Here is a 55007-nt window from a genome sequence, read left to right as displayed (position 1 = left end):
CGCCTGCGGGTCGGTGACGTTGCGGATCTCGGCGGAGGCGCCGCCCGCCCACAGGCAGGCAAGCGCCAGCGCCGTCCAGGCATAGCGGATCTTCATGGCGGATCTCCAGGAGGCGTGCGCCCAGTGTGTGCCTGTGCCGGCGTGCCCGCAATCGCGGCGAGGCGTGCGGCGGCGACCGTTGGCCGCCGATTCATCCGCTCCGGCGTGACGGACGGCTCACATCGCCTCGCCGCCTGCTTCACGGTGCGCGCGCGAGCATGGATGCCACTCGGAGGATGCGGGGATCGCATGAAGACGCCGTTGTTCCACCAGGCCCACACCGGCAGCGATGTGCGCCTGCAGTTCATCGACTGGGCCAAGCGGCATGGGCACAGCCCGGCCAGCGGTGCGGCGGCGTTCGTCGAGCACCAGGCGAACCTGGACGAGGCGGCGCGGCAGTTGCGGCTCAACCCCGGCGACGACGTGCGCCATCTGCTGCGGCGCTATCTGGTCTCGCTCGGCGAGGCGCAGGACGTGGCCGTGCAGTTCCCGCCCAGCTACCACTACCGCAGCCCGCAGGGGCAGAGCTTCCGCTACACGCTGACCCTGGTGCTGGCCGAAGACGGCGTGGAGTGGAAGGCGCGGGTGTGGACTGGCCTGGAGTACCTGGGCCTGATCGTCGGCCGCGGTGCCGGCCCGCGCGCCAACTACACCCGCCTGGCGCGGATGGCGGTGGAGCACGAACTCGCCGGCGACGCGCCGCGTTTCACGCTCGGCTGAGCAATTCAGGAACGTTGTGATGTCCGTCGTCAGCGCACCCGAGCGATCCGTGGTTCCCGAAGAATGCCGCCGGCAATGCCGGCAGCTGGGGCCGGCGCGCGTGCAGCAGTTGCTGGAATCCTCTTCGCCGCCGCCGTGGCGCGAGGAAGCCGAGCGTTGGCTGGAAGAGCAGGCCTTGCGCAGCGCGCGCCTGACCCAGTGGATGGTGCTGGCAGGCATCGGCCTGTCGTTGCTGGGCATCGTGCTGGTGATCGCGTTCTTCTGGTGACATCGCTCGGGCAGGCGCAGCACAGGTGCTGGCTTGACGGCGGCGGAGTGGCTTAACAAGATGGGGGTTTACGCCTTGCAGCTCCTGGCGCATCGTCGTTGCGCCGCGGATGCCGGGCACCGTCTTCATCCGTTGTCGTAGGCCGCTTCCAGAGCTAGTCCGTCATGCATGCCAGTCCAGACTCCACCGCTTCCTCGTTCGCGCAGGCGACGGACCTGCAGTACCGCGAGATCTTCGACAAGATCGATTCCGGCTTCTGCGTGATCCAGATGCTGTTCGAGGGCGAGCGCGCGGTCGATTACGTGTTCCTGCAGGTCAATCCGGCCTTCGAGCGCGAGACCGGCCTGCGCGACGTGGTCGGGCGGCGCATGCGCGAGATCTCGCCGACCCACGAGGAGCACTGGTTCCAGCGCTACGGCGCCGTCGCGTTGACAGGCCGTCCGGACAAGTTCGAGAACTTCGCGACTGCGCTGGACCGCTGGTGGGCGGTGGATTCGTTCCGCGTCGGCGCGCCGGAACTGCGCCAGGTCGCCGTGCAGTTCCTCGACATCACCGAGCGCAAGCGGATGGAGCGCGACCTGGCCGAGAGCGAGGCGCGCTTCAGCGCGCTGGCCGAGGGCCTGCCGATGCCGGTGTGGGTGCTGGACGCCCAGGGCGAACTGCGCTTCACCAACACCGCCTATGCCGAATTCTTCGGCATCGATCTGGATACCGATGCTGCGCGCCCGGGTTGGGGCGACGTGCTGCATCCGGAAGACGTGGGCGTGTTCGCCTACGAATTGCGCAACGCGCTGCACGACCAGCGCAACCTGCGCGCGCTGGTGCGCGCGCGCCGCCACGACGGCGAGTGGCGCTGGGTGGAAATGACCGCGGTGCCGCGCTATTCCGCCGAGGGCCAGTTCATCGGCCTGGCCGGCAGCAGTCCGGACGTCACCGAACGCCGCGACATCGAACTGGCGCGCGAGCAACTGCTGGAATCCGAGCGCAGCGCACGCAACGCCGCCGAGAGCATGGCGCGGCTGAAGGACGAGTTCCTGGCGACGCTGTCGCACGAACTGCGCACGCCGCTGACCACCATCCTCGGCTGGAGCGACCTGCTGCTGCAGCGGCTGCCGCCGGGCGACCCGAGCAGCAAGGGCCTGTCGGTGATCGCCAGCAGCGCGCGTGCGCAGCAGCGGCTGATCTCGGACATGCTCGATCTCAGCAGCATGCTGCTGGGCAAGGTTCAGTTGGAAGTGGAGGCGCTGGACCTGGCCGAACAGGTGCGCGAGGCGATGCGCGCGCAGGAGCCGGTGGCCGAAGGCAAGGACCAGGCGCTGACCCTGCAGGCGCCCTCGCAGCCGTGCATGGTGCTGGGCGACGCCACGCGCCTGCAGCAGGTGTTCTGGAATCTGTTGTCCAACGCGATCAAGTTCACGCCCGCGCACGGGCGCATCGCCCTGGCGATCGCGCTCGACGACGATGGCGAGCACGTCAGCGTGGCGGTGCGCGATTCCGGCGACGGCATTCCGCCGGAGTTCCTGCCGCATCTGTTCGGGCGCTTCCGCCAGGCCGACAGCACCACCACGCGCCTGCACGGCGGCCTCGGCCTGGGTCTGGCGATCGTGCAGCAGCTGGTGGAAATGCACGGCGGCCAGATCAGCGCGGCCAGCGAAGGTCGCGGCTGCGGCTCGGTCTTCACCGTGCGCCTGCCGCTGCACCGCGATGCGCCGGGCTCGCGCCCGCTGCGCGAAGTGCGCGCGTTCGCGATGGCCGAGCAGGTGGTCGAGGCGTATTCGCTCAAGGGCGTGCGCCTGTTGGCGGTGGAGGACCAGCCGGACATGCTCGACTACCTGCGGCGCCTGCTCGAGGAGCAGGGCGCGGAGGTGGTCGCGGTGGGCTCGGCCAGCGAGGCGCTGGAGGTGCTCGACGGCGGCGGCCATGCGGCGATCGACGTGATGGTCACCGACATCGGCATGCCGGGCATGGATGGCTACGGGCTGATCCGCACCGTGCGCGAGAACATGGGCCTGGGCGCGGACGAACTGCCGGCGGTCGCGGTGACTGCGCTGGCGCGTGCCGACGATCGCCAGCGCGCGCTGCAGTCCGGCTTCCAGGAACACCTGGCCAAGCCGTACAGCGTGGCGCAGCTGGTCTCGGCGGTGCGCTTCGCGCGGCAGCGTTAGCGCGGTCTTGCCCGCCGGCTCACGCGGCCGGCGTTAGGGTGCTGCGGTTCCCCCTCAGGAGTCCGCCGATGACCCAGTTTGCCGAGCGTATCCACACCGACCAGGCGCAGATCCAGGCGCTGGAAGCGTTGATCCTGCAACTGCCCGGGCAGGCGCATGTGCGCATCGAATTGCACGACGGCAGCGTGTGCTTCGGCACCGTGTCGGTCCGGCCCAGCATCCAGCAGTTCCGCGACGCCGATGGCAACGAGGGCAGCAATGCGCAGGTGCGCATCGACGACCTCGACGATCCGGCCCGGCACCGCTACCTGTGGCTGGACGAAATCCGCAGCGTGCGCCAGTTGCCGGCGCGGCCCTGGGAGACCGATCCGCGCGGCGACGCCTCTTGACGCATCTTTCACTTTTTTCGCGTCGGGGCTGTGCATCATCGGCGTTCCCCCGTGTTCCCGGATATCCAAGACACATGGCCATGTCTTCGCCGATTCGCGCCCGTTGGGTGTTGTGTGCGCTCAGTGCCGCCCTGCTCGCCGCCTGCGGCGACACCGCCAAGCACGCCATCGAGGAGGGCATGGGGCCGGATCCGGTGTTGCCCGATCCGGTCAAGCGCATGATCCCCACGGTCAAGGTCGCCGAGGTCAAGCGCTGGGCCGATGGCGCCGCGCCGATGCCGGCCGCCGACCTGGCGGTGCAGGCCTTCGCCCGCGACCTGGACCATCCACGCTGGCTGTATGTGCTGCCCAACGGCGACGTGCTGGTCGCCGAGACCGCCGAGCCGCCGGCACCGGAAAAGGAGAGCGGCGGCCTGCGCGACAAGATCCAGGGCGCGATGATGGCCAAGGCCGGCGCCGCCGTGCCCAGCGCCAACCGCATCACCCTGCTGCGCGACGCCGACGGCGATGGCGTCGCCGAAGTGCGCACGCAGTTCCTCAAGGGCCTGTATTCGCCGTTCGGCATGGCCCTGGTCGGCGACCGTCTGTACATCGCCAATGCCGATGCCCTGGTCAGCTTCCCGTACAAGGACGGCGACACCCAGATCACCGCCGCGCCCAGCTTCGTCGCCAACCTGCCCGGCGGCATCAACCACCACTGGACCAAGAGCCTGCTGGCCAGCCGCGACGGCAAGAAGCTGTACGTGGGCGTCGGCTCCAACAGCAACGTCGCCGAGAACGGCATGGAGCAGGAGCTCAACCGCGCCGCGATCCTGGAAGTGGACGCCGCCAGCGGCGCCACCCGCGTGTTCGCCAGCGGCCTGCGCAATCCGGTCGGCCTGGCCTGGCAGCCCGGCACCGACACGCTGTGGACCGTGGTCAACGAACGCGACGAGATCGGCAGCGACCTGGTGCCGGATTACCTGACCTCGGTGCGCGAGGGCGGTTTCTACGGCTGGCCGTACAGCTACTACGGCCAGCACGTGGACGCGCGCGTGCAGCCGCAGAACCCGGAGATGGTGGCCAGCGCGATCAAGCCGGACTACGCGCTGGGCGCGCATACCGCCTCGCTGGGCCTGGCCTTCTACGAAGGTGCGCTGCTGCCGCAGCCCTACCGCGGCGGCGCCTTCATCGGCCAGCACGGCTCCTGGAACCGCGACCCGCCGTCGGGCTACAAGGTGATCTACGTGCCCTTCGCCAACGGCAAGCCCAGCGGCAAGCCGCAGGACGTGCTGACCGGCTTCCTCGACGCCGAGGGCCGCGCGCAGGGCCGCCCGGTCGGCGTGGCGGTGGACAAGCCGGGCGCGCTGCTGGTCGCTGACGACGTCGGCAATGTGGTGTGGCGGGTGACGCCGAAGCCGGGGAAGTGAGCGGTCTGGTTAGCCGCGTGTTTCCGCATCGATCGTAGGGGGGGCTTCGGTCGCGGCGCGGGATTGATGGCTGCGACGTAGGCTTCATGGTGAAGCCCGATCGCGGCTTAGGCCGTTCCTGCAAAGGACCACTGCGGAAGGTGTGGCGCGTGCCCCCAGGGCTGCTGCATCGCGCATCTCATCGCGCGGCCGCGTGCTTCGAAAAACAGGGAAAACCACGACCGCAGCCGCTTCCTGGAAGCCGGCCTTGTTTGCTGCAATCGAAAATCGCGCGAGTGAGCACGAGGGCAAATCCATCTCTGCTGACGCGTGCAGGAGCGGCGTCGGCCGCGACCGGGATGCGCCTGGCAAGGCCTGGTCGCGTCCGACGCCGCTCCTGCACGATTGATTGACCGAGCCGGAAGCCCGGCGTCAGTGCTCCACAGGCGCCGGTTCCACACCGAAGCGGCGCGCGTAGCCGCGTTCGTTGAAGACGCGCTCCACTTCGGTGTCGCCCAGTTCCGGGGCGGCATAGACGGCATACACCACGCTGCCGTCGTCGCGTGCGCCGCGCTGGTGCAGGCGGTAGCGCGGACGCCCGGTGCCGGTGTTCTCCGGGTAGTGCAACGGCGGCTGGCTGCCATCCAGGTCCACTTCGCTGTTGTCGACGACGCCGCCGATGAACACTGCGCGCATGCTGCCTCTCCGGTCATTGGGTGCCTTGCAGACTAGGCGCGGCGATGTTGCCGGAACATCAATGATGCGTTGGATTCGCGCAAAACCGGGGTCGCCGCGCACTGCCGGTAGAATGCGCGTCCCTGTTCCGATGACTCACGCCCGATGCCGGCTGCGCAAGACGCCCCCCTCGACACCCTGTTCCTGCCGTTCGCCCAGGGCGTGCTGCGCTGGCCTGCCGGCAAGGTGCTGTTCCTGCGCGCCCGCGACGGCTGGGCGCTGCGCCAGCACGCGCAGCCGCCGCAACTGGTCTGCGAGCAGGACTACCGGCCGTTCGCCAGCGCGCTGCAGCAGGGCGGCTGGACGGCGCGTGCGGAGCAGGACGGCGCCGCCGACGCAGGCGGCTACGCGCTGGTGCTGGTGCTGCCGCCGCGCCAGCGCGAGGAAGCGCGGGCGCTGCTGGCGCGCGCCGTGGCGCTGGCCGCGCCGGGCGGCATGGTGGTGGCCTGCCAGGCCAACAACGAGGGCGCGCGCTCCGGCGAGGACGACCTGCAGCAATTGGCTGGACTCGGCGGCAAGCTGACCAAGCACCACTGCCGGGTGTACTGGACCGCGCCGCTGGACGGCGGCCACGACGCCGCGCTGCAGCAGCGCTGGGCGACGCTGGATGCGGTGCGGCCGATTCTCGACGGTCGCTTCCGCAGCCGCCCGGGCGTGTTCGCCTGGGATCGCATCGACCCGGCCTCGGCGCTGCTGGCCGAACACCTGCCCGCCGATCTGCGCGGCCGTGCCGCCGATCTCGGCGCCGGCTACGGCTACCTGTCGGCCGAACTGCTGGCACGTTGCCCGCAACTGACCGCGCTGGACCTGTTCGAGGCCGACGCGCGCGCGCTGGCGCTGGCGCGCGCGAATCTGGCGCAGGCGCCGGCCGTCCCGACGCTGGGTTTCCACTGGCACGACGTGACCACCGGACTGCCGGGGCAGTACGACGTCATCGTCAGCAATCCGCCGTTCCATGCGCCGGGGCGGATGGAGCGGCCGGACATCGGCCGGCGCTTCATCGCGGTGGCGGCGCAGGCGCTGGCGCCCGGCGGGCGGCTGTTCCTGGTCGCCAACCGGCATCTGCCCTACGAGGCGGTGCTCGACGCCAGCTTCGGGGAGACCGAGGTGCTCGCCACCCGCGACGGCTTCAAGCTGATCCACGCGGTGCGCAGCCGTGCCGGAGCGCGCCGATGAAACTGGTCAAGCACCTGGCCAACCTGGGCTACGGCAGCCGCAAGCAGGTGGCGCTGATGTTCCGCGAGGGCCGCATCACCGACGCCGAGGGCGAGGTGCTGTACGCCGACGACCAAGTGCCGCACGCCACGATCCGCGTCGACGGCGAGCCGCTGGACCCGCCGCCCGGGCTGATCCTGGCGCTGCACAAGCCGGTCGGCTACACCTGCTCGACCAAGGATCCGGGACGCATCGTCTACGACCTGCTGCCGCCGCGCTTCCGCCTGCGCTCGCCGCTGCTGTCCACGGTGGGGCGGCTGGACCGCGACACCAGCGGTCTGCTGCTGATGACCGACGACGGTGCGCTGCTGCATCGCATCGTCTCGCCCAAGGCGCGGTTGGCCAAGGTCTACGAGGCCACCCTGGCCGAGGACCTGCGCGGCGACGAGGCCGCGCAGTTCGCCAGCGGCACGCTGATGCTCGACGGCGAGACCACGCCGCTGCTGCCGGTGCAACTGGAGACACTGGGACCGCGCCAGGTGCGCGTGGCCCTGCACGAAGGCCGTTACCACCAGGTGCGGCGCATGTTCGCGGCGGTCTGCAACCACGTGGTCGCGCTGCACCGCAGCCGCATCGGCGGCTTCGGCCTGGACGATCTGCCTTCCGGCCAGTGGCGGGTGCTGGAGGCGGCGGACGTGGCGGTGCTGTTCGAGGGCCGGGATTAGGGAGTCGGGATTGGGGATTGGCAAAAGCGCGTGGCGCCACGCCCCGTCGCAAATCCCGCTTCTACGAATCCCGAATCCCCAATCACGAATCCCGCTCCCCAACCGCCCGCTTCCAGCCCTCCAGCCCCAGCGTCTCCAGGGTCTGCAGATTGCGCTCGACGATCACGTCCGCGTCCGGGAACGCGGCCACCGCGCGCTCCACGCTGTCCTCGCGCAGCAGGTGCAGGGTCGGGTAGGGCGCGCGGTTGGTGTAGTTGCCGATGTCGTCCGCCGCGGTGCCGGCGAACTGGTACTGCGGATGGAAGCTGGCCACCTGCAGGATGCCGTGCAGGTCCAGCGCCTCGACCGCGGCGTCGGCGTTGTCGAGGAAGTCGTTGTAGTCCAGGAAGTCCTGCAGCACGTTCGGATGCACGATCAACGTGGTGTCGATCTGCTCGGCCGGGGTGTCGCGCAGCAGCACCAGTTCCTCGGCCAGCTGTTCGAGCAGTGCCTCGGGCGTACTCGCATCGCTGAGCACGAAACGCACCTGCTGCTTGACGTACACCGCCTTGGCGAACGGACACAGGTTCAGCCCGATCACCGCGCGCTCCAGCCATCGGCGGGTCAGGGCGATCGGGTCGTCGGAGGCGGGGGCAAGCGAGGTGGGAGGCATGGCGTCGGCGGCGGCGAAGGGGCGGCGCGCGTGGGCACGGGGCCGCGCGCGGCGGCCAGTGTATGCCGGATAGGCGCCGGTGGCCGGGGTTACGGTGCGTTCCAGCGGTTGTAGGACACGTCCAGCCACGGCGGATGCTCGGCATACATCTCGCGGATCAGTTGCTTGGTCAGTTCCACCAGGCCGGAGTCGTCGTTGCGGCGATAACTCATGATGATCGGCGAGGTGGCGTGTTCGTCGTCGATCAGGCGGTAATGCAGGTCGCTGCGCATCGACCGCGCCGAGGCCGGGATCAGGCAGATCCCGCTCTCGGCCGCGACCAGGCCCAGCGCGGTCTGCAGCTCGCGCACCTCCTGCAGTTCGCTGGGATGCGCGCCGTGATCCTGCAGCAGCGACAGCACCTGATCGGCGAAGCTGGGGCGCGGATGGCTGGGATAGAGCAGCAGCCGTTGCCCGGCCAGCGCCGCCGGCGGCAGCGGCGCGTCCTCCGCGGCCAGCGGGTGTTCCATCGGGATCGCCGCGACCAGGCGCTCCTCGCGCAGGACCAGGCGTTCGACATGCTGGTCGCTGCTGCGCACGCGGCCGAAGCCCAGGTCGATGCGGCCTTCCTTCAGCGCTTCCACCTGCTGGCTGGACATCAGCTCGACCAGGCGCACTTCCAGGTCCGGTCGCGCCTGGCGCAGGCGCCGCACCACCGTGGGCAGACCGCCGTACAGGGTGGAGGCGACGAAGCCGATCGAGGCCACGCGGCGCTCGCTGCGGCCGAGCCGGCGCGCGGCCTCGGTCATCTGCTCGACCCGGCCCAGCACCTGCAGCGCTTCCTCGTAGAACAGCCGTCCGGCGTCGGTGAGACGCAGCGGGCGGCTGCGCCGCACCAGCAGCGGCACGCCCAGTTGCTGTTCGATCTGCTGGATCTGCCGGCTCAGCGGCGGTTGCGCGATATGCAGGATTTCTGCGGCACGGGTGAAGTTGCGTTCGCGGGCGACGGCCACGAAGTAGCGGAGTTGACGCAGATCCATAGACGCTCGCTGTGGCGGAAAGTTACATGACATTCAAAGTATGCTGTGCTGCAGCAAATCATGAACGTCTAGGTTTACCGCCATACTATATCTTCAGGGTATGAAATGGTGCTGCATTCAGTCTTGGACGGCAGTGCCGTGCCGGGCCAAGAATCGGCGCCATGTCACCGCACCCCACCACCGCCACCGTCGAACGCGTCGAGACGCTGCTGCTCGACCTGCCCACGATCCGCCCGCATCGCCTGTCGATGGCGACGATGCGCGGGCAGACCCTGATGCTGGTGCGCCTGCATTGCAGCGACGGCGTGGTCGGGCTGGGCGAGGGCACCACGATCGCCGGTCTGGCCTACGGCGCGGAGAGCCCGGAAGGCATGCAGTTGACGATCGACCGCTACATCGCGCCGCTGCTGGTCGGGGCCGATGCCTGCGCGGTGCAGGCGCTGATGCAGCGGATCGGCGGCCTGGTCAAGGGCAACCATTTCGCCAAGTGCGCGATCGAGACCGCGCTGCTCGACGCCCACGGCCAGCGGCTCGGCCTGCCGGTGTCCGAGCTGCTGGGCGGGCGCCTGCGCGATCGCCTGCCGGTGGCGTGGACGCTGGCCTCCGGCGACACCGAACGCGACATCGCCGAGGCCGAACGCATGCTCGCCGAGCGCCGGCACAACGTGTTCAAGCTGAAGATCGGCACGCGCAGCGTCGCCGAGGACGTGGCCCACGTGGCGGCGATCAAGCGCGCGTTGGGGGCGCGCGGCGCGGTGCGGGTGGACGTCAACATGGCCTGGAGCGAGACCGAGGCGGTGCGCGCGCTGCCGGCGCTGGCCGACGCCGGCTGCGAACTGGTCGAACAGCCGGTGGCGTCGCTGGCGGCGATGCGGCGGCTGATGCGGCGCTTCCCGATCGCGCTGATGGCCGATGAGATGCTCAACGGCCCGGACAGCGCCTTCCAGGCCGCCCAGCAGGGCGCCGCCGACGTGTTCGCGGTGAAGATCGAACAATCCGGCGGCCTGTTCGCCGCGCAGAAGGTCGCCGCGATCGCCGATGCCGCCGGCATCGGCCTGTACGGCGGCACGATGCTGGAAGGGGCGATCGGCAGCATCGCCTCGGCCCATGTCTTCGCCACCTTCCCCCATCTGCAGTGGGGCACCGAACTGTTCGGGCCGCTGCTGCTGACCGAAGAGATCCTCGCCGAGCCGCTGCGCTACGAGGATTTCCATCTGCACGTACCGCGCGCGCCGGGCCTGGGCATCGCCCTGGACGAGGCGCGGGTGGATGCCTTCCGTCGCGACCGCCGCCGCGTGGCGGTGCCGGTCGCGCCCAGCCAGGAGCCATGACCATGCTGTTCCACGTGACCATGGAAGTGAACCTGCCCGGCGACATGCCGCCCGAGCGCGCCGAGCAACTCAAGGCGCAGGAAAAGGCGCGTTTCCAGGAACTGCAGCGCAGCGGCCAGTGGCGGCACATCTGGCGGGTGGTCGGGCAATACGCCAACGTCAGCATCTTCGACGTGGCCGACAACACCCAGTTGCACGCCCTGCTGCTGTCGCTGCCGCTGTTTCCCTACATGCGTATCGCCGTCACGCCGCTGTGCCGGCACCCGTCCTCGCTGTACGAGGACGATCGCTAGAACCGAAGCAACGACGCTTCCCTGGGGAGGGGAACGTCTCAAGGCAGCCAACGCCACCATGAGCAAAGAAGGGACCATACGATGAGCGTCAAGATTTTCGAGACTGCGAACGTGCAGGCATTTCTGCGGTCGGTCTGCGGTTTGGACCAGGCCGGCGGCGACGCACGGGCGAAGCAGATCATGCACCGGTTGTTGTCGGACCTGTTCAAGGCCATCGACGACCTGAACGTCACCCCCGACGAATACTGGACCGCCGTCGCCTGGCTCAACGACCTGGGTGCGGCCGGTCAGGCCGGGCTGATCTCGCCCGGGCTGGGCGTTGACCACTTCCTGGACCTGCGCCTGGACGCCATCGACGCCGAACTGGGCATCGACAATCCGACCCCGCGCACCATCGAAGGGCCGCTGTACGTGGCCGGTGCGCCGGTGGCGCACGGCTTCGCCCGGCTCGACGACGGCAGCGACGAAAACGGCCATACCCTGATCATGCACGGCACCGTGTACGCCGCCGACGGCCGCCCGCTGCCCGGCGCCACGGTGGAGGTGTGGCACTGCGACACGCGCGGTTTCTATTCGCACTTCGATCCCACCGGCAAGCAGGCGCCGTTCAACATGCGCCGCACCATCGTCGCCGACGACAACGGCCAGTACCGTTTCCAGAGCATCGTGCCCAAGGGCTACGGCGTGCCGCCGGGCAGCCCGACCGAACGCCTGCTGTTCGCGCTCGGCCGCCATGGCCAGCGTCCGGCGCACATCCACTTCTTCGTCGGCGCCGACGGCCACCGCAAGCTGACCACGCAGATCAACATCGCCGGCGACCCGCTGGTCAACGACGACTTCGCCTACGCCACCCGTGACGGCCTGGTGCCGGCGATCGTCGAGCACAGCGACGCGGCCAGCATCGCCGCCAATGGCGTGGACGGTCCGTTCGCCGAGATCCATTTCGACTTCCGCCTCACCGCGCTTGTCGACGGCGTCGACAACCAGGCCAACCCGCTGCGCCGGCGCGCCGCCGCCTAGGCGTCTGCTGCGCCAACCGCGTCCGTCGTCGTCGCGGCGGCCTGCCGCCGCGCACGGCCGCCGCCTTCCCCCAGGAGACAACGCCACATGTCCGCCGTCATCGACAAAGCGACCGCGCTCGACGACCTGCTCGCCAGCGCAGTGCAGGACGACCATGCCGAAGGCAGGTTCCGCTGCCGCCGCGACATCTTCACCAACGCCGACCTGTTCGAGCTGGAGATGAAGCACATCTTCGAGGGCAACTGGATCTATCTGGCGCACGAGAGCCAGATCCCCGCGCCGAACGACTACTACAGCACCTACATCGGCCGTCAGCCGGTGGTGATCACCCGCGACAAGCACGGCGAACTGCACGCGGTCATCAACGCCTGCGCGCATCGCGGCGCGATGCTGTGCCGGCGCAAGCACGGCAACAAGGGCAGCTTCACCTGTCCGTTCCATGGCTGGACCTTCTCCAATACCGGCAAGCTGCTCAAGGTCAAGGACGAGAAGACCACCCAGTACCCGCCGCAGTTCGGCCAGGACGGCAGCCACGATCTCAAGCGCGTGCCGCGCTTCGAGAGCTACCGCGGCTTCCTGTTCGGCAGCCTGCGCGAGGACGTGGCGCCACTGCACGAGTTCCTGGGGCAGACCCGGATCATCATCGACCAGATCGTCGATCAGGCGCCGCAGGGGCTGGAAGTGCTGCGCGGCAACTCGTCCTATGTCTACGACGGCAACTGGAAGCTGCAGATGGAGAACGGCTGCGACGGCTACCACGTCAGCACCGTGCACTGGAATTACGCCGCCACCATGAGCCGGCGCAAGCAGGAAGGCACCCCGGCGGTCGATGCCGGCAGCTGGAGCAAGAGCGTCGCCGGCGTGTACGGCTTCGAGAATGGGCACCTGCTGCTGTGGACCAAGACCATGAACCCGGAAGTGCGCCCGGTGTACGCGCAGCGCGAGGAACTGGCGCAGCGCCTGGGCGCCGACCGCGCCGCGTTCATCGTCGAGCAGACGCGCAACCTGTGTCTGTATCCGAACCTGTTCCTGATGGACCAGTTCTCCACGCAGATCCGCGTGGTCAGGCCGCTGGACGTGGACAAGACCGAGGTCAGCATCTTCTGCTTCGCGCCCAAGGGCGAAAGCGCGCGCGACCGTGCGCTGCGCATCCGCCAGTACGAGGATTTCTTCAACGTCTCGGGGATGGGCACCGCCGACGACCTGGAGGAGTTCCGCGCGTGCCAGGCCGGCTACGCCGCCGGCGCGGCGCCGTGGAACGATCTCAGCCGCGGCGCGCCGTTGTGGATCGACGGCCCCGACGAGAATGCGCGGCGGATGGGACTGGCGCCGCTGCTGTCGGGCGAGCGCAGCGAGGACGAAGGCCTGTTCGTGCGCCAGCACGCGTACTGGGCGGAGGCGATGCGCGAGGCGATCGCACGCGAACGCGAGGGTACGGCATGAGCACCGACTACCAGACCATCTGCGCCTTCCTGTACCGCGAGGCGCGCCTGCTCGACGACCGCCAGTGGGACGAGTGGCTGACCCTGTACGCCGAGGACGCGGTGTACTGGATGCCGGCCTGGGACGACGACGACCGCCTCACCGACGATCCGCAGTCGCAGATCTCGCTGATCTACTACGCCGATCGCTCCGGGCTGGAGGACCGCGTGTTCCGCATCAAGACCGAGCGCTCCGGCGCCTCCACGCCGGAGCCGCGCACCAGCCACAACCTGAGCAACATCGAGGTGCTGTCCGAGCACGGGCAGGACATCGAGGTGCGGCACAATTTCCACACGCTCAGCCATCGCTACAAGGTCACCGACCAATTCTTCGGCACGGTGACGCTGACCCTGCGCCGGCAGGACGACGCGCTGCGCATCGCGCGCAAGACCATCGTGCTGAAGAACGATTACATCCGCCAGGTCGTCGACGTCTACCACGTCTGATCGGCACGCACCTGCGAGCAACCGCCATGTCCTATCGCATCGCGCTGAATTTCGAAGACGGCATCACCCGCTTCATCGACTGCAACGACGGCGAGACGGTGCTCGACGCCGCCTTCCGCCAGCGCATCAACCTGCCGATGGATTGCGCCGACGGCGTGTGCGGCACCTGCAAGTGCCGCGCCGAACGTGGGCGCTACGATCTGGGCGAGGACTACATCGAGGACGCGCTCAGCGCCGATGAAGCCGCCGCCGGCATGGTCCTGACCTGCCAGATGCGGCCGCAGTCGGACTGCGCCGTGGCGGTGCCGGCGACCTCGCTCGTCTGCAAGACCGGGAGCGTGCACTTCCAGGCCACGGTGGCGGCGGTGGTCGCGCATGCCGACGCCGCGCTGGAACTGACCCTGGAGACGATCGGCCCGGCGCCGGCCTTCCTGCCCGGCCAGTACGTCAACATCGCCGTGCCCGGCAGCGGCCAGTTGCGCGCGTATTCCTTCAGTTCCGCGCCGGGTGCGTCCACGCTGACCTTCCTGATCCGGCGCGTCCCCGGCGGCCTGATGAGCGCCTACCTGGACGCGGCCACGCCGGGACAGGTCCTGGACCTCAACGGCCCGCTGGGCAGCTTCTACCTGCGCGAGATCACCCGGCCGCTGCTGTTGCTGGCCGGCGGCACCGGCCTGGCGCCGTTCCTGTCGATGCTGGCGCAATTGCAGGCCAGCGGCTGCGCGCATCCGGTGCATCTGATGTACGGCGTGACCCGCGGCGCCGACCTGGTGCTGCTGGAGCGCCTGCAGGCGCTGGCCGAGCAGGCCGACTGGTTCACGTTCGATACCTGCGTGGTCGATCCGGCGGCGGCGCATCCGCGCACCGGCTACGTCACCGAGCACCTGCCTGCGCATGCCCTGCACGGCGGCGACGTGGACGTGTACCTGTGCGGACCGCCGCCGATGGTCGAAGCGGTGCGCACGCATTTTTCCGGCATCGGGCTGGTTCCGGCCGCCTTCCACTACGAGAAGTTCACCCCCAGCGCCGTGGCGCCGGTGCAGGAACGAGCCGCATGAGCGCGCGTTTCGCCGGCAAGGTGGTGGTGGTCACCGGCGCGGCGCAGGGCATCGGCCTGCGCGTGGCCGAGCGTGCCGCCGCCGAGGGCGCACGGCTGGTGCTGGTGGACCGCGCCGCCCATGTCGCCGAACTGTCCCAGGCACTGGCGCCGGCCGAAGTCGCCACGCTGGTGGCCGACCTGGAACACTACGAGGAGAACGCGCGGGCGATGCAGTTCGCGCAGGCGCAGATGGGCCGCATCGACGTGCTGGTGAACAACGTCGGCGGCACCATCTGGGCGCAGCCGTACCAGGAATACACCCCGGCGCAGATCGAGGCCGAGGTGCGGCGCTCGTTGTTCCCGGCGCTGTGGGGATGCCGCGCGGCGCTGCCGTACATGATCGCGCAGGGCGGTGGGGCGATCGTCAACGTCTCCTCCATCGCCACCCGCAGCATCCATCGCGTGCCGTACGGCGCGGCCAAGGGCGGGGTCAACGCGCTGACCGCGTGCCTGGCGTTCGAGCACGCCGCGCATGGCATCCGCGTCAACGCGGTCGCCCCGGGCGGTACCGAGGCGCCGCCGCGGCGGGTGCCGCGCAATGCCGATGCGCAGAGCGCGCAGGCGCAGGCCTGGTATCAGCAGATCGTCGCGCAGACCGTGGAATCGAGCCTGATGAAACGCTACGGCACGCTCGACGAGCAGGCCGCGGCGATCCTGTTCCTGGCCTCGGACGAGGCTTCCTACATCACCGGGACGGTGCTGCCGGTGGGCGGCGGCGACCAGGGATGATCCACCCGCCCGGCCCGCCGTGCGCGCGTCGCCGCGGCCTGTCGCCACGCACCGGCGGCGCCCACTGACCCCCGTGTCCTCACCTCTGTCCTTTCCTGGAGCGAACGCCATGCAGTCCCCTCTCTTCGACCCTTCGCGGCTGGCGCCGGACGTGCTGGCGGTGTTGCAAGGCATGGCCGCCAGCGGCGCGCCCCCGCTGGAGACCCTGCCGATCCCGCAGCTGCGCCAGGCCTACGGTCAGATCGGCGCGCTGCTCGGCGGCACGCCGTTGCCGGTGGCCGAGGTCCGTGCGCTGACCGCCACGGGGCCGGCCGGTCCGATCCCGCTGCGCCTGTATCGGCCGGTCAGCGCGCCGCAGGCCACCGCGGCCATCGTCTATCTGCACGGCGGCGGCTGGAGTGCCGGCGATCTGGACACCCACGATCCGGTCTGCCGGCGCCTGGCGCAGGCGGCCGCGTGCGCGGTGGTGGCGGTGGACTACCGGCTGGCGCCGGAACATCCGGCCCCGGCCGGCCCGCAGGACGTGGTCGCGGCGATCGCCTGGCTGGCGGCGCACGCCGGCGAGCTGGGCCTGGATGCCGGCCGCCTGGCCGTGGCCGGCGACAGCGCCGGCGGCAGTCTGGCGGCGGTGGCCTGTCAGCAGTTGCGCGGCAGTGCGGTGGCGCTGCGCGCGCAGGCGCTGTTCTATCCGAGTACGGATCTGTCGCCGGCATCGCAGGACTTTGCGGCGCGCCACGAGAACGCGCATGTGCCGCCGCTGACGCTGGCGGTGATGCAGGCGATGTCGGCGCCGTTCGTGGCCGAGTACGACTCCAGCGACAGCCGGCTGTCGCCGCTGCGCGCGGCCGATCTGCGCGGACTGCCACCGGCCTTGATCTACACCGCCGCCTGCGACGTGCTGCGCGACGACGGCCGCCACTACGCCGATGCCCTGCGCACGGCCGGGGTGGCGGTGGAGTACGTCGAACTGCCGGGCATGGTGCACGGCTTCGTCGAAATGGCCGGCGTGCTGCCGGCCGCCGTGCGCGCCATCGAACATGCCGCCGCCTTCCTGAGCGCGCGACTGGCATGACCGGCAACCCCGATTCCCAGGAGAACACCCGCATGAACGATACGCTTTTGCTGCAGCACGATTTTTGGCACGGAGCGCTTTTCACCGGTCAGTGGCAGGCCGCCACCGAGAGCGCGGAGGCGATCGCGCCGGCCAGCGGAGAGCAGCTCGGCCGCGTCGGCCTGGCTGGCCCGGCGCAGGTCGCGGTCTCGGCCGCCGCCGCTGCGCAGGCGCAACGCGGCTGGGCCGCGGCGCCGTATGCGCAACGCGCGCAGGTACTGCGCCAGGCCGCGCAACTGGCCGAGCGGTTTCAGCAGGAGATCGCCGATTGGCTGGTGCGCGAGAGCGGTTCCACCCAAGGCAAGGCCGGCTTCGAAGCGGCCCTGTGCGCCACCGCCCTGCACGAAGCGGCGGCGCTGCCGTCGCGCAGCGCCGGCGAGGTGCTGCCCTCCGCGGCGGGGCGCCTGAGTCTGGCGCGGCGCCGTCCGCTGGGCGTGGTCGGCGTCATCGCGCCGTTCAATTTCCCGCTGTACCTGGCCATGCGCGCGGTGGCGCCGGCGCTGGCGCTGGGCAACGCGGTGGTGCTCAAGCCCGATCCGCGCACCGCGATCTGCGGCGGCGCGGTCATCGCGCGGCTGTTCGAACTGGCCGGCCTGCCGGCCGGCGTGCTGCACGTGCTGCCCGGCGATGGCGGCGCCGGCGCCGCACTGACCGCCGATCCGCACGTGGCGATGATCCAGTTCACCGGTTCCACCGCGGCCGGGCGCAAGGTCGGCGAGGCGGCCAGCCGTCATCTGAAGAAGGTGTCGCTGGAACTGGGCGGCAAGAACTCGCTGATCGTGCTCGACGATGCCGACCTGGATCTGGCGATCGCCAACACCGCCTGGGGCGCGTATCTGCACCAGGGCCAGATCTGCATGTCCGCCGGCCGCGTGCTGGTGCAGCGCGCACTCTACCCGCAGTTCGTCGAGCGGCTGGCGGCCAAGGCCAGGAGCCTGAGCGTCGGCGACCCGGCCAGCGGCGAGGTCGCGCTCGGCCCGTTGATCGATGCGACCCAGCGCGATCACGCCGCGCGCCTGGTCGCGGCCGCGCGCGAGGCCGGTGCCACCGTCGCCGCCGGCGGCGGCTACCGCGACCTGTTCTTCGAGCCCACCGTGCTCAGCGACGTCACCCCCGACAACCCGGCCTTCCGCGAGGAGATCTTCGCTCCGGTGGCGGTGGTGGTGCCGTTCGACACCGATGCCGAGGCCGTCGCCCTGGCCAACGACACCGAGTACGGGCTGTCGATGGCGGTGCTGTCGGCCGACGTCGGCCGCGCAATGGCGCTGGGCGAGCAGTTGCGCACCGGCCTGCTGCACATCAACGACCAGACCGTCAACGACGAGGTGGTCAATCCGTTCGGCGGCGTCGGCGCCTCCGGCAACGGCAGCAGCATCGGCGGCCCGGCGAACCTGGAAGAGTTCACCCAGTGGCAGTGGTTGACCGTCAAGGGCGCAGCGCCCGCCTATCCGCTTTGAACCCCAGGAGACAGTGCGATGAACGCAGCAACCGATAAACGCGAGATCACCGTGGCGGTCGCGCACGCGCCGCAACAGCCCTTCACCATCGAGCAGGCGCGCATCCGCGCGCCGCAGGACGACGAGGTGCTGGTGCGGGTGGTGGCCACCGGCCTGTGCCACACCGACCTGATCGTGCGCGATCAGTACTACCCGGTGCCGCTGCCGGCGGTGCTCGGCCATGAGGGCGCCGGCGTGGTCGAAGCGCTGGGTCCCAACGTCAAGAGCCTGCAGGTCGGCGACCACGTGGTGCTCACCTATGGCGCCTGCGGCCACTGCAATCCCTGCGATGGCGGGCATGCCGCGTATTGCCAGGAGTTCTTCCCGCGCAACTTCGGCGGTGCCGACGCGCATGGCCATACCGCCATCGAGGATCTGCACGGGCAGCCGCTGCACGACCACTTCTTCGCCCAGTCCTCGTTCGCCACCTATGCGCTGGCGCGCGAGAACAATGCGATCAGGGTGTCGCGCGAGGCGCCGCTGGAACTGCTCGGCCCGCTGGGCTGCGGTATCCAGACCGGAGCCGGCGCGGTGATCAATGCGCTGAAGGTGCGTCCTGGCAGCAGCTTCGTGGCGATCGGCGCCGGTGCGGTCGGACTCAGCGCGGTGATGGCCGCGCACGTGGCCGGCGCCGCCTGCATCATCGCCGTGGACGTGGTGCCGTCGCGGCTGGCGCTGGCCAAGGAACTGGGCGCCACGCACGTGATCGACAACCGCGAAGGCGATCTGGTGGAAGCGGTGCGCGCGATCACCGGCGGCGGCGCCGACTTCGCGCTCGAATCCACCGGGCGTCCGCAGTTGCTGGAGGCGGGCATCGAAGCGTTGGCCAGCCTGGGCACGATCGGCGTGGTCGGCGCACCCAAGCTCGGCACCATGGCCGGTTTCGACGTCAACAACCTGCTGCTGGGCGGACGCAGCATCCGCGGCATCGTCGAGGGCGACAGCGTGCCGCAGGTGTTCATTCCGCAACTGGTGACGCTGTACCAGCAGGGCCGCTTCCCGTTCGACAAGCTGGTGAAGTTCTATCCGTTGAGCGACATCAACCAGGCCGCCGCCGACAGCAGCAGCGGCATCACCCTCAAGCCGATCCTGCGCATGGCCAGCTGAGCCTTGCGCTGGCGACGGCGCTGCCGTCGCGCGTGTCCCCGCAGCAGGCGTCGCGCCTGCCTCGGCACCGACGTCGCCACACGCTGCCGTGGGCGATGCCGGTGCCGTTTTTTTTGATCGCGCCCTCGCCGTGCGCGTTCGCCGGCATCCTGCCTGCCTCGGCCGAGACGCGGGAGGCCGGCGCGCGTGCCAGGCTGCGCCGCAGTCCAGCGCCCGAGCGGTGTCTGCGTTGCCCTCCTTGCGTTGCCGGACCGCACCGCCGCCCGATGAAGCCCGTGCCGTGTAGCGCCGCGCGCCGCTGCGCTGCGCGTGCCTGGCTGTCTGTGCGCTGCGGCGCGCGGGGTGTCCAGTGGCATGCAGACACTGGCATGCGCAAGCTTGCCGAGGCGGCGCAGAGCGCGTGCGCGTGCGCGTCCAGGCGTTGGCGTTTGCGCAAGCGATGCGGGCGTGCGCCTGCGACGACGCTGCCGCTGCGTCGGCATGCACGCCATCGAACGCGCATGTTGCATCGCGGAAGATCCAGTGCTAGCGCGCATCGCGCGATGAACATACCAGCAGGGTATGAAACGAGACTGACATGGTCTTGGACGCCTGGTGTGATGCGGGGCAGTGTCGGACGCATGGATGCATCGCCGAGGTCAGTCGTCTCCTGCTTTGATCGTCGCGAGCGTCCGTACCGGTCGCGCGCACGGTCTTGCGTTCGCGTCGTACCGCGTCGCCGTGTCGGCCGACGCGTGCACAAAGGATGAGTGCCGTTTCCAACATCCCGCGCTGCCGGTCGTCACGACGGCAATGCGGACCCCGCGTGCCGCCGGTCGGCGGCCGCACCCACGCATCGGCTCGGAGGGAGGGCTCGATCATGCAGCAGTTCGCACATCCAATGCGCCGCAGGGCGCAACGACAGGGCACGCCACGCTGGACCACGCTGCTGTGGACCGTGGCGGCGGTTTCGGGTGGTGCCGCCGCCAACAACGGCGTCGCCTTGCCCGGCTACGGCGCGCAGACCCAGGGCCTGGCCGGCACCTCGATCGCGTTGCCGCTGGACGCGGCGGCGTCCGCCAACAACCCGGCCGGCATGGGCGCGGTCGGCGACCGCATGGACGCCGACCTCACCTTGATCGCGGCGCCGGTGCGCGCGCAGGTCGGCCCCAACCGCTACGGCGACGATGCGCTGGTTCCGGTGCCCACCGCCGGCTACAACCATCAACTCAACGACGACCTGAGCCTGGGGGTGTCGGTATTCGGCCACGGCGTCGCGCTGGACTACGGCGCTCCGGTGTATGGCAGCCACAACACCCTGTCCAAGCTGCAGCAGGTGGTGTTCGCGCCGACCCTGGCCTGGCGCGTGGGCGAGCACCAGTACCTGGGCATCTCGCCGCGGCTGGCCTACCAGCGCTTGCACGTCGCCGGCCTGGAGGGGGTCGGCTTCCAGTCGGCCGGGGCCGATGCGGCCTACGGGTACGGTGTCGCCGTGGGCTGGTACGGCCAGCTCGCGCCGCGCCTGAGCGCCGGCGTCACCTGGTCCAGCCGCATCCGCTTCGGCCAGATGCAGCGCTACCGTGCGCTGCTGCCGGAAGGCCGTCTGAACATGCCGCAGCAGGCCGGTGTCGGTCTGGCCTGGCAGGCCAGCGATGCGCTGACCGTGGCGGCCGACTGGCTGTGGATCGACTGGGCCGGCGAGCGCTCCTACGGCAATCGCGTCGATGAGGGCGGCGCGTTCGGCGATCCGAACGGTCCGGGCTTCGGCTGGCGTAGCCAGCGCGTGTTCCGCCTGGGGGCCGACTACCGCCTCAACGATGCCTGGTCGCTGCGGGCCGGCTATTCCCGCGGCAGCCGCCTGATCCCCGACAGCCAGGCGCAGTTGGCCGTGCTGGCGCCGCTGGCGCAGTACAGCCACTACGCGCTGGGCGCGACCTGGCGGCTGTCGCCGCAGCTGTCGCTGACCGGCAGCGTCACCCATGCGCCGGGCGGTTCGGTCGCCAGCGGCGGCGTGCAGGCCGGGACCCGCGACCTCACCTATCTCACTTTCGGCCTCGGCTGGACCTTCCGCTGAGCCACACGGAGACGACCCCATGCAAACCTATCTGTTGCTGCACGGTTCCTGGCACGACGGCCACGCCTGGGACGGCGTCGCCGCCCATCTGCGCGCGCACGGCGTGCAGGTGCACGCACCGACCATCGCCGGGCATGGCCCCGGCGCCGACAAACGCGTCTCGCATGCCGACTGCGTGGCTTCGGTGGTGGACTACGTGCGCCGCCACGACCTGCGCGATCTGGTCGTGCTCGGCCACAGCTGGGGCGGCAGCATCGTCCAGCGCCTGGCCGAGGAGGAGCCGGAGCGCTGCAAGCGGCTGATCTTCCACAACGCCTTCGTGCTGCGCGACGGCGAGGCGCTGTTCGACCTGTTGCCGCCGCACTACCAGGCGCTGTGGAAGAACGCGGTCGATGCCGACGGCGGCATCATGCTGCCGTTTCCGATCTGGCGCGACGGCTTCATCGGCGACGCCGACCTGGCGCAGGCGCAGCAGGCGTACGCGCAGTTGAGTCCGACCCCAGCGCGCAGCCATTTCGACGCGGTACCGCTCAAGCGTTTCCACGAGCTGCAGATCCCGCGCAGCTGGCTCTATGCCACCGACGATGTGGCATTGCCGCCGGGCGAGTACGGCTGGCATCCGCGGCTGAGCGCGCGCCTGGGCGGCTACCGTCTGGTCAGCCTGCCGGGCAGCCACGAAGTGTGTTTCAGCGCGCCTGCGCTGCTGGCCGAGAAAATCCTGCTGGCTGGCCGCGACTGACATTCCCCACCGGAGACTCCAGATGAATCCTGCATCCCCCCTGCGCATCGGCATCGTCGGCGGCGGCATCGCCGGCGTCGGTCTGGCCCTGGGCCTGTGCCGGCACCGCCATCTCGACGTGCAACTGTTCGAATCGGCGCCGGCCTTCGGCGAAATCGGCGCCGGCGTCTCGTTCGGCCCCAATGCGGTACGCGCGCTGGCCGGCCTGGGCATGGGCGAGCCCTATGCCGAACTCGCTGACCGCACCCCCGCCCCATGGCAGGACGTCTGGTTCGAATGGCGCCGCGGCGAGGACGCGCGGCTGCTGGGCCAGACCCTGGCGCCCGGCGTCGGCCAGTCGTCGGTGCACCGCGCCGACTTCCTCGATGCGTTGGCCACCCGCCTGCCGTTCGGGCTGGCCAGGTTCGGCAAACGCGCAGTCGCCGTGGAGCAGGACGCCGACGTGGCGCGCGTGCGCTTCGCCGACGGCAGCCAGTACGAAGGCGACGTGCTGATCGCCGCCGACGGCATCAAGTCCGCCATGCGCGGCGAAGTGCTGCGTGCGCTCGGCCATGCACCGGCCGAACCGCGTTTCACCGGCACCTGCGCCTATCGCGGCCTGATCGACGCCGCGCGGCTACGTGCCGCTTTCGCCGCCCGCGGCGTGGACGCGCACCTGGTCGACGTGCCGCAGATGTTGCTGGGCCTGGACGCGCACATCCTGACCTTCCCGGTGAAGCAGGGAAGGCTGATCAACGTGGTCGCCTTCGTCTCCGACCGCAGCGAGCCGGCGCCGCAATGGCGCGCTGGCCAGGCCTGGGTACGCGAGGCCAGCCGCCGCGAGATGCTGGAGGCGTTCGCGCACTGGGGCGAGGCGGCGCGTACGCTGCTGGAGTGCATCGACACGCCCACGCACTGGGCGCTGCACGATCTGGCCGAGCTGCCCGGCTATGTGCATGGGCGGCTGGCGCTGATCGGCGATGCCGCGCACGCGATGCTGCCGCACCAGGGCGCCGGCGCCGGGCAGGGCCTGGAGGATGCCTATCTGCTGGCGCAACTGCTGGCCACGCCTGGCCTGACGCGCGGCGATCTGCCGGCCCTGCTGCAGGTCTACGAGCGCCTGCGCCTGCCGCGCGCCTGCCGCGTGCAGCGCACCTCGCGCGAGGCCGGCGAGCTGTACGAACTGCGCGATCCGCAGGCCGGCGCCGACGATACGCGGCTGGCGCAGACGCTGGCGCAGCGCTTCGACTGGATCTGGACGCACGACCTGGAAGCCGAAGTGGCGCAGGGGCGGAGAATGCTGGCCGCGGGCGTCACCGCGGGTGCCTAGCAAGAAATTGCGGCGCTAGGCGTCCGCGTCCCGGCGCGGAGGCGGGAGTGCCGTTGCGTGGTGTCGTCTCGTTCCGATGCGGAGTGCGTCGCTTTCGCATGGCTGCAATGGCCGGGATGCGCTCGCGTGGTCATGCCGGCATGCCTGCTTGCGCAGGCCGGACGGCATGCGCAGGTCGCGACATGGGCGTATCGCCTGTCTGCCGTGCCGCCCTGCAAGGCGAGGCGATGCGCAGCCGTGTGCACTCACGCATCGTGGCGACGATATCGCGCGGTCGACTGCAGAACGACCATCGCCACGCGGTGGTCGTCCTGCACCCTCGCACCGGCATGGCGATGACGCGCGAGGCGTTTGCGCGGCGGCTTCAGTCGCGGAAATTGTCGAACTGCAGCGGCAGCTCGAAATCGCTCTTCTTCAGCAGCGCGATCGCATCCTGCAGGTCGTCGCGCTTCTTGCCGCTGACCCGCAGCTTGTCGCCGTTGATCTGCGCTTCCACCTTGAGCTTGGCTTCCTTGAGCGTGGCCACGATCTTCTTGCCCAGCTTCTGTTCGATGCCCTGCTTGACGGTGATCTTCTGCCGCGCGCCGGCGAGGTTGGTCTCCACGTCGCCGAACTCCAGGCAACGGACGTCGATGCCGCGGGCCAGCAGGCGCGCGCGCAGGATGTCGGTCATCTGCTTGACCTGGAAATCGCTGGGCGCCGATTGCGTGATGACCTGGTCGTCGAGCGCGAACTTGGCGTCGACGCCCTTGAAGTCGAAGCGCGTCGACAGCTCGCGGTTGGCCTGGTCGACGGCATTGGTCAGTTCGTGCTTGTCGACTTCGGACACGATATCGAAGGAAGGCATGGGCAAGTCCTCGGCAAAGATGCCTATCGTAAGACGTGCGGGCGAGGAGTGGGGCGCGGCAGGTGGGAAGTGGCAGCGCAGGTGTCGCAGGGGCTGGCACGTGCAGGGTGGGATGGATGTCGGTTCCGGCGCGTTGCGCAATGTCGTGCGTTGGTGGGCGCCGCGCGTCGCGACTGAAGTCGCTCCCACAAGAAGCGGCATCGGCCGGTGCGCCGGCTGGAGCCATGTGCGAGGGACTTCAGTCCCGACGCGATGAGCCCCGGCACCACGCCCACCGCCGATCGCGGCGATAATGCGCCGATGCCCAACTCCCGTTCCAATGCCGCCGCCGCGTGGATGATCGCCGCGGTCGCGTTCTTCTCGCTGATGGATGCGTCGATGAAGCAGCTCAGCACGCATTATCCGGCGCTGCAGGTCGCGGCATTGCGCGGTGGGGCTTCGCTGCCGTTCGTGCTGGTGTGGGTGCTGGCCAGTGCCGGGCCGCGCGCGATCTGGCCGGTGCGCTGGGGCTTGCACCTGCTGCGCGGCGTGCTCGGCATCGCCATGATCGGCTGCTTCGCCTGGGCCTTGCGCAGCCTGCCGCTGTCCACCGCCTACACCATCTACTTCGTCGCGCCGCTGCTGGTGGCGGCGCTGTCGGTGCCGCTGCTCGGCGAATACGTGGGCCCGCGGCGCTGGGCGGCGATCGGCGTCGGCCTGATCGGCGTGCTGGTGGTGCTGCGCCCGGGCATGGACGGGTTCGTCTCGCTGCCGGGGCTGATGGTGCTGCTGGCGGCCATCGCCTACGCGGTCGCCTCGGTGCTGGTCAGCCTGCTGGCGCGCACCGACACCTCGCAGTCGCTGGTGGTGTGGTTCCTGCTGATCATGGCGCTGGGCGCCGGTGCGCTGGCGTTGCCGGAGTGGACCCCGCTGCGCCCGGTCGACACCGGCTGGATCGCCGGCATGGGCCTGGCCGGGGCGCTGGGCCAGGTGGCGCTGACCCAGGCGTTCCGCCGCGGCGACGCCTCGCTGGTCGCGCCGCTGGAGTACAGCGGCCTGTTGTGGGTGATTCCCTGGGACTGGCTGCTGTGGCGCAAGCTGCCCGATGTCTGGACCTGGGCGGGCGGGGCGATCATCGTCGCCAGCGGCCTGTACCTGCTGCACCGCGAGCGGATCCGCGCGGTGGCGCATCCGCCGCCGCAGGCACGCCCCTAGGGCCCGCGATGCGCGCATACGTTAGAATCGAATGGAATAACGCACGCCATCCTGGCCTGCTAGGCTTTGCGCCCCCCGTCGCTGCCGGTCCCGCGCGTTGATCCAGTTCGAGCGCCTGCACAAGTCCTATTCCGTCGCCGGCCAGCCGGTCGTGGCGCTGCATCCGCTCGACCTGCGCATCGAGGCCGGCGAGGTGTTCGGCATCATCGGCCATTCCGGCGCCGGCAAGTCGACCCTGATCCGGCTGATCAACCGGCTCGAGGAACCCAGCGGCGGTCGCCTGATCATCGACGGCGAGGACGTCACCGCGCTGGACCGCGCCGGGCTGCGCACGCTGCGCCAGCGCGTGGGCATGATCTTCCAGCACTTCAACTTGCTGTCCTCGCGCACGGTCGCCGGCAATGTCGCGTTCCCGCTGGAACTGGCCGGCACGCCGCGTGTGGAGATCCACGCGCGGGTGGCCGAGCTGCTGGAGCGGGTCGGGCTGACCGCGCATGCCGACAAGTACCCGGCGCAGCTGTCGGGCGGACAGAAGCAGCGCGTCGGCATCGCCCGCGCCCTGGCCACGCGCCCGCGGATCCTGCTGTGCGACGAGGCCACCAGCGCGCTGGACCCGCAGACCACCGCCTCGGTGCTGGCGCTGCTGGCGCAGATCAACCGCGAGCTGGGTCTGACCATCGTGCTGATCACCCACGAGATGGAAGTGATCCGCCGGGTCTGCGATCGCGTGGCGGTGCTCGATGCCGGGCACCTGGTCGAGAGTGGGCCGGTCACCGAGGTGTTCCTGCACCCGCAGCATCCGACCACCAAGCGCTTCGTGTCCGAGGCCGAGCACGTCGACGAGGCCGAGCTGTACCGCGATTTCACCGCCGTGGACGGGCGCATCCTGCGGCTGACCTTCCTAGGCACCGACACCTACGCGCCGCTGCTCGGGCGCATCGCCCGCGCCACCGCGGTGGACTACAACATCCTGTCCGGGCGCATCGACCGGATCAAGGACACCCCGTACGGCCAACTGACCGTGGCCCTGGTCGGTGGCGACATGGATGCGGCGCAGGCCGCCTTCGTCGCCGCCGGCGTGCATGTGCAGGAGCTGCGCCGATGAGTCCGATCGCCACCGCTGCCGCAGGCTTCTTCCGCAATCTCGATGCCGGCAAGTGGAGCGAGATCGGACGCGCCACCGTCGACACCCTGCTGATGCTCGGCGGCTCGCTGCCGCTGACCCTGCTGATCGGCCTGCCGCTGGGCGTGCTGCTGTTCCTCACCGGCCCGCGCCAGACCCACCAGAAGCCGCTGCTGTACGGCAGCCTGGCGCTGGTCATCAACGTGCTGCGCTCGGTGCCCTTCATCATTTTGATGATCGCGATGATCCCGCTGACGCTGTGGGCGATGGGCACCTCGCTGGGCGTGCGCGGCGCGATCCTGCCGCTGGTGGTGGGCGCGGCGCCGTTCTACGCGCGGCTGGTGGAGACCGCACTGCGCGAAGTGGACCGCGGCGTGGTCGAGGCCAGCCTGGCGATGGGCGCGACCACCTGGCAACTGGTGACCCGGGTGCTGCTGCCGGAAGCGCGGCCGGGCCTGATCGCCGGCGCCACGGTGACCACCATCGCCCTGATCGGCTTCACCGCGATGGGCGGCGCGATCGGGTCGGGCGGCCTCGGCGACCTGGCCTACCGCGACGGGTACCAGCGCTCGCATGCCGACGTGGCCCTGGTGACGGTGGTGATCCTGTTGCTGCTGGTGCAGGCGTTGCAGATGCTCGGCGACCGTCTGGTCGCGCACTACAGCCGGCGCTGATGTTCTGCGTGCCGCGGTAGGAACGGCTTCAGCGCGCCCCTGACCGGTGGAGCGGTCGCGGCTGAAGCCGCTCCTGCGCGCATGGATCGCCCCGCCTGCACGGCCGTCTGCTAGCGTGCACGCATCGCGGCCGCGGGTCGCGCTCCTCCACTCCCCCCCCCGTTTCCCCGGATACCTGCCATGACCCGATTCCCGTTCCGCCTCCTGCTCGCCAGCGCCGTGCTCGTGCTCGGCGGCTGCGGCAAGCCCGATGCCGGCGCCGCCGGCGACCATCTCAGCGTCGCCGCCACTGCGGTGCCGCACGCCGAGATCCTGGAGGTGGTCAAGCCGATGCTGGAGCAGCAGGGCCTGACCCTGGACGTGCGCGTGTTCAACGACTACGTGCAGCCCAACGACCAGGTGGTGCAGAAGCAGATCGACGTGAACTACTTCCAGACCGAGCCCTACCTGCAGGCCTACAACCGCGACCGCAAGAGCGACCTGGTGACCGTGGTCGGCGTGCACATCGAGCCGTTCGGCGCCTACTCGCGCCGCTACAAGTCGCTGGACGCGCTGCCGCAGGGCGCCGACGTGGTGATCCCCAACGATCCCAGCAACAACAGCCGCGCGCTGATCCTGCTGGACAAGGCCGGGGTCATCAAGCTCAAGGATCCGAGCAACGCGCTGTCCACCCAGCGCGACATCGTCGCCAATCCCAAGCAGCTGAAGTTCCGCGAGCTGGATTCGGCGATGCTGCCGCGCGTGCTGGACCAGGTCGACCTGGCGCTGATCAACACCAACTACGCGCTCGACGCCGGCCTCAACCCGACCCGCGACGCGCTGGCGATCGAAAGCAAGGATTCGCCGTACGTGAACTTCCTGGTCGCGCGTCGCGACAACAAGGACGATCCGCGCGTGCAGAAGCTGGCCAAGGCGCTGACCAGCCCGGAAGTGAAGGCCTTCATTCAGCGCAAGTACCAGGGCGCGGTGCTGCCGGCGTTCTGATCGGGCCACGCGCATGCCGCTGCTGCTGGCCATTCCGCTGGCGATCGTGATCGCGCTGGCGGTGACCGCCGTGCTCTTGCCGCTGTCGCTGCTGCAGCGGTTTCGCGTGGGCACGGCGCGGCGTCAGGCGCGCGGTTGGCTGGTCGCGGTGCAACTGTGGTCGGCGCTGCTGTCCAGCGTGGTGTTGCTGGTCTTCGCCCTGATCGCCGCGCACTGGTGGCCCGGTGCGGCCACGCATGCGCTGGCCGGCTGGGGCATCGGCGCGCTGCTGGGCGCGCTCGGCATCGTCGCCACCCGCTTCGAGCCCTTGCCGCACGGGCTGCACTACACGCCGAACCTGTGGTTGGTCTTGGGTCTGACCGCGCTGGTGGCGGTACGCATCGGTGCCGGACTGTGGCAAGGCTGGCGCAGTCTGGCCGATGGTGCGGCGTGGCCGACCGAGGGCTGGATGAGTCATGCCAGTCTGCTGGCCGCCGCGGCCTTGCTGCTCGGCTATGCCTGCGCCTACGCCTGGCTGCTGCGGCGGCGCCTGCGCCGGTTCGACCGCTACCGCGGTTTCGATCGCTCGCCGCGCTGAAGGCGGCTGCGCCCGCGTGCACGCGCAATGCGGTTTTCGCTGGTCGCGCGCTCGATCCAGCGCACGCGTAAAAACAAACGGGCCCTTGCGGGCCCGTTTGCGCAAACGCTGGAGACGGAACGCTTAGAAGCGCGCGCCGACGCCGAAGCTGAACAGCCACGGATCCAGCTTCAGGTCTTCGCCGGTGCCTTCGCCGGCCACCTTCAGCTCCGGACGCGAGTGCATGTAGCGCGCATCGGCACGGGCGAACCAGGTGGAGTTGATGTTCATGTCCACGCCGACGGTGCCGATGGCGCCCTTGGCGGTGTCCAGGCTGATGTGCTGGTCCGGGTTCAGGCCAGCCAGCTTCTCGTTGCTGAAGTTGGACTCGTAGTAACCGACGCCGACGAACGGACGGAACACGTTGTCCGCCTGGCCGAAGTGGTACTGGCCGCTCAGCGCGATCGGCTGCTGCTCGACGGTACCGACCTTGCCAATGCCGTCGGCCTTGACGCGGTGGTTGAACTTGTCGGCAGCGCCCCACAGTTCGACCGCCCAGTTGTCGTCGATCAGCCAGCTGGCGCTGATGGTCGGCGCCGGACCGCCATCGACGTCGAGGCCGGCCGCCGGCTTGGAATGTGGGTCGAGCAGGGTCGCGCTGCCGACGACGGAGAAGTGCTTGCCGGAAGCGGTATCGGCATCCTGTGCGAATGCGGCGGGCGCAAACGCAAGGGCGGACACGACAGCCAGGCTCAGGATCTGAATGGACCGCATGGGGTATCTCCTCATCTTTTTCTTGTGGGGCCACGGGAGTGGGCGCGCACACCGTATCGATGAGAAGATGAATCGTCGCCGACCCTCGCCGGACGAATGCAGGCGACGTTCAGGCACTTGCGCCCGATGCTTGAAATAACGAGGTTTTAAGGCTTTTGGCTGTTCATCCAGGTGCGCGCGACGTGACGACGCAGCCGCTGTTGCAGGGCCTGCCCGCGCGGATTCGCGACGATTGCCGCGTGCTTGTGCTCGGCTCCATGCCGGGTGCGGCGTCGTTGCAGCAGGCGCGTTACTACGCGCATCCGCGCAACCGGTTCTGGCCGCTGATGGCGACGCTGTGCGGCTTCGATGCGGCACTGGACGCCGAAGCGCGGATGCAGGCGCTGCACGCGGCCGGCGTGGGCCTGTGGGATGTGATCGGCCAGTGCCGACGCCGCGGCAGCCTGGACGCGGCGATCGTGCGCGGCAGCGAAATTCCCAATGCCTTGCCCGAGCGCATCGCGCAGTTGCCGCAGCTGCGCGCCATCGCCTGCAATGGCGCGGCGGCGGCGCAGGCGTTCGCGCGCTTCGTGCAGCCGCACCTGCCGCTGCGCGATCCGCATCTGGTGCTGCTGGCGCTGCCGTCCAGCAGCCCCGCCAATGCCGCGTTCGCCTGGCCGCGGCTGCTGCAGGCGTGGTCGCCGCTGCAGCAATGGCTGCGGGTGCCGATGGCTGGCGATTGACGGGTGCCTCCAATCACGCACGAGGCACACGCGCAGGGGCGGCTTCAGCCGCGACGCGGCTATCCCGACAACGCTGGCGCGGCCGAAGCCACTCTTGCGAGACAGCGCGATGTGGCAAAAACAGGTGATTGGCGGCGCGCTGGCATTGCATCCATGGATTAGCGCCGCGCGCGCAGGCGCAACCACAGCGTCTGCAGCGCCAGCACCGCGGCCAGCAGCAAGGCCACCCACGCCGCGCTCTGCGCACCGGCCAGCGTGCTGGCGGCCTGTTTGACGTAGACCGCGGCCAGCGCCCACAGCGCCGCCGCCGCGTAGGCGAGGTTGCCGCGCATGGCGCGGTTCATGCCCAGCAGCAGCACCGCCGCCAGCGCGAACAGCACCAGGCTCCACGGCAGCATCCGCTCGGTCGAGAGCCAGCGGTAGGCCACGATCACCTGCGCGGTGTTCAGGAATGCCGCCAGCGACAGCCAGCCGGCGTGCAGCGACAGCGGCAGCCAGGCCCACAGGGTCTGGCCGGATTCGGGGGCGGGGTCGCGCGACAGCCGCAGCGCGGCCAGCAGCATCGCCGCCAGCGCGGTCCAGATCACCGCCAGCGCCAACAGGAAGTGCTGCTGCGAGAACACCGGCATCCACGCCGCCGTCAGCGCGAAGCCCAGCGCCGCCGGCGCCCGCACCTGCGCCAGCGCGCTGACGCGACGGCGCCGCGCGCTGGATTGCCACAGGCCGAAGGCCAGGTCGAGCAGGAAGATCACACCCCAGATCGCGAAGGCGTAGCCGGCGGCGACGATCAGGGTCGGGTAGCGGTCGGAGATGGCGCCGTTGCTCGGGCCGAACGCGCCACGTTGCGAGAACCAGGCGACCAACGGCATCGCCAACGCCATCAACAGCACCAGGATCCGCATGCCTGCCCTCCGGAAATCTGCGGCGAGCCTAGCCGTGGCGCCGTGAAGGCGGTGCACCGGCGATGGCTGCGCAACATGCGCCGGCGTACTGTCCGCCGGCCGCGGCGGTCCACGCAGGCGATCGGGCTTTTTTGCCCGTCAAAGGTTGGCGCTGCGGCTGCGGGCCGCCACAATAGGGGTTTCCCCCTCATTAGTTGCCGGAGTTCCCCGCATGGCCGAAATCAAGGAAGCACTTGTCCCCGATATCGGTGACTACAGCGACGTCCCGGTAATCGAAGTGCTGGTGGCCGTCGGCGACACGGTGAAGAAGGACCAGAGCCTGGTCACCCTGGAATCGGACAAGGCGACGATGGAAGTGCCGTCGCCGTTCGCCGGCGTGGTCAAGGAGATCAAGGTCAAGGTCGGCGACAGCCTGTCCGAGGGCAAGGTGGTGGCGCTGATCGAAGTGGCCGAGGGCGGCGCCAGTGCCGCACCCGCCGCGCCTGCGGCCGCCAAGGCCACGCCCGCGCCGGCCCAGCAGGCCGCCGCCCCGGCCGCCGCACCTGCGCAGAACGCGATCAAGCCGGCCGCGGCCGCGGCGACCGGCGTGGTCGAGGCGCGGGTGCCGGACATCGGCGACTACAGCGACGTGCCGGTGATCGAGGTGCTGGTCGCGGTCGGCGACACGGTCAAGAAGGACCAGGGCCTGGTCACCCTGGAGTCGGACAAGGCGACGATGGAAGTGCCCTCGTCGGTGGCCGGCGTGGTCAAGGAACTCAAGGTCAAGGTCGGCGACAGTCTGTCCGAGGGCAAGCTGGTGGCGCTGATCGAAGTGGCCGGCAGCGATGCCGACGCGCCGGCCGCGTCCGCGGTCCAGCCCAGCGCCGAGACCGGCGGCGGCGTGGAGCCGGTGCCGGCCTCGTCCGCGCCGGACAAGCTGGCCCAGCGCGAGATCGCCCAGGTCCAGGCCACGGCGCCGGCCAAGGCCGCCGCACCGTCCGCTACCCAGAGCAGCCCGCCGGTGGCGTTCGACGCCGACAGCGTGCTGCCGCAGAAGGTGCCCTATGCGAGCCCGGCGGTGCGCGTGTTCGCCCGCGAGCTCGGCGTGGACCTGTTCCAGGTCAGCGGCTCGGAGCAGGGTGGCCGCATCACCAAGGACGACGTGCAGCGCTACGTCAAGGCGGCGCTGTCCGGCGCCGCGCCGGCCGCCGCCGGTGCCGCGCCCGCCGCGGGCGGCAATGGCCTGAACCTGCTGCCGTGGCCGAAGGTGGACTTCGCCAAGTTCGGCGAGGTCGAGGTCAAGCCGCTGTCGCGGATCAAGAAGATTTCCGGCGCCAACCTGGCGCGCAACTGGGCGATGATCCCGCACGTCACCCAGTTCGAGCAGGCCGACATCACCGACCTGGAAGCCCTGCGTGTGGCGTTGAACAAGGAGAACGAGAAGGCCGGCATCAAGCTGACCATGCTCGCCTTCCTGCTCAAGGCCAGCGCCGCGGCGCTGAAGCAGTTCCCCGAGTTCAACGCCTCGCTCGATGCCAGCGGCGAGAACCTGACCCTGAAGAAGTACTTCCACATCGGCTTCGCCGCCGACACCCCGAACGGGCTGGTGGTGCCGGTGATCCGCGACGTGGACAAGAAGGGCGTGGTCGAGCTGGCGCGCGAGAGCGGCGAGCTGGCCAAGAAGGCGCGCGACGGCAAGCTGGGCCCGGCCGACATGAGCGGCGGCTGCTTCTCGATCAGCTCGCTCGGCGGCATCGGCGGTACCGCCTTCACCCCGATCGTCAATGCGCCGGAAGTGGCGATCCTGGGCGTGTCCAAGTCGTCGATCCAGCCGGTCTGGAACGGCAAGGAATTCGCGCCCAAGCTGATGCTGCCGCTGTCGCTGAGCTACGACCACCGGGTCATCGACGGCGCCGCCGCCGCGCGCTTCACCACCTACCTGAGCCAGGTGCTGGCGGACATGCGCCGCGTGCTGCTGTAAGCCCTGTCGTCACGGCGCCGCGTCCGTCGCGGCGCCGGTTTTCCCCCACCTGCGCGCGCCGCCTGTTTGCGCGGTCGCGCCGACGAACTGCAAACGCCCCTCGCCGCGGCGAAGGGCCACAGGAGAAGCTGCATGGCGGTCATTGAGGTCAAGGTCCCGGATATCGGCGACTACAGCGACGTTCCGGTCATCGAGGTGCTGGTCGCCGTCGGCGACACGGTGAAGAAGGATCAGGGCCTGGTGACGCTGGAGTCGGACAAGGCCACGCTGGAAGTGCCGTCCGCGGCCGCCGGCGTGATCAAGGAGCTGAAGGTCAAGCTCGGCGACACCCTGTCCGAAGGCGCGGTGATCGCGCTGCTGGAGACCGCCGACGGCGCCGCTGCGGCGCCCGCCGCGGCCCCGGCCGAGGTGCCGGCCGAGGTGCCGGCCAGCAAGCCGCCGGTGGCGCCGTCGCACCGCGCGCCGGCCGAGCCGCCGGCACCGAAGCCGGCACTGTCCAGCGGCAAGCCCGCCGACATCGAATGCAAGATGGTGGTGCTCGGCGCCGGTCCCGGCGGCTACACCGCCGCGTTCCGTGCTGCCGACCTGGGCCTGGACACGGTGCTGATCGAGCGCTACGCCAGCCTCGGCGGCGTCTGCCTCAATGTCGGCTGCATCCCCTCCAAGGCGCTGCTGCACGCGGCCGCGGTGATCGACGAGGTCGCCCATGCCGGCGACTTCGGCGTGGACTTCGGCAAGCCCAAGATCACCCTGGACAAGCTGCGCGAGTACAAGGAAAAGGTGGTCGGCAAGCTCACCGGCGGCCTGGCCAGCATGGCCAAGCAACGCAAGGTGCGCACCGTCACCGGCGTGGCGTCGTTCGTGTCGCCGAACGAGCTGGAGATCGTCGGCGCCGACGGCAAGACCCAGTTGCTGCGCTTCGAGCACTGCATCGTCGCCGCCGGCTCGCAGGCGGTGAAGCTGCCGAATTTCCCGTGGGACGACAAGCGGGTGATGGACTCCACCGACGCGCTGGAACTGCAGGAGATCCCCAAGACCCTGCTGGTGGTCGGCGGCGGCATCATCGGCCTGGAAATGGCCACCGTGTACAGCGCGCTGGGCAGCAAGGTCACCGTGGTCGAGTTCATGGACCAACTGATGCCGGGCGCCGACAAGGACCTGGTCAAGCCGCTGGCCGACCGCTTGAAGAAGCAGGGCGTGGAGGTCCATCTCAAGACCAAGGCGGCCGAGGTCAAGGCCGACAAGAAGGGCATCACCGTGACCTTCGAAGCCGCCACCGCGGGCGAGACGCCGGCGCTGGCCGCCACCACCTACGACCGCGTGCTGGTCGCGGTGGGTCGCGCGCCCAACGGCAAGAAGATCGGCGCCGACAAGGCCGGCATCAACGTCACCGAGCGCGGTTTCATCCCGGTCGACCGGCAGATGCGCACCAACGTGCCGCATATCTTCGCCATCGGCGACATCGTCGGTAACCCGATGCTGGCGCACAAGGCCACCCACGAGGGTAAGCTGGCCGCGGAAGTGGCCGCCGGCGAGAAGAAGGAGTGGGTGGCGCGGGTGATCCCGTCGGTGGCCTACACCAACCCGGAAATCGCCTGGGTCGGCGTCACCGAGACCGAGGCCAAGGCCAAGGGGCTGAAGGTCGGCGTGGCCAAGTTCCCGTGGGCGGCCAGCGGTCGCGCCATCGGCATCGGCCGCACCGAGGGCTTCACCAAGCTGATCTTCGACGAGGAGACGCACCGCATCATCGGCGGCGCGATCGTCGGCGTGCACGCCGGCGACCTGCTGGCCGAGATCGGCCTGGCGATCGAGATGGGCGCGGAGGCCGAGGACATCGGCCACACCATCCACGCGCATCCGACCCTGAGCGAATCGGTCGGCATGAGCGCCGAGGTCTACGACGGCACCATCACCGACCTGTACATCCCGAAGAAGAAGTGACGCCGCCTGGCGCGACCGTGCCGCTGCGTGCGGTGCGGTCGCGGCCGTGGTGAATCCACGCATGGAGGTCGCCGTGGGGCAGGGCACCCTATGTCCCGAACTGCAGGCGCTGCTGCAGCGCGAACTGGCCAGCGGCAACCGCATCGCCGAGCCGCCGCGCCGGACCGACTGGCCGCATCCTGGCTCGGTCTTCGTATCGCTGAAGCGCGACCTGCGCAGCGACGTGGCGGCGCTGCCGGCGACGGTGCAGCATGCGATCTGCACCGATCCGCACTACGGCTGGCACGACGAGTGCTATTGCTCGACGCACCAGCATCTGCTGGTGGCGGGAGCGACCAGGCCGCCGTGAGCCTGTGTCGGCTGCCGCAGTCGCTGCCACCGCGTCTGCGATCTGCCGCGCACCCCGTTGAACGACAAAACCCCGCATCGCTGCGGGGTTCTGCATGGAACTGCTCGCGGGTCCCGGGTTCCGGGTCCCGAAAGATCAGAACGCGAAGGTCACGCCCGCGACCGGACCCTTGAACTCCTGCTTCAGGCCGATCGCGGCGTTGCCGCCCTTGCGGTCCACGTCGAGCTTGAACCAGTCGTAGCCGGCAAAGATGCCGAAGTTGCGGGTGAAGCGATACTCGGCGATGGCGTTGGCGCGGCTCAGGTCGCCGTCGTATTTCTTGAAATCGCCCCACTTGGTGTTGACGTACTGCCCCTGCACATTGAACAGCCAGTGTTCGTTCGGGTGCGCGGTGAAGCGCAGGCCGACCACCGGCGCGGCGCCGTCGTCGCTTTCGTCGACGAAGGTGCCGGTGTACAGCGGGCCCAGGTCGGCATAGGCCTTGCCGTTGACCTTGGCCCACTCGGCACCGAGTTGCAGGCCCATGCTGAACTGCGGCGTATCGATCACCGAGTAGTCGTACACCAGGCTGGCGACCTGATATTTCAGTTGGCCCTTGACGAAGCTGCCCGACGGCACGGTGACGCCGCCATAGCTGACGTCCTGGCCCAGCTCCTCGCGGCGGTCCTTGTCGTACTTGAAGTAGTCGAAGATCAGGCGCTGGCGGGTGCTGATGCGGAACACGCCGTCCACGCGCGGCTCCCACTCCTTGCCGCCCAGCTTGAAGTCCTGCGACCCGGAGATGGCATTGCCGTTGATGACGGTGTTGCCGCGCAGGGTGTTGTTGTTGTCGACGTTCATCGCGCCCAGGCGCAGGGTGAAGCGGTCGTCGCCGTCTTCGGCGTGGGCGGGCAGGGCGTAAGCGGCGGCGAGCGCGCACGGCAGCGCCAGGGCAAGCAAGTGTTTCATGGGGGACAAGCTCCGTCGTCTTGGGATTTTTTTGATGAGGCGTCGATGGCTGGCCATCGCGTGCCGTCACTATCCTTAAATTTGCGTCCACCATTCGTGAAAGTATGGTGGCCCGGGCCGCCACGCCCGTCCCAGAACGCGCAACGAAAAGAGCCCCGGGAGGACCGGGGCTCGGTGGGTCTGCGCTGTGGGCCGACGAGGATGGGCGCAGTCCCTGTCCGATCAGACAGCGCAGTGGACAGAAAGTTCCTCCGCAAAGGCATGCTGCAATGCCGCATTCGGCGCCGGCGGCGGGCGGTGGCCGTGTTATCGTCTACGGGCGGATGGGCATTCGGACGCGGTCAGGACCCCTGGCGGTTGTCTCGCAAATTGTCCCATTGCTATAATTCCGCGGCTCGACGGACGCGAAGACGTCCTCAATCCACCACCAATTGCAGGATTTTCTGTGCTGAACTCCGTTGATGCGGGTCGGCGGCTGATGCTGCGCGCAGCGATTTACCCGCTGGTGGCGGTGGCCGTGGTGTCCCTGCTGTTCCTGCTGCTGGGACCGAAATACGCGATGGGCGCCGCCGCAACCGGGCTGGCGACCGTGGCAGGGGGATGGCTGGCCGCACGCACCGCGCTCAATGGCGGCGTGCAGGCGGCGGGTTCGGCGCTGGCGCGGTTGATCGTGGCCATGGTGCTGAAGTGGGTGTTGGTGTTCGCGGTGCTGGCGCTGGGCTTTGCCTGGTGGCGGTTGCCTCCTCTGGCCCTGTTGGCGGGTATCGCCGTCGGGCTGATGTTCCAGGTTCTGGCTCTGGCCAGGCGTTGATCGAATCAAGAAAAGGCTCAGGACTCATGGCGGGCGAGGCAGAAACCCCTACCTCCTACATCCAGCACCATCTGCACAACCTCACCTTCCAGGTGCAGGAAGGCGGGTTCTGGCAATTGCATGTCGACACCCTGGTGATGTCGCTGCTGATGGGCCTGCTGATGGTGTTCGGCTTCTGGCTGGCCACGCGCAAGGCCACCGCGGGCGTGCCCGGCAAGTGGCAGGCGTTCGTGGAAATCATGCTGGAGTTCGTCGACCGCCAGGCCAAGGACACCTACCACGGCACCAGCAAGCTGGTGACCCCGATCGCGATCACCCTGTTCTTCTGGATCCTGTTGATGAATCTCATCAAGATGATCCCGGCGGACTTCCTCGCGATCCCGCTGGGCTGGGTCGGCGTGCACTACTGGAAGCCGGTGCCCACCGCCGACGTCAATGCCACCCTGGGCATGTCGATCAGCGTGTTCTTCCTGATGCTGTTCTTCTCGCTGCGCTCCAAGGGCGTGGGCGGGATGACCAAGGAATTCCTCACCGCGCCGTTCGGCAAGTGGATGCTGCCGTTCAACCTGATCCTCAATATCGTCGAATGGCTGAGCAAGCCGGTGTCGCTGGCGATGCGACTGTTCGGCAACATGTTCGGCGGCGAGATCGTGTTCCTGCTGATCTGGGTGCTGGGCGGTGCCGGCATCCTCGGTGCGCTGGCCGGCGGCGCGTTCGGCTTCGGCTGGATGCTGTTCCACCTGCTGGTGATTCCGCTGCAGGCGTTCATTTTCATGATGCTGTCCATCGTGTACCTGAGCCTGGCGGAAGACAGCCATTGACGTTTCTGTTTCACGCGTTCTAAGCAACCCTTCGTTCGATTCACCATCCTCAAGCAACTTTGTTCCTGGAGAAAACCATGTACTTCGCCGTCCTGACCAACCTCGCCCAAGTCCAGAGCTCCACCGTCCTCGCCGTCGGCATCATGATCGGCCTGGCCGCGCTGGGCGCCGGCCTCGGTCTGGCCATCATGGCCGGCAAGTTCCTGGAATCCGCCGCGCGCCAGCCGGAACTGATCCCGGTGCTGCAGGTCCGCATGTTCATCACCGCCGGCCTGATCGACGCCGCGTTCATCATCAGCGTCGCGGTCGGCCTGCTGTTCGCGTTCGCCAACCCGATGATCGGCGAGTTCGTCGCGCGTCTGCCGCAGGGCGGTTGATCCCGTCGTACCGGCGTGCGGTCGCCATCGGCGGCCGCCGCTACGGATGAAGGTTCGGACGCGTCGCCGTGCTGGCGGCGCGTCCACCCCGTCACCATTGGCTGAGCGTACCCCATGAATATCGGTCTCACCCTCTTTGCCCAGGCGCTGGCGTTCGCCGGTCTGATCTGGATCGTCGCGACCAAGATCTGGCCGCCGCTGATGCAGGCCATCGAAGAGCGCCAACAGAAGATCGCCGAAGGCCTGGCCGCCGCCGATCGCAGCCAGAAGGATCTGGCGCAGGCGCAGGAAAAGGTCAACGAAGCGTTGAAGGACGCCCGCATCAAGGCCAACGAGATCATCGATCAGGCCCATGCGCGCGCCAACCAGATCGTCGAGGCGGCCAAGCACGAGGCGACCGTCGAAGCCACCCGGCAGAAGGAACTGGCCCAGGCCGAGATCGACGCCGCGGCCAACCGCGCGCGCGAAGACCTGCGTCGCCAGGTGTCGCTGCTGGCGGTGAGCGGCGCCGAGAAGCTGCTCAAGCGCGAAATCGACGCCAACGCCCACAAGGCGCTGCTCGACGAGCTGGCGGCGGAGATCTGAGATGAGCCAGGCCCTCACACTGGCGCGTCCCTACGCTCGCGCCGCGTTCGCCGCGGCCAGCGACGCCGGCAAGCTCGCGCCCTGGTCGCAGGCGCTGGCGTTCTCCGCCCAGGTCGCCGCCGACCCGCGCGTGGCCGCGCTGCTTCACAACCCGCTGCTGCAGCGGGAGCAGGCGGTGTCGCTGCTGGCGCCGGAAGCGGCCGACGAGCAGTACCAGCGCTTCCTGAGCCTGCTGGCCGAAGGCCAGCGGCTGCCGCTGCTGCCGGAGATCGCCGGGCTGTACGACCAGCTGCGGGCCGAGGCCGAGCGCGTGGTGCAGGCCAACGTGACCTCCGCGACGGCGCTGAGCGATGCCGAGGTGGCCTCGCTGAAGGTGGCGCTGAAGCAGCGCTTCGGCCGCGAGGTCGAGATCACCACGGCGGTGGACGCTTCGCTGATCGGCGGCGCGGTGATCGACGCCGGCGACGTGGTCATCGACGGTTCGTTGAAAGGCAAGCTGTCGCGTCTGCAATCCGCACTGGCCCACTAAGAAACGGGAATGGCGAATAGAGAGGAGAGAACCCGGCCCGGCGGCGACGCCACCCGCGATTCCCGATTCCCCATTCCCGATTCTCAAAGAAGCTAACCACACGTCGCCATCCGCCGCTGCGCGATGGACGATCCGAAGGAAACCAAGATGGCAACCACGCTCAACCCCTCCGAAATCAGCGAACTGATCAAGAACCGCATCGAGCAGGTCAAGCTGGCCGCGGAGTCGCGCAACGAAGGCACGGTCACCAGCGTGTCCGACGGCATCGTGCGCATCTTCGGCCTGGCCGACGTGATGCAGGGCGAAATGATCGAACTGCCGAACGACACCTACGCCCTGGCGCTGAACCTGGAGCGCGACTCGGTCGGCGCCGTGGTGCTCGGCGACTACGAGAACCTGCGCGAAGGCGACGTGGCCAAGACCACCGGCCGCATCCTGGAAGTGCCGGTCGGCAAGGAACTGCTGGGCCGCGTGGTCAACGCGCTGGGCGAGCCGATCGACGGCAAGGGCCCGCTGGGCACCAGCCAGACCGCGCCGGTGGAGCGCGTGGCGCCGGGCGTGATCTGGCGCAAGTCGGTCGACCAGCCGGTGCAGACCGGCTACAAGTCGGTCGACGCCATGATCCCGATCGGCCGCGGCCAGCGCGAGCTGGTCATCGGCGACCGCCAGACCGGCAAGACCGCGCTGGCTATCGACGCGGTGATCAACCAGAAGAACACCGGCATCAAGTGCGTGTACGTGGCGATCGGGCAGAAGGCCTCGACCGTCGCCAACATCGTGCGCAAGCTGGAAGAGAACGGTGCGCTGGCGCACACCATCGTGGTCGCCGCGACCGCCTCCGAATCGGCGGCGATGCAGTACATCAGCGCCTACGCCGGCTGCACCATGGGCGAGTACTTCATGGACCGCGGCGAAGACGCGCTGATCGTGTACGACGATCTGTCCAAGCAGGCCGTGGCCTACCGCCAGATCTCGCTGCTGCTGAAGCGCCCGCCGGGCCGCGAAGCCTACCCGGGCGACGTGTTCTACCTGCACAGCCGCCTGCTGGAGCGCGCCGCGCGCGTGTCCGAGGAGTACGTGGAGCAGTTCACCAAGGGCGAGGTCAAGGGCAAGACCGGTTCGCTGACCGCGCTGCCGATCATCGAGACCCAGGCCGGCGACGTGTCCGCGTTCGTGCCGACCAACGTGATCTCGATCACCGACGGCCAGATCTTCCTGGAAACCGACCTGTTCAACGCCGGCATCCGCCCGGCGGTGAACGCCGGTATCTCGGTCTCGCGCGTCGGCGGCGCCGCGCAGACCAAGATCATCAAGAAGCTCTCCGGCGGCATCCGTATCTCGCTGGCGCAGTACCGCGAGCTGGCGGCGTTCGCGCAGTTCGCCTCGGACCTGGACGAAGCCACCCGCAAGCAGCTCGAGCGCGGCCAGCGCGTCACCGAGCTGATGAAGCAGAAGCAGTACATGCCGATGTCCATCGCCAACCAGGCGCTGTCGATCTACGCCGTCAACGAGGGCTACCTCGACGACGTGCCGGTCAACAAGCTGCTGGCGTTCGAAGAGGGCCTGCACGCCCACTTCGCCAACACCCAGGGCGAGCTGATCGCCAAGGTCAACGACACCGGCGACTGGAACGGCGACATCGAGGCCGCGTTCAAGAAGGGCATCGGCGAGTTCAAGACCACGGGCAGCTGGTAAATCAGTTGCCGGGAATCGGGATTAGAGAATAGGGAATCGTAGGAGCGGGATCCGGGCTTGCCCATTCCCGATTCTCCATTCCCCATTCCCACGAAGCGAGCAAAGCGAGCGAGAGCATGGCAGGCGGACGCGAAATCAAATCCAAGATCAAGAGCGTGCAGAACACCCGCAAGGTGACGCGCGCGCTCGAGATGGTCTCGGCCTCCAAGATCCGCAAGGCGCAGGATCGGATGAAGACCTCGCGTCCGTACGCGCAGGCGATGAAGCAGGTGATCGGGCATCTGGCGCAGGCCAGCACCGATTACACGCATCCGTTCCTGGTGCAGCGCGAGTCGGTCAAGCGCGTCGGCTACATCGTGATCTCCTCCGATCGCGGCCTGGCCGGCGGCCTGAACAACAACCTGTTCCGCAAGATGCTGGGCGAAGTGCGCCAGTGGCAGGACCAGGGCGCGGGCGTGGACGTGGTCACCATCGGCCAGAAGGCCTCGGTGTTCTTCCGCCGGATCAAGGTGGACATGGTCGGCAGCGTCAGCCACCTCGGCGACCTGCCGCAGTTGGAGCAGTTGATCGGCGTGATCAAGGTGATGCTGGACGCGTTCACCGAAGGCAAGCTGGACCGCGTGTATCTGGTCTACAACCGCTTCGTCAACACGATGACGCAGAAGGCCAGCTTCGACCAGCTGCTGCCGCTGCCGGCGGCCGAGAGCCAGGTCGCGCACCACGACTGGGACTACCTGTACGAACCCGATGCCGCGAGCGTGCTCGAGCACGTGATGACGCGCTACATCGAGTCGCTGGTGTACCAGGCGGTGCTGGAGAACGTGGCGTCCGAGCATGCGGCGCGCATGGTCGCGATGAAGGCGGCCAGCGACAACGCCAGCAAGCTGATCAGCACCTTGCAGTTGGTCTACAACAAGGCGCGTCAGGCTGCGATCACCCAGGAAATTTCCGAAATCGTCGGCGGCGCAGCCGCTGTGTAGCCGGGAATGGGGAATGGAGAAACGGGAATGGTCGAAGCAGCAGCGCTTGATCTTCCCATTCCCGATTCCCCGTTCCCCATTCCCGACACCAGATTCGCATAGACATTAGTGGAGTTATCCAAATGAGTCAGGGCAAGATCGTTCAGATCATCGGCGCGGTCGTCGACGTCGAATTCGCGCGTGCCGATGTGCCGAAGGTGTACGACGCACTGAAGGTCGACGGCACCGCCATCACGCTGGAAGTGCAGCAGCAGTTGGGCGACGGCGTCGTGCGTACGATCGCCCTCGGCTCCACCGACGGCCTCAAGCGCAACCTGGTCGCCACCAACACCGGCCGTGCGATCTCGGTGCCGGTGGGCGCCGGCACGCTGGGCCGCATCATGGACGTGCTGGGTCGTCCGATCGACGAGGCCGGCGACGTGCAGGCCACCGACCATTGGGAAATCCACCGCGCGGCGCCGACCTACGAAGACCAGTCCTCGGCCACCGAGCTGCTGGAGACCGGCATCAAGGTCATCGACCTGATGTGCCCGTTCGCCAAGGGCGGCAAGGTCGGCCTGTTCGGCGGCGCCGGCGTCGGCAAGACCGTCAACATGATGGAACTGATCAACAACATCGCCAAGGCGCACTCGGGTCTGTCCGTGTTCGCCGGCGTGGGCGAGCGTACCCGCGAGGGCAACGACTTCTACCATGAGATGAAGGACTCCAACGTCCTGGACAAGGTGGCGATGGTGTACGGCCAGATGAACGAGCCGCCGGGCAACCGTCTGCGCGTCGCGCTGACCGGCCTGACCATGGCCGAGTACTTCCGCGACGAGAAGGACGCCTCGGGCAAGGGCAAGGACGTGCTGCTGTTCGTCGACAACATCTACCGCTACACCCTGGCCGGTACCGAAGTGTCGGCGCTGCTGGGCCGCATGCCGTCGGCGGTGGGCTACCAGCCGACCCTGGCCGAGGAAATGGGCGTGCTGCAGGAGCGCATCACCTCGACCAAGTCCGGCTCGATCACCTCGATCCAGGCCGTGTACGTGCCCGCGGACGACCTGACCGACCCGTCGCCGGCGACCACCTTCGCCCACCTCGACGCCACCGTCGTGCTGTCGCGTAACATCGCCTCGCTGGGTATCTATCCGGCGGTGGATCCGCTCGATTCGACCAGCCGCCAGCTGGACCCGAACGTGATCGGCCACGAGCACTACGACACCGCCCGCCGCGTGCAGTCCACCTTGCAGAAGTACAAGGAACTGAAGGACATCATCGCGATCCTGGGCATGGACGAACTGTCCGAAGAGGACAAGCAGGCCGTGTCGCGCGCGCGCAAGATCGAGCGCTTCTTCAGCCAGCCGTTCCACGTGGCCGAAGTGTTCACCGGCTCGCCGGGCAAGTACGTGTCGCTGAAGGACACCATCCGCGGCTTCAAGGCCATCGTCGACGGCGAGTACGACCACCTGCCGGAGCAGGCCTTCTACATGGTCGGCGGCATCGAGGAAGCGGTCGAGAAGGCCAAGAAGATGGCCGAGAAGGCCTGATCTGGACGCCGGCCGCAGGCGGCCGGCATCCGGGAATGGGGAATCGGGAATCGAGAATCGTCAAGGCGGGACAACTGGAATCTGATGCATCGCGTAATGGTCGAGAAACGGTACACCCGCTTCTCCCCATTCCCGATTCCCGATTCCCGATTCCCGCCTCACCCAGTGAGGCACCATGAGCACCATCCGTTGCGACATCGTCAGCGCCGAGCATGAGATCTACCACGGCGACGCCACCCTGGTGGTCGCGACCGGCGAGCTGGGCGAGCTGGGCATCGCGCCCAAGCACGCGCCGTTGATCACCCGGCTCAAGCCCGGCAAGGTGGTGGTGACCACCCCGAGCGGCGAGCAGCTGGATTTCGCCATTTCCGGCGGCATCCTCGAGGTACAGCCGCAGGTGGTGACGATCCTGGCCGACACCGCGATCCGCGCGCAGGACATCGACGAGGCGTCGGTGCGCAAGGCCAAGGAAGAAGCCGAGCGCCTGCTCGCCAACCGCGGCGAAGGCATGGACGTGGCCGAGGCACAGGCCAAGCTGGCCGAGGTCACCGCGCAGTTGCAGGCGCTGGAGCGCCTGCGCAAGAACCTCAAGCACTGAGTTCACCGCCCCGCGGCCTGATGGCCGCATGCGACGACGACGACGCCGGCGTTTTTTGCCGGCGTTGTCGTGTCTGGGAGATGGGGGTCTCCTTCGCACGCCACCTTTGCGTGCATGTGGGGGATCACCTCGCGGATCCGGCTTGCCGCACTCTGTGACGCGCAGGCGCATTGGATCGCCGCGAAGATCGCATTCCTGCGGCGCAGCCCGAGATCGAGCTGGACTGCGACGCAGCGCACGGCGCTGGCTTGCTGGTCGCTGACTCGGCCGCGCTGGCATGCGACAAGACGCGGGTGCGGTCATCGTGCGGTCGGTGGACTGCGGCAAGATGGCTGCCCGATCCGCGGTTCATCCCCCACCCGCAGACGGTTACCGGAGAACCGAGATGAGCCTGTCCGCTGCCGTTCCTCGTCCCTGCATGCATGCGCTGACCGCCGTGCTGGCCGGCGCCCTGTTGATGGGATGCGCGCTGCCCGCACGCAGCGCCACCCCACTGGAGCCGCTGCTGGATCGCATCGTCGAGCGCAACGCGATCGGCGACCAGGTGGCGCTGAGCAAGTGGGACAGCGGCAAGCCGGTGCTGGATGCCACGCGCGAGGCCGCGGTGCTGGCGAGCGTGCGCGATCAGGCGCCGGCCCACGGCGTGGATCCGGACGATGCGGCGCGTTTCTTCGGCATGCAGATCGAATCCAACAAACTGGTGCAGTACGAATTGCTGTCGCGTTGGCACCTGCGCGGCCGCGCGCCCAACAGCCCGCGCCCGGACCTGACCGCACTGCGCGCGCGCCTGGACCAGCTGCAGGGCGAGATGCTGGACGCGTTGCAGGCCAGCGCCACGCTGCGCCAGGCCCCGGATTGCCCGGCCACCACCGCACGCGCGGCCGAGGCCTATGCGCTGCGCTGGCAGCTCGACCAACTGCACCGCACCGCGCTGGTGCGCAGCCTGGGTGATTTCTGCCATTGAGTCGTCGGTAGCGGGGCCGATGGCGCGTTGCCTGCGCCCAACGGGGCGCTGAAGCCGATTTGGCGCTCTGCAGGCCCGATCCGCGCTGGCCGTCTAGGCTTCGCTCGTCGCGACTGAAGTCGCTCCCACAGGGATGCTCCCGGCATACGTCAGGTCTTTTGTGGGAGGGGCTTCAGCCCCGACAGCCGGCGCCGAGCGCGCGCAGCGGTGTCGCCTGCCTGCCGTGCTCGCCAGCGCTAGCTGTGATCTCTCAGTAGGTTGTTCATCCGGGGCATCTCTGGAAGATGGGGGTTACCAAGCCAACCCAGCCCCAGGAGCCCCGGATGAACCTGCATAAACATGCCCGTTTGAGCCCTCGCGGTCGAGCCCTGCTGGTGGATCGCATCCTTGTTCATGGGCTGCGCGTGGAAGAAGCGGCGCATGCGGCCGGTGTGAGCGTCCGAACGGCCTACAAATGGCTCAAGCGCTTCAAGGAAGAGGGGGCGCAAGGGCTGAGCGACCGCACCTCCCGGCCTCACGACTGCCCCCATGCCACGCCTCGGGGCGTGGTGGATCAGGTCATCGCGCTGCGCCGTTCACGCCACACGTATCGGCAGATCGCCGAGCAGCTGCCTGTGGCGCCGAGCACCATCGCCCGGTTGCTGCGCCGCGCCGGCCTGCACCGGCTGGCCGAGCTGGAACCGGCGCTGCCGGACAATCGCTATGAATACGCCCAACCCGGCCAACTGCTGCATCTGGACATCAAGAAGCTGGCCCGTTTCCGCCAGCCCGGCCACCGCGTGACCGATGATCGGACGGTCACCTCCCGTGGCATTGGCTGGGAGTACGTCCACCTAGCCATCGACGATCACTCGCGCGTGGCCTTCGGCACCATCGAGCCCGATGAGCGCGGTTTCAGTGCCTGCAGGGCCCTGATGCAGGCGGTTCGCTACTACCGCAGCCTGGGCGTGCGCTTGGAGCGCGTGTTGACCGACAACGGCGCCTGCTACAAATCACGCCGCTTTCGACGCCTTGTCCGACGGCTCGGCCTGCGCCATCTGCGAACCCGACCCTACACGCCACGCACCAATGGCAAGGCCGAGCGGCTGGTGCAGACCAGCCTGCGAGAATGGGCTTATGCGCGCTCCTATATCGACTCCACGCAACGCGCCAACGCCTTCTCGGGCTGGCTGCATCATTACAACTGGCATCGACCACACGCCAGCCTCGGCTACAAACCGCCCATCTCCCGAATTCCACTGAACAACGTGGTGGGTTTACACAGCTAGCGATACACCAACTGCCGGCCCAGGAAGAACGACACCACCGCCAGCATGCCTTCGACCAGCGGCTTGGCCAGCCAGGCCAGGCGCAGGCCCAGGGCGTGGGCGCACAGCGCCACCAGCCAGGTGCTGAGTGCGGTGAGCACGAGCCACATGGCCATGAAGCGGCCGAAGCGGCGCCAGCCCAGGCGTGCGGCGTCGTTGCTGGCGAAGGTGATGCGGCCGTTGAGCCAGAACCCGAGCAGGGCGCCACAGACGCGGCCCAGCACGTTGCCCGGCACGGTGGGCATGCCGGCCGCGGTGGCGGCGACGAACACGCTCCAGTCGACCAGCAATTGCAGCAGGCCGATCAGCAGGAACTGGCTGCCCTGGCGCAGGAGACCCATGAACATCCGCAGGATAAGACGATCGCGCATGCTAGCGCCTGCGGCGCCGATGTGCAGCCCGGCGCGTGTGGCGCGGTCGTGACGGCAGACGTGGCCGGCAGCCTCTAGAATTCGTCGTCCACCCGTAACGGAACCGCCCCATGAGCCTGCCCCTGCACGTCGTGATCCTCGCCGCTGGCGCGGGCAAGCGGATGAAATCGGTCAAGCCCAAGGTGCTGCAGCCGATCGCTGGCCGACCGATGCTGGCGCATGTGATCGAGACCGCGCGCCAACTGCAGCCGGACGCGATCCACATCGTCCATGGCCACGGCGGCGAGGCGGTGCTGGCGGCGTTCGCCGACCAGCCGGACCTGCTGTGGGCCGAGCAGGCGCAACAGCTGGGCACCGGCCACGCGGTGCAGCAGGCGATGGCGGCCGTGCCCGACGCGGCCACGGTGCTGGTGCTGTACGGCGACGTGCCGCTGATCCGCGCCGAGACCCTGACCCGCCTGCTGCATGCGCCCGGTCGCGTCGCGGTGCTGGTGGCCGAGCCGGAGGATCCCACCGGCTACGGCCGCATCGTGCGCGATGCCGCCGGCAAGGTCGCGGCGATCGTCGAGCAGAAGGACGCCGACGACGAGCAGCGGCGCATCCGCACCATCAACACCGGCATCGTCACCGCCGAGTCCACCGCGCTGAAGCGCTGGCTGGTGCAGTTGCGCAACGACAACGCGCAGGGCGAGTACTACCTGACCGACGTGTTCGCCGCCGCCGCCGCCGAGTTCACCCCGGCCGAGATGGTGCTGGTGGCCGACCCGATCGAGGCCGAGGGCGCCAACGATCCGTGGCAGCTGGCGCAACTGGAACGTGCCTGGCAGTTGCGCGCGGCGCGTGCGCTGTGCGAGCAGGGCGTGCAACTGATCGACCCGAACCGCCTGGACCAGCGCGGCCGCGTGCGCGCCGGCCACGACGTGCGCATCGACGCCAACGTGATCCTGGAAGGCGAGGTGGAACTGGGCGACGGCGTCAGCATCGGCCCGTTCGTGCGCTTGAAGGACGTGGTGCTGGGGCCGGGCACCGAGGTGCGTGCGCACTGCGACCTGGAAGGCGTGGTCGCCGAGGGCGCGGTGCAGATCGGCCCGTTCGCGCGGCTGCGCCCGGGCACGGTACTGGCCGATGGCGTGCACATCGGCAACTTCGTCGAGACCAAGAAGGCGGTGCTCGGCGTCGGCAGCAAAGCCAATCACCTGACCTACCTGGGCGATGCCACCATCGGCAGCGGGGTCAACATCGGCGCCGGCGTCATCACCTGCAACTACGACGGCGTCAACAAGTCGCAGACGGTGATCGGCGATGGCGTGTTCGTCGGCTCCAACAGCGCGCTGGTGGCGCCGCTGGAGATCGGCGACGGCGCCACCATCGGTGCCGGCTCGGTGATCACCCGCAGCGCGCCGGCCGGCAAGCTGAGCGTGGCACGCGTACGCCAGGAAACCGTCGAAGGCTGGAAACGCCCGGGCAAGCGCGACTGAGGCATGGCCGGGCGCATCCGTCTGGCGCGCGCGCAGGAGTTGGCGCGATTGCCGGAGATCGAGCGGCGCGCCAGCGCCCTGCTGCAAGGGCATCCGGCGCAGGCCGTGTTCGCGACGCACGGACTGGATGCGGAGGCGCTGCGCGCCGGACTGACGCGCGAGCAGTTATGGGTCGCGTTGGACGAGGACGAACGTTGCGTCGGCTATCTGCTCGGCGGGCGCCTGGACGACGGCTTCCACGTGCAACAGATGGACGTGGATCCCGATGCCGGGCGCCGCGGCCACGGCCGTGCCCTGCTGCGGCATGCGCGCGCCGCCGCGGCAGCTGCTGGTTTTCAATGCATGCTGCTGACCACCTTGCGCGACGTGCCGTGGAATGCGCCGTTCTACGCCAGCGAGGGCTTCGTCGAGATGCCGCCTGCGCAGTGGGGCCCGCAGTTGCGCGCGACCTGGCGACAGGAAGCCGCGCTCGGTTTCCCGATGCACCTGCGGGTGGCGATGCGTTGTCCGCTGCCGTCGCGCTGAGCCTCGCGGCCGGGTCGTCGATGCTGCCAGGGTAGCGCTGATACTGTATACAGATGGAAGCGCGGCAATGATGCCGCGACGGTCCAATCCAGGGGGGATCATGAAGCGATTTGTCGTGGCGTCAGTGCTGACGCTGCTGAGTTTTCAGGCGCCGGCGTTTGAGCGCGTGCATGCAAAGGTCAGCAAGTTATATTCGGAATCCAATCGATTCACCCTCGTCGTCGCCGATAGCGACATTCCGCAGCAATGCGGCGGTGTGTTCTATGAGGTCTACCGCGACGAAGCGACGCCCCACTTCAAGGAACTGTATTCGCTCGCCCTGGCTGCGTTCACCAGCAAGGCCAATGTCGAGATCGTAGTCAAGGGCTGCGCCGACGTCGATCGCGCCGTGATCGACCACATGGCGATCTACTGAGCCACTGCGCCCGACGTGTCCTGGGTGCGCGCCGCTGAACCGCAGCGCTTTTGCTTGAGCGGAACGTAGCGCGACGGTCACGGCTTGGCTAGGTGCGCTCATGCTCTTCGGGTCCCGGGTCCCGGGTCCCGGGTCCCGGCGCTCAATCCCCAATCCCGAATCCCCAATCCCGGCCCCAAAAAATCAGCCCCGCTCCCCCTGTGGCAACTGCACCGTCACGCACAGCCCGCCTTCGTCGCGGTTGTGCAGCGACAGGCGGCCGCCGTGGGCTTCGACGATCTCGCGGGTCAGGGCCAGGCCCAGGCCGGTGCCGTTGCGCTTGGTCGAGTAGAACGGCATCAACGCGTTGTGCAGCACCGCCTCATTCATGCCGCTGCCGCGGTCCAGCACTTCCAGGCGCAGCCAGTCCGGGCGGGTAGACACGCGCACGCGCACGCCATCGGCCGGCGTCTGCCCCTCGGGCAGGGATTCGTGGGCGTTCTTGACCAGGTTGAGCAGGGCCTGCTGCAGTTGCGCCGGATCGACCCGGCTGTGCAGGTCCGGCGATTCCAGGTCCAGCGCGAACGGAATCTGCTGCTGCAGCCCGGCCAGGAATTGCGCCCAGTGCACCGTCTGCAGTTGCGGCTGCGGCAGCTTGGCGAAGCGCGCGTAGCCGCGGATGAAGCCTTCCAGGTGCCGCGCGCGCTCCTCGATGGTGCCGAACACCTCTTCCAGCCGCTCCACCTTCTGTCGTCGTACCAGCTCGGCGCCGGAGTGCGCCAGCGAGGCGATCGGCGCGAGCGAGTTGTTGAGCTCGTGGCTGATCACCCGGATCACCTTCTTCCAGGTGTGCACTTCCTGGCGGCGCAGTTCGGCGGTGAGCAGGCGGATCAACAGCAGTTCGTGCGGGCGGCCGTTGAGATGGAAGCGGCGCTGCGACAGGTGGTAGATCTGCTCCTCCTCCGGGTCCTCGTCGCTGCCTTCGATGGCGAACAGGCTGTCGCCACCACGCGAGATCGCTTCGCGCAGCGGCGCCGGCACACCCAGCAGCAGGTCGTCCAGGCGCTGTCCTTCCAGCTTCCAGCCGCTGTGCAGCAGCTTGCGCGCAGCCAGGTTGGAGAACACCACGCGGCGCAGGCCGTCGCCGCCCTTGGAGGTGAGCAGCATCGCCACCGGGGTGTTCTGCACCATGGTGTCGAGCATCAGCTCGCGCTGCGCCAGGCCCTGGCGCTGTTCGCGCAGGATCTCGCCCAGTTGCGCGTGCGCGGCGACCATCTCGCCCAGTTCGTCGTCGCCGCGCCAGTGCACGCCGAAGTTGTATTCGCCGTCGCGGTAGCTGCTGACGGTGCCGGCCAGGGCGCGGAACAGCGAGCGCATCGGCGCGGTGGCGCGGCGCAGCGTCCACCACATCAACAGCAGCAGGGCCAGCGCCGAGGCGGTCACCACTTCCCAGCCGCGGTCCATCCAGTAGGCCAGCAGCCACGGCAGGGCGGCGGCCAGCGCCAGCACCGGCAGCAGGCGCAGGAACAGCATGACGGTGAAGGAGCGGCGCAGTTTCATTCGCGCGGGATGCCGTAGCGGTCCATGCGCCGGTACAGCGCCTGCCGGCTCATGCCCAGTTCGGCGGCGGCCTGGGCGATGACGCCGTGCGCACGGCTCAGCTCGGCCACGATGCGCTCGCGGTCGGGTTCGGCGGCGGCGGCCGCGCGCGGCGCGGCGGGCTTGGGCAGGTTGAGGTCGGCGGACTCGATCTGCGCACCGCCGGCCAGCAGTTCGGCGCGCTGCACCACGTTGCGCAGTTCGCGCACGTTGCCGGGCCAGGCGTGGCGCTGCAGCGCCTGGCAGGCGCCGGCCGACAGCGGCTTGTCGCCGGAGAGGAAGTGTTCGGCCAGCGGCACGATGTCGCCGGGGCGCTCGGCCAGCGCCGGCAGCGACAGTTCCACCGCGTTGAGCCGGTAGTACAGGTCCTCGCGGAAGCTGCCGTCGCGGATCATCGCGGTCAGGTCGGCATTGGTGGCGCTGATCACCCGCACCTTGACCTGCCGCTCGCGGTTGGAGCCGAGCCGCTCGAACCGGCCGGTCTCCAGCACCCGCAGCAGCTTCATCTGCCCGGCCAGCGACAGGTTGCCGATCTCGTCCAGGAACAGGGTGCCGCCGTCGGCGGCCTCGAACTTGCCCTCGCGCACCTTGTTGGCGCCGGTGTAGGCGCCGGCCTCGGCGCCGAACAGTTCGGCCTCGATCAGTTCGGCCGGGATCGCGCCGCAATTGAGCGCCACGAACGGGCCGCGCCGTACCGAGGAGTTGGCCTGGATGATCTGCGCGATCTTCTCCTTGCCGCTGCCGTTGGGGCCGGTGATCAGCACCGGCAGTTCCGAGCGCGCCACCTGGCAGGCCAGCGCGATCGCGCGCTCGCTGGCGGGATCGGCGAACACCGCGCCGCACAGGTCGTAGCGCTGCGCCAATTGCTGGCGATGGCGGCGCTCGCCGTCGCGGCGGCGTTCCAGTTCGCGTCGTGTCTCAGACAGCTCCAGCAGGTTGTTGACCGTGGTCAGCAGCTTGCGGTCGTCCCAGGGCTTGGCCAGGTAGTCGGCGGCGCCGGCCTTGACCAGTTCCACCGCGCTGCTGAGCTGGGTCCAGGCGGTCAGCAGGATCACCGGCAGATCCGGATGGCGCGTGCGGATCGCCTCGAACAGGGCCACGCCTTCCTCGCCGGAGGTGGTGTCGGCGGTGAAGTTCATGTCCTGCAGGACCAGGTCGATGTCGCCCTCGCCCAGGCGCTGCAGGCCGGCCTGCGGGCTGTCGGCATGGACGGTGTCGATGTCGTGCAGGGAAAACAGCACTTCCAGCGCGGTGGCGACCGCAGGGTTGTCGTCGATGATCAGCAGGCAGGGCATCGTGCACCTTGGGCGCGGCGGGACACGCCGGCGGAGAAAAACGGACCAGGCGGCATCATCGCAGCCCGCGCGCGGCTTGTCGTGCCTGCGTGCATCGGCGGCTCAGACACTGCGGGTGGCCACCGCCGGCGGCACCGCTGCGGCGCGGCGTGCGGGCGCCAGGATCGCCAGCTGGCCGAGCAGCAAGAGCGCCGCAGCGACGGTCGGCAGGTAGCCCAGCGGCAGGCGTGGCAGATCGTAGCGCTGCAACAACGCTTGATTGAGCAGCAACGCCAGCACCATGCCCACGGCGCTGCCGGCGCTCACGATCAGCAGGTTTTCGGTCTGGAAATGGCGCAGGATGTCGCGACGGGTCGCGCCGATGGCGCGGCGGATGCCGATCTGGCGCGTGCGTTGCTGCACCCAGAAACTGGCCAGCCCGCCAATGCCCAGGGCGGTCACGAACAACAGGCCCGTGGTCGCCGCGAGCAGCAACCCGATCATGGTGGCATCGCGCTGGAAATAGCGCTGCCGCAGCTGGGCGTAGCTGCGGCGCCCTTCGGCCGGAATCAGCCGCAGCGGTCCTGCCTGTGCCAGCGCGTCGGCCGCCGCGGCCAGGATCCGTTCGCGGTCCTGCGGCGCGCTGCGCAACAGGTACTGCACCTGGTTGCCCGCGGGCAACTGCGGCGATAGCGCGGCCAGATGGTCGACCGCTGCGCCGCGCAGCGTCGTGCGCAGCAGATCGTCGACGACGCCGACGACGACGGCGCCCTGGGCTCCGCCATACAGCGTTTTGCCGACCGCAGGTTGACCTGGCCACAGTTGCCGCGCCAGCGCGCGGGTGACGATCACGGCGCTCGGTGTGGCGGTGGAATATTCGTCGGCACGGAAGTCGCGGCCGGCGATCAGGTGGGCGCCCATGGCCTGCACGAAACCGGGCGAGCCGCTGTAGTACGTGGCCTGGATGCACCCTGTATCGTCCATCGACTGCCGCGCCATCGCGCGGTCCAGCGTCTGCCGGTCGGGGCAACCGCCATAGTCGTTGGCGCCGCCGGACAGTGGCAGGCTGAAGCCGATCGCGGCGGCCGCGGTGACACCGGGAATGCTGCGCAACGCCCGCAGATCGGATTGCTGCTGGGCCAGCGCATTGCCATCGCTCTGGACGCCGCGAACCGAGATCAGCGCCAGTTCTTCCTCGGGCAAGCCGCTGGAGACCCGCAGACGTTCGATGCGCCCACCGATCAGGAACACGGCGTTGGCGACGAAGGCGCAGGTCAGTGCGACCTGCAGCGCCAGCAGCGCGGCGATCAGGCGGTGATGCTGCAGGCTGGAGAGGATGGGGCGGATCGGCAGATTCATGTCAGGTCCTTGATCTGCAGGGCGGGGTTGATCCGGCTGGCCCGCCAGGCGGGCAGCAGGCCAGCCAGCAGGGCGGCGATCACCGCCAGTGCCACGGTGGCGAGCAGCATCTGCAGGTCCATCCGCGCCAGCCTGGCGTAGTCGTCCGGGCGCTGGCGCACGCTCCACAGACCCAGTTCGGCGATCGCGATGCCAACGGCGCCACCGAGCAATCCGATCAGCGCGGCCTCGCTGCCGAACTGCAGGAACACGTGGCCGCGGCGGGCACCGAGCGCGCGTCGCACGCCGATCTCGCCACCGCGACGCAGGAATTTCGCCAGCAGCAAGGCGATCACGTTGACCAGGCAGATCCACAGGAAGCCCAGCGCCAGCAGCGTCTGCAGGCGCACATCGTCGGGCACCATCCGCAAATGGTGCAGCCAGTCCATCAACGCATACAGGCGCGCCCGCTCCGGCGGCCGCTGGAAGCGCCCGCTGGCGTGCTGTGTCGCGGCGTAGTCGTAGAGCAGGCGCTGGTAGGCGGCGACCTGTTGCGGCGTGTCCAGGCGTACCCAGAACTGCAGCCAGCTGGTCGAGGGATCCTTGCGTCGCGCCGCGTCGTCGCCGTTGAAGCTGTTCCAGCTGCTGATGTTGCTGTTGACGTCCAGCGTCAGTTCCATCGCGGTCGACAGCGGCAGGAAGAAATCGTCGCGCTGGCCGAAACTGCCCTTGCTGCCCGGGTCGGCGTAGAACAGCGGTTGCGGATCCCAATCGCCGGTCACGCCGATCACCTCGAAGCCGATGCGCTTTTCCCCGAGCGCCACCCGCTGGCCGATCGGATCGCGCGCGCCGAACAGGGTGTCGGCCAGGGTGCGGCTCAGCACGATGACGCGGGCGTGGCGCTGGTCGTCCGCCGTGCTCCAGCCGTGCCCGCGCTGCAATGGGATGCCGAACAGGGCGAAGAATCCGGCGCTGGTGTAGCGGCCGCTCAGGTCGAGCGGCGCTTGCGTCGCCCGCGTCGGCCACAGCAAGACCTGCCCGCCGGCCATCGCCGCCTGCGGCGTGGCGGGTGCGGCGCGCAGCAGCGCCATGGCGTCGGGCCAGGTAAGGTTGTCGGCCGGATCGCCCCACTCCTGGTTGTCCGGGTAGCTGCCCGGCAACGGATCCAGATGCGGTGTGTAGAGCGCAGCGCTCCTGTCCGGCAGCGGGTCGCGCGACATCACGTGCAGCACCGTCAGCATGGTCATGCTCGCGCCGATGCCCAGGCCGATCGCCAGCACCATCAGCGCGGTGGCGATCGGCGTGCGTCGCAGGCTGCGCCAGGCCAGCAGCAGATAATGGTTCAGCATCCTGCCTCTCCTCGTTTGGACGCTTGACGCGTTCGCTCA

57 protein-coding genes (2 of these 57 running past the window's edge) are annotated in these 55007 nt (G+C 69.0%); 43 read left to right on the top strand and 14 right to left on the bottom strand.

Annotated elements, in window-relative coordinates; genetic code table 11:
• Window positions 1-96, bottom strand: the 5' end (the start) of a protein-coding gene (locus RAB70_RS00740) for a DUF3016 domain-containing protein (RefSeq protein WP_148828012.1). It extends 474 nt beyond the left edge of the window; only the first 96 of its 570 coding nucleotides appear in the window; the start codon lies at window positions 94-96; its stop codon lies beyond the left edge, outside the window.
• Window positions 97-288: 192 nt separating this feature from the next.
• Between RAB70_RS00740 and RAB70_RS00735 the strand changes: the two genes are divergently transcribed.
• The 5 genes from RAB70_RS00735 (at window position 289) to RAB70_RS00715 (ending at window position 4990) form a co-directional block, all read left to right on the top strand.
• Window positions 289-759, top strand: a complete 471-nt coding sequence (locus RAB70_RS00735; protein WP_017914945.1) for a hypothetical protein — start codon at window positions 289-291, stop codon at window positions 757-759.
• 19 nt (window positions 760-778) lie between these two features.
• A complete protein-coding gene (locus RAB70_RS00730) occupies window positions 779-1027 on the top strand; it encodes a hypothetical protein (protein ID WP_148828011.1) in 249 nt (82 codons plus the stop codon).
• Between the two features lie 164 nt (window positions 1028-1191).
• Window positions 1192-3192 carry an ATP-binding protein gene (locus tag RAB70_RS00725; RefSeq protein ID WP_017908767.1) on the top strand — a complete coding sequence of 667 codons (2001 nt, stop codon included), beginning with the start codon at window positions 1192-1194 and terminating at the stop codon, window positions 3190-3192.
• Window positions 3193-3260: 68 nt separating this feature from the next.
• On the top strand, window positions 3261-3581 hold the full coding sequence (locus RAB70_RS00720; protein WP_017908768.1) for a DUF3247 family protein: 321 nt from the start codon (window positions 3261-3263) through the stop codon (window positions 3579-3581).
• Between the two features lie 74 nt (window positions 3582-3655).
• Window positions 3656-4990, top strand: a complete 1335-nt coding sequence (locus RAB70_RS00715; protein ID WP_170268221.1) for a sorbosone dehydrogenase family protein — start codon at window positions 3656-3658, stop codon at window positions 4988-4990.
• 411 nt (window positions 4991-5401) lie between these two features.
• Here RAB70_RS00715 and RAB70_RS00710 read toward each other — a convergent pair whose 3' ends face one another.
• Window positions 5402-5665, bottom strand: a complete 264-nt coding sequence (locus tag RAB70_RS00710; protein ID WP_017908770.1) for a hypothetical protein — start codon at window positions 5663-5665, stop codon at window positions 5402-5404.
• A 144-nt stretch (window positions 5666-5809) separates the two neighbouring features.
• Between RAB70_RS00710 and RAB70_RS00705 the strand changes: the two genes are divergently transcribed.
• Entirely contained in the window at window positions 5810-6880 is a 1071-nt protein-coding gene (locus tag RAB70_RS00705; RefSeq protein ID WP_148828009.1) for a class I SAM-dependent methyltransferase, read from the top strand.
• Complete coding sequence (locus tag RAB70_RS00700) at window positions 6877-7584, top strand: pseudouridine synthase (protein ID WP_148828008.1); 708 nt, start codon at window positions 6877-6879, stop codon at window positions 7582-7584. The genes RAB70_RS00705 and RAB70_RS00700 overlap by 4 nt, the downstream gene beginning before the upstream one ends.
• Before the next feature lie 82 nt (window positions 7585-7666).
• Here the strand turns inward: RAB70_RS00700 and RAB70_RS00695 are convergent, their stop codons facing one another.
• Together RAB70_RS00695 and RAB70_RS00690 are read right to left on the bottom strand one after the other, a co-directional pair.
• Complete coding sequence (locus RAB70_RS00695; protein WP_148828007.1) at window positions 7667-8236, bottom strand: DUF1415 domain-containing protein; 570 nt, start codon at window positions 8234-8236, stop codon at window positions 7667-7669.
• 89 nt (window positions 8237-8325) lie between these two features.
• Complete coding sequence (locus RAB70_RS00690; protein ID WP_017908774.1) at window positions 8326-9255, bottom strand: LysR family transcriptional regulator; 930 nt, start codon at window positions 9253-9255, stop codon at window positions 8326-8328.
• Window positions 9256-9416: 161 nt separating this feature from the next.
• On the opposite strand from RAB70_RS00690, the gene RAB70_RS00685 reads away from it, so the two are divergent.
• The 13 genes from RAB70_RS00685 to salA all read left to right on the top strand — a co-directional run bounded on the left by RAB70_RS00685 (window position 9417) and on the right by salA (window position 23470).
• Window positions 9417-10586, top strand: coding sequence for a muconate/chloromuconate family cycloisomerase (locus RAB70_RS00685; protein WP_148828006.1), 1170 nt, complete (start codon window positions 9417-9419; stop codon window positions 10584-10586).
• A 2-nt stretch (window positions 10587-10588) separates the two neighbouring features.
• Window positions 10589-10879 (top strand): muconolactone Delta-isomerase, encoded by a 291-nt coding sequence (catC, locus tag RAB70_RS00680; RefSeq protein ID WP_170268170.1) that lies wholly within the window; start codon window positions 10589-10591, stop codon window positions 10877-10879.
• A gap of 81 nt (window positions 10880-10960) precedes the next feature.
• The gene (gene catA / locus RAB70_RS00675; protein WP_148828004.1) at window positions 10961-11899 is read left to right on the top strand and encodes a catechol 1,2-dioxygenase; all 939 of its coding nucleotides are present in this window, start codon (window positions 10961-10963) and stop codon (window positions 11897-11899) included.
• 87 nt (window positions 11900-11986) lie between these two features.
• Window positions 11987-13342 (top strand): Rieske 2Fe-2S domain-containing protein, encoded by a 1356-nt coding sequence (locus RAB70_RS00670; RefSeq protein ID WP_148828003.1) that lies wholly within the window; start codon window positions 11987-11989, stop codon window positions 13340-13342.
• Window positions 13339-13827: a benzoate 1,2-dioxygenase small subunit gene (gene benB / locus RAB70_RS00665; RefSeq protein ID WP_017908779.1), complete on the top strand. Its 489-nt coding sequence runs from the start codon at window positions 13339-13341 to the stop codon at window positions 13825-13827. Before RAB70_RS00670 ends, benB begins: the two co-directional genes overlap by 4 nt.
• A 26-nt stretch (window positions 13828-13853) precedes the next feature.
• Entirely contained in the window at window positions 13854-14885 is a 1032-nt protein-coding gene (gene benC, locus RAB70_RS00660) for a benzoate 1,2-dioxygenase electron transfer component BenC (protein ID WP_017913082.1), read from the top strand.
• Entirely contained in the window at window positions 14882-15655 is a 774-nt protein-coding gene (locus RAB70_RS00655; protein ID WP_017908781.1) for a 1,6-dihydroxycyclohexa-2,4-diene-1-carboxylate dehydrogenase, read from the top strand. The genes benC and RAB70_RS00655 overlap by 4 nt, the downstream gene beginning before the upstream one ends.
• 109 nt (window positions 15656-15764) lie before the next feature.
• A complete protein-coding gene (locus tag RAB70_RS00650; protein WP_148828002.1) occupies window positions 15765-16727 on the top strand; it encodes an alpha/beta hydrolase in 963 nt (320 codons plus the stop codon).
• Between the two features lie 32 nt (window positions 16728-16759).
• Window positions 16760-18223, top strand: a complete 1464-nt coding sequence (locus tag RAB70_RS00645) for a benzaldehyde dehydrogenase (protein ID WP_148828001.1) — start codon at window positions 16760-16762, stop codon at window positions 18221-18223.
• 18 nt (window positions 18224-18241) lie between these two features.
• The gene (locus RAB70_RS00640) at window positions 18242-19369 is read left to right on the top strand and encodes an NAD(P)-dependent alcohol dehydrogenase (protein WP_017913080.1); all 1128 of its coding nucleotides are present in this window, start codon (window positions 18242-18244) and stop codon (window positions 19367-19369) included.
• Between the two features lie 859 nt (window positions 19370-20228).
• The gene (locus tag RAB70_RS00635; protein WP_017913079.1) at window positions 20229-21422 is read left to right on the top strand and encodes an OmpP1/FadL family transporter; all 1194 of its coding nucleotides are present in this window, start codon (window positions 20229-20231) and stop codon (window positions 21420-21422) included.
• A 19-nt stretch (window positions 21423-21441) separates the two neighbouring features.
• Window positions 21442-22161: an alpha/beta fold hydrolase gene (locus RAB70_RS00630; protein ID WP_017913078.1), complete on the top strand. Its 720-nt coding sequence runs from the start codon at window positions 21442-21444 to the stop codon at window positions 22159-22161.
• Window positions 22162-22183: 22 nt separating this feature from the next.
• The gene (gene salA / locus RAB70_RS00625; RefSeq protein WP_043093397.1) at window positions 22184-23470 is read left to right on the top strand and encodes a salicylate 1-monooxygenase; all 1287 of its coding nucleotides are present in this window, start codon (window positions 22184-22186) and stop codon (window positions 23468-23470) included.
• Between the two features lie 364 nt (window positions 23471-23834).
• Here the strand turns inward: salA and RAB70_RS00620 are convergent, their stop codons facing one another.
• The gene (locus RAB70_RS00620; RefSeq protein ID WP_017913076.1) at window positions 23835-24317 is read right to left on the bottom strand and encodes a YajQ family cyclic di-GMP-binding protein; all 483 of its coding nucleotides are present in this window, start codon (window positions 24315-24317) and stop codon (window positions 23835-23837) included.
• Between the two features lie 300 nt (window positions 24318-24617).
• Here RAB70_RS00620 and RAB70_RS00615 point away from each other — a divergent pair, with 300 nt between their 5' ends.
• The 5 genes from RAB70_RS00615 (at window position 24618) to RAB70_RS00595 (ending at window position 28869) form a co-directional block, all read left to right on the top strand.
• Window positions 24618-25511 (top strand): DMT family transporter, encoded by an 894-nt coding sequence (locus tag RAB70_RS00615; protein ID WP_148828000.1) that lies wholly within the window; start codon window positions 24618-24620, stop codon window positions 25509-25511.
• A 97-nt stretch (window positions 25512-25608) separates the two neighbouring features.
• Window positions 25609-26616: a methionine ABC transporter ATP-binding protein gene (locus RAB70_RS00610; RefSeq protein WP_017916297.1), complete on the top strand. Its 1008-nt coding sequence runs from the start codon at window positions 25609-25611 to the stop codon at window positions 26614-26616.
• A complete protein-coding gene (locus tag RAB70_RS00605) occupies window positions 26613-27308 on the top strand; it encodes a methionine ABC transporter permease (protein ID WP_148827999.1) in 696 nt (231 codons plus the stop codon). Before RAB70_RS00610 ends, RAB70_RS00605 begins: the two co-directional genes overlap by 4 nt.
• A gap of 180 nt (window positions 27309-27488) precedes the next feature.
• Window positions 27489-28292, top strand: a complete 804-nt coding sequence (locus RAB70_RS00600) for a MetQ/NlpA family ABC transporter substrate-binding protein (RefSeq protein ID WP_017907484.1) — start codon at window positions 27489-27491, stop codon at window positions 28290-28292.
• Window positions 28293-28305: 13 nt separating this feature from the next.
• Window positions 28306-28869, top strand: a complete 564-nt coding sequence (locus RAB70_RS00595; protein ID WP_148827998.1) for a DUF1453 domain-containing protein — start codon at window positions 28306-28308, stop codon at window positions 28867-28869.
• A 123-nt stretch (window positions 28870-28992) separates the two neighbouring features.
• Here RAB70_RS00595 and RAB70_RS00590 read toward each other — a convergent pair whose 3' ends face one another.
• Entirely contained in the window at window positions 28993-29622 is a 630-nt protein-coding gene (locus RAB70_RS00590) for an OmpW family protein (RefSeq protein ID WP_017907486.1), read from the bottom strand.
• A 182-nt stretch (window positions 29623-29804) separates the two neighbouring features.
• Between RAB70_RS00590 and RAB70_RS00585 the strand changes: the two genes are divergently transcribed.
• The gene (locus RAB70_RS00585) at window positions 29805-30344 is read left to right on the top strand and encodes a DNA-deoxyinosine glycosylase (protein ID WP_148827997.1); all 540 of its coding nucleotides are present in this window, start codon (window positions 29805-29807) and stop codon (window positions 30342-30344) included.
• A 158-nt stretch (window positions 30345-30502) separates the two neighbouring features.
• Here the strand turns inward: RAB70_RS00585 and RAB70_RS00580 are convergent, their stop codons facing one another.
• Window positions 30503-31246: a hypothetical protein gene (locus tag RAB70_RS00580; RefSeq protein ID WP_148827996.1), complete on the bottom strand. Its 744-nt coding sequence runs from the start codon at window positions 31244-31246 to the stop codon at window positions 30503-30505.
• Window positions 31247-31457: 211 nt separating this feature from the next.
• Here RAB70_RS00580 and aceF point away from each other — a divergent pair, with 211 nt between their 5' ends.
• The 3 genes from aceF (at window position 31458) to RAB70_RS00565 (ending at window position 35496) form a co-directional block, all read left to right on the top strand.
• Window positions 31458-33206 (top strand): dihydrolipoyllysine-residue acetyltransferase, encoded by a 1749-nt coding sequence (aceF, locus tag RAB70_RS00575; protein WP_148827995.1) that lies wholly within the window; start codon window positions 31458-31460, stop codon window positions 33204-33206.
• A 132-nt stretch (window positions 33207-33338) separates the two neighbouring features.
• Window positions 33339-35147 carry a dihydrolipoyl dehydrogenase gene (lpdA, locus tag RAB70_RS00570; RefSeq protein ID WP_148827994.1) on the top strand — a complete coding sequence of 603 codons (1809 nt, stop codon included), beginning with the start codon at window positions 33339-33341 and terminating at the stop codon, window positions 35145-35147.
• A 61-nt stretch (window positions 35148-35208) separates the two neighbouring features.
• Entirely contained in the window at window positions 35209-35496 is a 288-nt protein-coding gene (locus RAB70_RS00565; protein WP_148827993.1) for a hypothetical protein, read from the top strand.
• A gap of 135 nt (window positions 35497-35631) precedes the next feature.
• Here the strand turns inward: RAB70_RS00565 and RAB70_RS00560 are convergent, their stop codons facing one another.
• The gene (locus tag RAB70_RS00560; RefSeq protein WP_017911696.1) at window positions 35632-36444 is read right to left on the bottom strand and encodes a hypothetical protein; all 813 of its coding nucleotides are present in this window, start codon (window positions 36442-36444) and stop codon (window positions 35632-35634) included.
• Window positions 36445-36889: 445 nt separating this feature from the next.
• Here RAB70_RS00560 and RAB70_RS00555 point away from each other — a divergent pair, with 445 nt between their 5' ends.
• The 11 genes from RAB70_RS00555 (at window position 36890) to RAB70_RS00505 (ending at window position 46601) form a co-directional block, all read left to right on the top strand.
• Complete coding sequence (locus RAB70_RS00555) at window positions 36890-37255, top strand: ATP synthase subunit I (protein WP_026143249.1); 366 nt, start codon at window positions 36890-36892, stop codon at window positions 37253-37255.
• 26 nt (window positions 37256-37281) lie between these two features.
• Window positions 37282-38076 carry a F0F1 ATP synthase subunit A gene (atpB, locus tag RAB70_RS00550; RefSeq protein ID WP_017910289.1) on the top strand — a complete coding sequence of 265 codons (795 nt, stop codon included), beginning with the start codon at window positions 37282-37284 and terminating at the stop codon, window positions 38074-38076.
• A gap of 77 nt (window positions 38077-38153) precedes the next feature.
• A complete protein-coding gene (atpE, locus tag RAB70_RS00545; RefSeq protein ID WP_010340497.1) occupies window positions 38154-38453 on the top strand; it encodes a F0F1 ATP synthase subunit C in 300 nt (99 codons plus the stop codon).
• Window positions 38454-38567: 114 nt separating this feature from the next.
• The gene (locus RAB70_RS00540) at window positions 38568-39038 is read left to right on the top strand and encodes a F0F1 ATP synthase subunit B (RefSeq protein WP_148827992.1); all 471 of its coding nucleotides are present in this window, start codon (window positions 38568-38570) and stop codon (window positions 39036-39038) included.
• A gap of 1 nt (window position 39039) precedes the next feature.
• Window positions 39040-39567, top strand: a complete 528-nt coding sequence (locus RAB70_RS00535) for a F0F1 ATP synthase subunit delta (protein WP_017910292.1) — start codon at window positions 39040-39042, stop codon at window positions 39565-39567.
• Between the two features lie 147 nt (window positions 39568-39714).
• Window positions 39715-41262, top strand: coding sequence for a F0F1 ATP synthase subunit alpha (gene atpA, locus RAB70_RS00530; protein ID WP_026143773.1), 1548 nt, complete (start codon window positions 39715-39717; stop codon window positions 41260-41262).
• Window positions 41263-41378: 116 nt separating this feature from the next.
• Entirely contained in the window at window positions 41379-42242 is an 864-nt protein-coding gene (atpG, locus tag RAB70_RS00525; RefSeq protein WP_017910294.1) for a F0F1 ATP synthase subunit gamma, read from the top strand.
• A 122-nt stretch (window positions 42243-42364) separates the two neighbouring features.
• Complete coding sequence (gene atpD, locus RAB70_RS00520; RefSeq protein ID WP_017910295.1) at window positions 42365-43771, top strand: F0F1 ATP synthase subunit beta; 1407 nt, start codon at window positions 42365-42367, stop codon at window positions 43769-43771.
• Between the two features lie 175 nt (window positions 43772-43946).
• A complete protein-coding gene (locus RAB70_RS00515) occupies window positions 43947-44369 on the top strand; it encodes a F0F1 ATP synthase subunit epsilon (RefSeq protein WP_019796279.1) in 423 nt (140 codons plus the stop codon).
• A gap of 418 nt (window positions 44370-44787) precedes the next feature.
• Window positions 44788-45333 carry a chorismate mutase gene (locus RAB70_RS00510; protein WP_148828041.1) on the top strand — a complete coding sequence of 182 codons (546 nt, stop codon included), beginning with the start codon at window positions 44788-44790 and terminating at the stop codon, window positions 45331-45333.
• A gap of 323 nt (window positions 45334-45656) precedes the next feature.
• Window positions 45657-46601, top strand: coding sequence for an IS481 family transposase (locus RAB70_RS00505; RefSeq protein WP_265529716.1), 945 nt, complete (start codon window positions 45657-45659; stop codon window positions 46599-46601).
• On the opposite strand, the gene RAB70_RS00500 is transcribed toward RAB70_RS00505, so the two are convergent.
• Window positions 46598-46981, bottom strand: a complete 384-nt coding sequence (locus RAB70_RS00500; RefSeq protein WP_170268087.1) for a GtrA family protein — start codon at window positions 46979-46981, stop codon at window positions 46598-46600. The two genes, RAB70_RS00505 and RAB70_RS00500, sit on opposite strands and share 4 nt — an antisense overlap.
• A gap of 140 nt (window positions 46982-47121) precedes the next feature.
• On the opposite strand from RAB70_RS00500, the gene glmU reads away from it, so the two are divergent.
• From glmU to RAB70_RS00485, 3 genes are all read left to right on the top strand, one after another.
• Entirely contained in the window at window positions 47122-48489 is a 1368-nt protein-coding gene (glmU, locus tag RAB70_RS00495) for a bifunctional UDP-N-acetylglucosamine diphosphorylase/glucosamine-1-phosphate N-acetyltransferase GlmU (RefSeq protein WP_148829590.1), read from the top strand.
• A 3-nt stretch (window positions 48490-48492) separates the two neighbouring features.
• Entirely contained in the window at window positions 48493-49014 is a 522-nt protein-coding gene (locus tag RAB70_RS00490; protein ID WP_148829591.1) for a GNAT family N-acetyltransferase, read from the top strand.
• A gap of 100 nt (window positions 49015-49114) precedes the next feature.
• Window positions 49115-49429 carry a hypothetical protein gene (locus RAB70_RS00485; protein WP_225851691.1) on the top strand — a complete coding sequence of 105 codons (315 nt, stop codon included), beginning with the start codon at window positions 49115-49117 and terminating at the stop codon, window positions 49427-49429.
• Window positions 49430-49612: 183 nt separating this feature from the next.
• On the opposite strand, the gene RAB70_RS00480 is transcribed toward RAB70_RS00485, so the two are convergent.
• From RAB70_RS00480 to RAB70_RS00460, 5 genes are all read right to left on the bottom strand, one after another.
• Window positions 49613-50968 (bottom strand): PAS domain-containing sensor histidine kinase, encoded by a 1356-nt coding sequence (locus tag RAB70_RS00480; protein WP_017916671.1) that lies wholly within the window; start codon window positions 50966-50968, stop codon window positions 49613-49615.
• On the bottom strand, window positions 50965-52302 hold the full coding sequence (locus RAB70_RS00475) for a sigma-54 dependent transcriptional regulator (protein WP_148829592.1): 1338 nt from the start codon (window positions 52300-52302) through the stop codon (window positions 50965-50967). Before RAB70_RS00475 ends, RAB70_RS00480 begins: the two co-directional genes overlap by 4 nt.
• A 102-nt stretch (window positions 52303-52404) precedes the next feature.
• Entirely contained in the window at window positions 52405-53640 is a 1236-nt protein-coding gene (locus RAB70_RS00470; RefSeq protein WP_148829593.1) for an ABC transporter permease, read from the bottom strand.
• The gene (locus RAB70_RS00465) at window positions 53637-54968 is read right to left on the bottom strand and encodes an ABC transporter permease (protein ID WP_148829594.1); all 1332 of its coding nucleotides are present in this window, start codon (window positions 54966-54968) and stop codon (window positions 53637-53639) included. The genes RAB70_RS00470 and RAB70_RS00465 overlap by 4 nt, the downstream gene beginning before the upstream one ends.
• Before the next feature lie 36 nt (window positions 54969-55004).
• Window positions 55005-55007, bottom strand: the 3' portion of a protein-coding gene (locus RAB70_RS00460) for an ABC transporter permease (RefSeq protein WP_148829595.1). The gene runs 1218 nt beyond the window's last position; 3 of the gene's 1221 nt are visible here — the last part of the coding sequence; its start codon lies beyond the right edge, outside the window — the gene reads right to left on this strand; the stop codon is at window positions 55005-55007.

The sequence above is a fragment of the Xanthomonas sontii genome, assembly GCF_040529055.1.
In the GTDB taxonomy this organism is placed as follows: Bacteria; Pseudomonadota; Gammaproteobacteria; order Xanthomonadales; family Xanthomonadaceae; genus Xanthomonas_A; species Xanthomonas_A sontii.
Note: the sequence above shows the minus strand (reverse complement) of the source record. Positions and strands in the feature narration are given on the sequence as shown.

Bases quoted from the DNA above. Each gene is read 5' to 3' on its own strand.
- benC (WP_017913082.1), top strand. From the start codon at position 13,854: ATGTCCTATCGCATCGCGCTGAATTTCGAAGACGGCATCACCCGCTTC.
- RAB70_RS00560 (WP_017911696.1), bottom strand. From the start codon at position 36,444: ATGAAACACTTGCTTGCCCTGGCGCTGCCGTGCGCGCTCGCCGCCGCT.
- lpdA (WP_148827994.1), top strand. From the start codon at position 33,339: ATGGCGGTCATTGAGGTCAAGGTCCCGGATATCGGCGACTACAGCGAC.
- atpD (WP_017910295.1), top strand. From the start codon at position 42,365: ATGAGTCAGGGCAAGATCGTTCAGATCATCGGCGCGGTCGTCGACGTC.
- RAB70_RS00645 (WP_148828001.1), top strand. From the start codon at position 16,760: ATGAACGATACGCTTTTGCTGCAGCACGATTTTTGGCACGGAGCGCTT.
- RAB70_RS00515 (WP_019796279.1), top strand. From the start codon at position 43,947: ATGAGCACCATCCGTTGCGACATCGTCAGCGCCGAGCATGAGATCTAC.
- RAB70_RS00510 (WP_148828041.1), top strand. From the start codon at position 44,788: ATGCATGCGCTGACCGCCGTGCTGGCCGGCGCCCTGTTGATGGGATGC.
- RAB70_RS00670 (WP_148828003.1), top strand. From the start codon at position 11,987: ATGTCCGCCGTCATCGACAAAGCGACCGCGCTCGACGACCTGCTCGCC.
- RAB70_RS00705 (WP_148828009.1), top strand. From the start codon at position 5,810: ATGCCGGCTGCGCAAGACGCCCCCCTCGACACCCTGTTCCTGCCGTTC.
- RAB70_RS00730 (WP_148828011.1), top strand. From the start codon at position 779: ATGTCCGTCGTCAGCGCACCCGAGCGATCCGTGGTTCCCGAAGAATGC.
- RAB70_RS00485 (WP_225851691.1), top strand. From the start codon at position 49,115: ATGAAGCGATTTGTCGTGGCGTCAGTGCTGACGCTGCTGAGTTTTCAG.
- RAB70_RS00595 (WP_148827998.1), top strand. From the start codon at position 28,306: ATGCCGCTGCTGCTGGCCATTCCGCTGGCGATCGTGATCGCGCTGGCG.
- RAB70_RS00715 (WP_170268221.1), top strand. From the start codon at position 3,656: ATGGCCATGTCTTCGCCGATTCGCGCCCGTTGGGTGTTGTGTGCGCTC.
- RAB70_RS00565 (WP_148827993.1), top strand. From the start codon at position 35,209: ATGGAGGTCGCCGTGGGGCAGGGCACCCTATGTCCCGAACTGCAGGCG.
- benB (WP_017908779.1), top strand. From the start codon at position 13,339: ATGAGCACCGACTACCAGACCATCTGCGCCTTCCTGTACCGCGAGGCG.
- RAB70_RS00605 (WP_148827999.1), top strand. From the start codon at position 26,613: ATGAGTCCGATCGCCACCGCTGCCGCAGGCTTCTTCCGCAATCTCGAT.
- RAB70_RS00590 (WP_017907486.1), bottom strand. From the start codon at position 29,622: ATGCGGTCCATTCAGATCCTGAGCCTGGCTGTCGTGTCCGCCCTTGCG.
- RAB70_RS00685 (WP_148828006.1), top strand. From the start codon at position 9,417: ATGTCACCGCACCCCACCACCGCCACCGTCGAACGCGTCGAGACGCTG.
- RAB70_RS00490 (WP_148829591.1), top strand. From the start codon at position 48,493: ATGGCCGGGCGCATCCGTCTGGCGCGCGCGCAGGAGTTGGCGCGATTG.
- RAB70_RS00700 (WP_148828008.1), top strand. From the start codon at position 6,877: ATGAAACTGGTCAAGCACCTGGCCAACCTGGGCTACGGCAGCCGCAAG.
- RAB70_RS00630 (WP_017913078.1), top strand. From the start codon at position 21,442: ATGCAAACCTATCTGTTGCTGCACGGTTCCTGGCACGACGGCCACGCC.
- glmU (WP_148829590.1), top strand. From the start codon at position 47,122: ATGAGCCTGCCCCTGCACGTCGTGATCCTCGCCGCTGGCGCGGGCAAG.
- RAB70_RS00535 (WP_017910292.1), top strand. From the start codon at position 39,040: ATGAGCCAGGCCCTCACACTGGCGCGTCCCTACGCTCGCGCCGCGTTC.
- RAB70_RS00600 (WP_017907484.1), top strand. From the start codon at position 27,489: ATGACCCGATTCCCGTTCCGCCTCCTGCTCGCCAGCGCCGTGCTCGTG.
- RAB70_RS00655 (WP_017908781.1), top strand. From the start codon at position 14,882: ATGAGCGCGCGTTTCGCCGGCAAGGTGGTGGTGGTCACCGGCGCGGCG.
- RAB70_RS00480 (WP_017916671.1), bottom strand. From the start codon at position 50,968: ATGAAACTGCGCCGCTCCTTCACCGTCATGCTGTTCCTGCGCCTGCTG.
- RAB70_RS00725 (WP_017908767.1), top strand. From the start codon at position 1,192: ATGCATGCCAGTCCAGACTCCACCGCTTCCTCGTTCGCGCAGGCGACG.
- atpA (WP_026143773.1), top strand. From the start codon at position 39,715: ATGGCAACCACGCTCAACCCCTCCGAAATCAGCGAACTGATCAAGAAC.
- RAB70_RS00500 (WP_170268087.1), bottom strand. From the start codon at position 46,981: ATGGGTCTCCTGCGCCAGGGCAGCCAGTTCCTGCTGATCGGCCTGCTG.
- RAB70_RS00465 (WP_148829594.1), bottom strand. From the start codon at position 54,968: ATGCTGAACCATTATCTGCTGCTGGCCTGGCGCAGCCTGCGACGCACG.
- RAB70_RS00695 (WP_148828007.1), bottom strand. From the start codon at position 8,236: ATGCCTCCCACCTCGCTTGCCCCCGCCTCCGACGACCCGATCGCCCTG.
- aceF (WP_148827995.1), top strand. From the start codon at position 31,458: ATGGCCGAAATCAAGGAAGCACTTGTCCCCGATATCGGTGACTACAGC.
- catC (WP_170268170.1), top strand. From the start codon at position 10,589: ATGCTGTTCCACGTGACCATGGAAGTGAACCTGCCCGGCGACATGCCG.
- RAB70_RS00650 (WP_148828002.1), top strand. From the start codon at position 15,765: ATGCAGTCCCCTCTCTTCGACCCTTCGCGGCTGGCGCCGGACGTGCTG.
- atpB (WP_017910289.1), top strand. From the start codon at position 37,282: ATGGCGGGCGAGGCAGAAACCCCTACCTCCTACATCCAGCACCATCTG.
- atpE (WP_010340497.1), top strand. From the start codon at position 38,154: ATGTACTTCGCCGTCCTGACCAACCTCGCCCAAGTCCAGAGCTCCACC.
- RAB70_RS00710 (WP_017908770.1), bottom strand. From the start codon at position 5,665: ATGCGCGCAGTGTTCATCGGCGGCGTCGTCGACAACAGCGAAGTGGAC.
- RAB70_RS00505 (WP_265529716.1), top strand. From the start codon at position 45,657: ATGAACCTGCATAAACATGCCCGTTTGAGCCCTCGCGGTCGAGCCCTG.
- RAB70_RS00620 (WP_017913076.1), bottom strand. From the start codon at position 24,317: ATGCCTTCCTTCGATATCGTGTCCGAAGTCGACAAGCACGAACTGACC.
- RAB70_RS00640 (WP_017913080.1), top strand. From the start codon at position 18,242: ATGAACGCAGCAACCGATAAACGCGAGATCACCGTGGCGGTCGCGCAC.
- RAB70_RS00720 (WP_017908768.1), top strand. From the start codon at position 3,261: ATGACCCAGTTTGCCGAGCGTATCCACACCGACCAGGCGCAGATCCAG.
- RAB70_RS00540 (WP_148827992.1), top strand. From the start codon at position 38,568: ATGAATATCGGTCTCACCCTCTTTGCCCAGGCGCTGGCGTTCGCCGGT.
- RAB70_RS00615 (WP_148828000.1), top strand. From the start codon at position 24,618: ATGCCCAACTCCCGTTCCAATGCCGCCGCCGCGTGGATGATCGCCGCG.
- atpG (WP_017910294.1), top strand. From the start codon at position 41,379: ATGGCAGGCGGACGCGAAATCAAATCCAAGATCAAGAGCGTGCAGAAC.
- RAB70_RS00635 (WP_017913079.1), top strand. From the start codon at position 20,229: ATGCAGCAGTTCGCACATCCAATGCGCCGCAGGGCGCAACGACAGGGC.
- catA (WP_148828004.1), top strand. From the start codon at position 10,961: ATGAGCGTCAAGATTTTCGAGACTGCGAACGTGCAGGCATTTCTGCGG.
- RAB70_RS00690 (WP_017908774.1), bottom strand. From the start codon at position 9,255: ATGGATCTGCGTCAACTCCGCTACTTCGTGGCCGTCGCCCGCGAACGC.
- RAB70_RS00735 (WP_017914945.1), top strand. From the start codon at position 289: ATGAAGACGCCGTTGTTCCACCAGGCCCACACCGGCAGCGATGTGCGC.
- RAB70_RS00470 (WP_148829593.1), bottom strand. From the start codon at position 53,640: ATGAATCTGCCGATCCGCCCCATCCTCTCCAGCCTGCAGCATCACCGC.
- RAB70_RS00475 (WP_148829592.1), bottom strand. From the start codon at position 52,302: ATGCCCTGCCTGCTGATCATCGACGACAACCCTGCGGTCGCCACCGCG.
- RAB70_RS00580 (WP_148827996.1), bottom strand. From the start codon at position 31,246: ATGCGGATCCTGGTGCTGTTGATGGCGTTGGCGATGCCGTTGGTCGCC.
- salA (WP_043093397.1), top strand. From the start codon at position 22,184: ATGAATCCTGCATCCCCCCTGCGCATCGGCATCGTCGGCGGCGGCATC.